The sequence below is a fragment of the Thiohalophilus sp. genome (genome assembly GCF_046483665.1).
Lineage (GTDB): Bacteria > Pseudomonadota > Gammaproteobacteria > UBA6429 > Thiohalophilaceae > Thiohalophilus.
The window spans coordinates 1-41,573 of record NZ_JAWOCR010000029.1; the positions used below are offsets into that span (position 1 = coordinate 1).

Below are 41,573 nucleotides of genomic sequence, written 5' to 3' on the forward strand. Positions count from 1 at the left end.
ACCTACTTCCAGCAACTGGCGATGGATATACAAAGTTATCTGCGCCAGCAGATGCCCCGCTGGCGTGAACAATACCAGGGCGTTGAAGAATTATCCGTAGCGGTGATGGGTTGCGTGGTAAACGGCCCCGGTGAAAGCAAGCACGCCAACATCGGCATCAGCCTGCCCGGCACCGGTGAAAAACCGGTTGCGCCGGTCTATGTCGACGGCGAGAAGACCGTGACCCTCAAGGGTGACAACATCGCCGGAGAATTCCAGCAAATCATCGACGACTACATCCAGCGCCACTATGCACGCCACGAGTGAGCCTGCCATTTTTTCGAAATGCTGGAAATAACGCGAAGAACGCAAAGGCGCAAAGAACGCAGAGAAAGATTATCCATGAAGTTACTTGCCGACTTGTGACTTACTGACAACAAGACAACATCCCTGTACTCCATACAATACCTACTTTGCGTCCTCTGCGCCTCCGCGTCCTTTGCGTTGATTCCCAGAATACAGAGAAAGGTGATATCCCTCGTCACTCGTACCTCGTTCCAGCCCGAAGGGCAAAGGGCTATTCGACTTTGAGGGCCTGCAGCAGCATGTCATGGTAGTTGCGAATACGACGCACGTAGCGCACCGGCTCCAGGCCGCGGGCGTAGCCGTATTTGAGATCCTTGTAATATTTTTTCTGCGCCAGCAACGGTAGAACTTCACGAAATTCGTGCCACAAATTCGGATTCACGCCCTGTTCGCGCGCCAGTTTGCGGGCATCGTAGATATGGCCCATGCCAACATTATAGGCGCCCAGGGCAATCCAGGTGCGATCCGGTTCAGTGATTTCGTCCGGCAGACGCCCGCGCAGGTTTGACAGATATTTGGCTCCGCCCATAATGCTCTGTTGGGGATCGAGGCGACTATTGATACCTACTTCACGCGCGGTAATCAGGGTCAGCATCATAATGCCGCGCACCCCGGTGGGGCTACGGGCATAGCGGTTCCAGTGGGATTCCTGATAGGCCTGGGCCGCCAGCAGCGTCCAGTCAATATCATAGCGTTTACCGGCTGCCTGAAACATCTCCTGGTATTTCGGTAACACCCGCCTGACCTTGCGCTGGAAGGCCCGGGTATCCACATAGTCGAAGACTTCGATGAAGCCGTAATACTTGTTGGTCAGCTGGCGCAGCAGACCGGCTTCATCATACTCTTCCAGCCAGTTATTCACTTCCCGTTGCAAGCCGCCCGCCTCAACCGGCATGGCCCAGGCCAGTTGTTGCGGTTCTCCGAGATCGAAGCGAACTGACAGCTCCGGCATGTAACGCTGATTAATAGCGACGATGTTGGAATCGCCCACAGTACAATCGAGCTTTCGCCGCCAGACCTGTTCCAGCAAATGCTCGGTATCGTTTTCCGGGTTAACTTCCCAGCTCAGCCCGGGGATCTCATCTTGCAAACGCTTGAGCTCTTCCACGTAGGTGGTTTCTGCGGGTACTTCGATGGATAGGCCGACCAGGTCTTCCGGCTCTTCAGGGTAGGCACCGCCACGGCGACAGACCACCTGCTGGGTGACCTGCTGGTAACTATTGGAAAATCGATACCGATTCTCACGCTGCTCGGTGCGGGTCAGCCCGGCTGCGGCCAGATCTACCTTGCCCTTCTCAAGCAAACTGAGTATTTCAGCCGGATTATTACTCACCACCAGCTCCAGCTCCACACCAAGATCATCGGCAAAAGCGGAAGCCAGATCGTATTCGAAGCCCGTCTTCCCGTCACGATCGACATAATAGGTCGTCGGGGCGTTACGGGTGACCACTACCAGCTTGCCCTCTTCCTGCACGCGATTGAGATAGGTTTCCTCGCCACAGGCGGCAAGCAAAATCGTCAGCAGCAGCAAGCCACCATAACGTAACTGTTTCAATCCGGCTCGTTCACTGCGCGATTGCGCAGGGTTCGAATAATCAGTCCACCCCATTGATAGAGTCCCATTCCCAGCAGGATCAACATCGCTCCCAGATAAAGCTCGAGTCCGATCTGTTCCTGGTTGAATAAACGCCCGAACAACAGGGCAAGTACAGGTGTCAACAAAGTTACCAGCGCCACGCGACTGGCATCAATCTGTTTAAGCACATAAAAGAACATGATAAAGCCCAGCACCGAACCAAATATGGCCAGATACAGAATCGAGCCAGCTGCCCGCAAGCCAATATCCGTCGGCCACTGGCCATCGAAAAGTAACCAGACCAGCAAATAACAGGGTGCCACCACCAGCAGTGCGCCACTGGTCGATTCCAGCCCGGATAACTGTGCGTTGATCTTTTTCACCAGCACCATGCTCAAGGAATGCAGACAGACCGCCAGCACTATGGCCCCAATTCCATAGCCGGCCTGCTCACTCAGGTGCAGGCCCCGGGCAAAGACCACAGTCAATCCGGATAGCGCCAGGATGATGCCCCCCATTTTGTGCCAGGTCAGGGCGCGCTCCTGTAGCCACAGGGCCGCCATAACCCCGGTGATGATGGGGGTCAGACCAAACAGCACGGATATCAACCCCGAGGGAATATACTGCGCGCCCCAGTAAACACTGGTCATGGCACCGAATACCCCGATGCCCCCCGCCAGATAACTTTTCAGGGCGGCACGGTCCCGGGGGAGTCCCCGCGACAATAATGTCAGCAGGACTCCACAGACCAGTGCCCCGAGCCACATCCGCGCGGCCACACCGAACAAAAAGCCGGGCCCTTCCCCACTCCACTTGATTGCCAGCGGCGTGGTCGACCAGATCAACACCACACCCATATAGGCTGCCGGCACCGACATACTTTTCTCCCTTGAACGGTCCAAAACGAAAAAAGCCACAGTTTTCAGGCTGTGGCTTTTGGAAAATCCGGTATTGCTTTATTTAACGACTGCTACAACAAGACCCTTTCCATCCGCCACGCACGGCCCATTGCCCAGACACGCAGGCGTACCGGGCAGACAGAGTTCCTGGCAGAATGAATAGCGTTAAACATGCTAATGAGTTTGCGTTGAGAATCGGCGGGTGTCAAGCGTCGGTCACATATACGTTCACTGGCAAATAACGCGGAGGACGCGGAGACGCAGAGTCGCAGAGAAATAAACTGATTTGTTTTTTTCCGACTCTCGTCATCGATAAAGCCATAGTCAGTTGTAATGCTGGATACAGCCACGTTGGATAAATGAAATACCCAGTGATAACCCAAAAAACCGGTAACCCAGAGTTTCCAAACTAAACTATTTTTTTCTCCACGCCTCTGCGTCTCCGCGAACTCCGCGAACTCCGCGTTGATTTCCAGAGCGCCGAACAAAGGAAGAAGTCAGCGGACGTAGATGTATTTCCAGTCGACGCCGGTGGCGTCGCGCAGGCGCTTGAGGATGCCGTCGGTGGGTACGGCCTCGTGGGGATAGATGTTGTAGAGTTCGATGAACGTCCGGGAAAAGGCCCCGCTTTTGCGCCAGTTAAGTTCGGTCGCGGCGGACTCGGCGCCGCACTGAGGACAGATATAACGGTAATTATCCGGATCGGCCTGCCAGCCGTCGATTATATCAGCCCAGTTCTCTTCCCGATGACGGCACTGGCGACAATGGACCTGCACCTGTTGCGGCCCACCGCGAAACTGCAACTGCTCGCTATAGCGGAGGCCGACATGGCAGAACTGCCCGGAGTCGGGCATCCGGGGTTCAAAATCCACCGCCGGTGAGCAACCAAGAAAACTGATGTGCTGCAAAAAAGCCTGGCCCGCCTGATAGCGTTCGTCGGGGAGCTCCTGGAGCGACTCACCAATCAGGCCGGCCTGCCGAAGGAGTTCGACCAGGGCGGGCGGATCGATCGGGCGGTAATCGGGATCAACCGGATACAGCAACAATGACGGCAGAGAAGAAGACATCGAAACACCTGGGACAAACCGAAGCGCCAGTATACCAGCCCTGTCCCGGTGATTAACCCCATGAATTGTCATGTATCCATCCGGATTTGAGGGCGATCCCTCCGCCACAAAATGCTAGAATGGGCAACTGAATACGTAGCGATAACGAATGGGATTGGCGATGAGCGGTAAAGAGTATTCCAAAGAAGAGCAGATTCTGCAGATCATGCGCAAGGTGTTGACCGATGTGGCCAAAGACACCTACACCAAACCCGGGCTCAAGCATCCCCTGTCGGAAGAGACCATTATTTCGATTCGCGACTGCCTGGGATTGATTTCCACCCGCGAGAAGGAACTGGCCGAGGAAGCCGGCCGACCAAACCAGATGCGCCCGCGTTACATTGATGAGCCGCAGGATTCAGTAGTCATTCCACTGGACATGACCGGGCTGAAGAAAAACAAATCTTCCGATCCCGAATCCAAATAACGGCTACTCCAGCTCTTCCCAACGCCGAAAGCAGACCTCCAGTTCGGCATTGATCTGATCCAGCCGCTGCAGAATAGTGGCAATGGTGTCGCGCTCTTGCTGATAAAAAGCCGGGTCGCTGATTTCCTCCTGCAGCTGCTGCTGTTCCTGCTCCAGTTGCTCGATGTTCCCCGGCAAGGCCTGAAGTTCCTGCTGCTCCCGGTAACCGAGTTTGCGCTTGCTGGCCTGCGCCGGCTGCAACACCCGCGTTTCGGGCGTTGGTGTGACGTTGGGATTAACGGCGTCATCGGGCATGGGGTCCCGGGGAGTTAGCGGATGCTGCTGACGATAGCGATACCAGTCGTGATAACCACCGACATATTCATTCACCACGCCTTCTTCCTCGAACACCAGGACACTGGTGACGACGTTATCGAGGAAAGTCCGATCGTGGCTGACAACAATCAGCGTGCCGTCATAGTTCAGCAAAAGGTCTTCAAGCAGCTCAAGGGTTTCCACATCGAGATCGTTGGTCGGCTCGTCCAGCACCAGCAGGTTGGCTGGCTGAGTGAACAATTTGGCCAGTAACAGGCGATTGCGTTCGCCGCCGGAGAGACTTCTGACCGGCGCATGGACCTGTTTGACCGGAAACAGGAATTCACGCAAATAACCGATGGCGTGACGCTTGCGCCCCTGCACCTCGACCATCTCGCTGCCTTCGTTGAGATTGTCCAGCACCGATTTTTGCGGATCAAGAATCGCCCGGTGCTGATCGAAATAGGCCGTTTCCAGTTTGGTGCCGAGGCGCACTTTGCCGTCATCCGGTTTCACCTCGCCAAGCAACACCCGAATCAGGGTGCTTTTACCGACGCCGTTGGGGCCGATAATGCCAATCCGATCGCCACGCATGATGCGGGTAGAAAAATCTTTGAGAATCGGCTTGCCATCATAGGCGAAATTGACGTGTTCCACCTCCGCCACCAGTTTGCCGGACGTCTGTGCTTCGTCCAGGTTAAGACGAACCTGACCCTGGCGATCGCGACGCTGGCGTACCTCCTCGCGCATCTGCTGCAAGGCCCGCACCCGACCCATATTGCGGGTACGCCGGGCCTTGATGCCCTTGCGGATCCAGGCTTCCTCTTCGGCCAGCTTTTTGTTCTGCCGGGCGCGCTGTTTTTCCTCTGCCTCCAGTAACTGTTCCTTTTTCTCCAGATAATGCTGGTAATCGCCGGGCCAGGAACTGAGCTGACCACGGTCCAGCTGGATAATGCGAGTAGCCAGGTTTTGTAAAAAACTGCGATCATGAGTGATAAAGACCAGGCAGCCCGAATAGCCGAGCAGGAACTGCTCCAGCCAGGTGATGCCTTCGATATCCAGGTGATTGGTTGGCTCATCCAGTAATAACAGATCGGGTTCACTGACCAGCGCGCGGGCCATCAGCACGCGGCGCTTCATACCGCCGGACAGGGTGGCCAATGGTGCCTGCTCGGGCAGATCCATTTTGCTGATGGCGGAAGCCACCCGTTGCTCCAGGCGCCAGCCATCCACCGCTTCGAGCTGATGCTGCAATTCGCTCAGCCGTTCCACGCCTCGCGGGGAATCATCGAACTGATGCAGCGCCTGATGATAGGCTTTCAGTAACTCCCCCGCTTCTTGCAAACCGCCGGCCACGATCTCGAATACCGTCTGTCCGGCTTCCTGCGGGACGTCCTGGTGCAAATGGGCGATGCGCAGGGTGTCGGGGTACCAGATTTCACCCTCGTCGGGCTGGATATCGCCATTGAGCAGATGCATAAGAGTCGATTTGCCCGAGCCGTTGCGCCCGACCAGACAAACCCGCTCGCCCCGTTCAAGCTGCAGCTCGACGTGATCCAGCAACGGCTGCTCGCCGAAACTGAGGTTCACATCTTTGAAGGTTAAAATAGGCGGCATCGACATCATCATCGGTTGGAAGGGCGGGCAGTATAACGTATTCGCTTGCGCCGATCAGGGTGCTTCCGCCCTCTGCGCGATTGAGCTAGAATTGCCCTCCCCTTTATAACCGGTTCCGCTGCTATGGATGAACACGAGGCTGCACAATTACGTGACAAGCTGCAGACCCTGGTGTGCGAACATCGGGATCTCGATGATGTCATCAATCGTCTGGTGCAGGATCCCACTATCGATCAGCTGCGGCTGAGCCGCATGAAAAAGCGCAAGCTGCAGCTCAAGGATATGATCGCCCGGGTACGCAGCCGCCTGATTCCCGATATGGAAGCCTGATTGGCATAGTGCTGGCTTGCGCCGACTGATCCGGCAGGATAAAGTTACTGGCAGGTACTCAAGCCCGGATCACAGTATGGCCAGCGAGCCGGTCAGTGACAAACGCCATCATGCCCGTTTTGCCCTGGCGCTGGATGTCAGGGTGACATTCGAGCATGACAGCTTCATTCTCAAAACCCGCGATATCAGCGACGGGGGCGTCTATCTGGCGATCGAAGAGGACGCCAGCACGCTGCCGCCGCTGGGTAGCCGGGTCAGCCTGCAGGTCCAGACTCCGCTTCTGGATGATGAGCCCCCGCCGGTGGTCGCGGGCGAAGTCGTGCGTCGCACCGATGAAGGTATCGGCATCCGTTTTCTGGAAGATGAGTGACCGGCACTGCCACCCCTTTTGAACCCGCTATTTTCCGAGCCAAACTCTGTCATGTCACAAACAGCCCCTGATGCGGAAGTATTGATTGCCACCGGCTGCGCCCACTGCCCCGCCGTGTTACAGGCATTGAGCGATCTGCTCAAAGAAGGTGTGATTCGGGAGTTGCGGGTCAGCAATATCGTGGTCGATCCCTCACGGGCCCGGGAGCTGGGGATACGCACCACGCCCTGGACCCGCATCGGCCCTTTTACTCTCGCGGGCAACTATTCTCCCGGAGAGTTGCGCCACTGGGCCGAGCAGGCCAGCAGTGAATCGGGCATTGCCGATTACATCCGCAGCCATCTCAAGGAAGGCGAATTGCAGACCATCGAGACATTTTTGCGCCAACAGCCCGAATGGCTCAAGGTGATTATCGGTCTGCTGGAGCAGGACGATCTGGAGATCCAGGTCCGCCTGGGTCTGGATGCGGTACTCGAGTCACTGGCTGGCAGTGAGGCATTGAAACAACTGGCCCCGGAATTTGCCCGTCTGTCGGAAAACAACAATGCCCAGATCCGGGGTGATGCCACTCATTATCTGGCCCTGACCGGTGATCCCGATATCCGGCCCCGGCTGGAAAAACGCCTGCAGGACGACTCTCCCGAAATTCGCGAGATTGCCCGCGAGGGGCTGGATCGCCTGGACCAGAATCAGGCCTGATCGAGGTCGCCGCGCAATAGCTGGTACATCTCGTCAAGCTGTTCGTCGGCGTCTCGCCGTGTCTTCTCCACCAGCTCCGGTGTTATACCGACCACGGACCAGATAGCGGGATCCAGCCGTTGCTCCTGCTCGGCGGCGGGACGCCGGTCCTCTTCGGTCGGTGTGGAGAGGCCGTTGGCCAGATGCACGATCGCCGCCTGTTGCAGATAATGTTCCGCGTGGCGAGGCTGATGGTGATGGGCGATACATTCGACCAGTAATAACGGCAACTGCCAGTGCTTGGCCAGCGCCCCACCCAGTTGCGCATGGTCAAAGCCGAATTCACGCCGCTCGCCCAGATAAAACGGCATGGCGCCATGTTGGGTATGCTCCAGCGCACGACGCGCATACTCGGGATAGCGAGTGAACATGATCAACCGGCCGATATCATGCAGCAATCCGGCCACGAACAGGCTATCAGGCTCGCGCAGCCGGACCTGGCTCGCCAGATGCCGGGCCAGCAATCCGCAATGAATACTGTGTCGCCAGAAGGCTTCCAGAGACCCCAGCGCCTCCGGGATGCCTTCGAAGGTCTGCACCACCGAGGTGGCCAGAATCAGATCCCGCACCCGGCGCGTCCCGATCACGGTGATTGCCCGCTGCACCGTGTCGATCTCGTGACTCAAACCGTAATAGACGCTATTGGCCATGCGCAGCAAGCGCACGGTCAGACCGGGATCCTGGGCGATGACGTCGCCAATCGCCTGCATCGGACAGCCGGGATCGTCCACCATGCGATTAACGCGCACAAAGACGCCGGGCAAAGTCACTACCTCATTGGTCTGACGGACAACCTCGTTCAGGGAAAGTGTATTTGTCATCGTAACAACAAATTACCACATAAAGTAGAGGGAAATAAACCACACTTATCCGGCACTCTCCAACCGCTGAAGCGCCGCTTCCAGTTCGACCTGCTCGATCGGAAACGGCAACGCGGCATGAATGGGAAACCGCGCTGCCACCCGTTCGAACTGGTGCAGATATTCCTTCTCATAAAACACGATTACCCGGGTATCGGGCATACGCTGAACGACCGCCATCAGGGTCTCCAGACTGCTGGTTCGATCCCGAAAATCTGACTGAAAATTGAATTCGGTGACAATCACCTGCGGCTGACGCGTTTTTAACACCCTGGCTGCCTTGCGCACCGAGTCAGTGGTCTCTACCTGATAGCCGTATTGACGGTACAGCGAGGCAAAATCCGGGTAACCGCCCAGCTCAATGATCGCCAGCAGTTCACGTGAATTCTGTGTGGAAATGGCGGGACTCCCTTGAAATACAGGCCAAAAACCGCATGTATACTAGCATACTGCCTATGAGTTATTGAGCCATTGCCGCTCAGCCAGTATGCTTGTCGACCTTTCACAATCGCCATGCAGCCAGGCTCATTAGCGGGCTGTGCGTTATTCAACCATATCGGTGCACAAGGTGGGGACTATGCCGTATTACGTATACAAAATGAACGAAGGACTCAATTCAATGGTCAGGAACCTCGAATGTCTGAACGAATTTGAATCCTTCAAGGATGCCAAGAATTTTGCCCGTGACCGACGCAGCGAGCAGAACGAAGGGGACGAGGCACTCTACAAGGTCATCTTTGCCGCCAATCAGCTGGCAGCTGAAGAGATGCTCACCGAAAAGCGGGAAGAACCGATCCTGCGTGAGTGGGAAAAGTAACCATCTGAATCTGCAGGCCTGGTGTGGAAGAAGACGAGTACAGATCCACTTATCATGAGATCAACGAACGCCGTTGTATCTTTGAAAAGTCCATTAATTCCCGCCGCAGTACCTGCGAGCATGGACGCCGCTTTAATCTCGCCGATCGCGAAGGAGTCGCCTGCAGCTCCGAGGCCGGCAATGCCCGTTGCCAGTTGTTTCTCGATCTCATGCGAAAAAACTCCAGCTTTGCCCTGCAACAGCTGCGTATTGATGGCCCCTTGCCCCATGCCAAGGAAGTGAAGGTACAAACCGGCGGGCTGCTGGGACTACAGGCCCAGCTCTACCCGGACAAAAAAGATACCGGAGAAGTGGAGAACATCGCCGGGCTTCTACGTCACGCGCAGAATCACTATGGCGAGCTGGATAATCTCCCCTTTACTGAACTGGTTAAAACCATCGTCCGCTTCGAAGGGCGCAACAAACGGCATGGCCGTCGTTAAGCGTTAACGCTGCACAGAATCTCTGCCTATCCGCTGCGCAGGAGAAACACCGGGCACACCGTAAAGCGGTTTACCCTTCGGTGAAAGCGATATCTTTTGACCTCGAGGGGAAAAATTATTACAACACTACATTGATTGTATGACGCGCATGCGTGCGGGCGTGCGGGGCATGAAACCGGAATAGAGTAAGTCCCTGGATTCAGTCGTCGCTGGCAGACCTGCTGTCGTTAAACCAGTCGTAGGCGCAATCGAGATGCGCGCGAATACGCATAATCCCATCGATACCGTCGTCGACCATAACTTTCAGGGGACTGCGGTCCTGGAACTGCTTGTTACGCTGTTTCATCCACAGGGCCCCCATAGACGGATTATGCGGATAGGTCGTACGCAAGGCATCAACAATACCGACAATGTGTTCGAGACGCTCATCCACTTCGTTGGTTTGGGGGAACGGCGTATCTTCACGATAACGACGTAGTGCCCGGGTAGGTGTTTTCGGCGGCAAATTCAACAAATCCACCTGTTGCTGGGCGGTCATACCCCAGCTATCGAGAATCGACATAACAACACGGGTCAGCTCGACCCGTTCTATGGAACTCAGCTTGCCCGTGTGAACTTCACTCATGATAACCCTGTCTGGTATACCGGATTGCGTATAACCCAGTTTAATTTGTCATTCGCCATTGTACAATAAACAGCATGCGTAGTGCTGCCTTGATGCTGCGCGATACAATAATAGTCACGCGAGAGAGTCGTACCGGCCTCAAAGCCCGGAAAAATGACGCGGGATATTGCTGAACCGGTGACAGGCAGGCGAGCACTCAGAACTTGATGAAGGGTAACGAATAATCGAAGTTCATCATCTGCTGCTCCCCAAGGGCGTTGTACAACACCTGCAGGAACGGCAGGTTCTGATCCACATCCCGGCAAAAGCGATACGTGGTATTTACCGCCAGTTCAAAAAAACATTCTCCCAGCTGCTTTTCATCGAGTTGGCCATAAGCGTATCCCTCAAGCAGCCTGGCCACTTCGGGATCGGCGATCAACAGAAAACGCAGCATCGCTGTACGCACCAGCAGCATCTGAATATAAATAAAACTGTCGGGCATGGTATAGAACCACTCCCGGAACAGGCAGTTGTAAAGATAACGGGACATATAGCGATCAAGCTGCGTGGATAAAGCCTGTTTAACCTGATGCTCAGATTCGTAAAAACGTTCAGTCCAGTTGCCCGGGTTATTTTCATTCATCAATGCGCTGAATATCTGTTTTGCCAGTTGGCTGGTTTTCTCCTGCGGAAACTGTTCCTGTTTTAACTGCAGAATTGACTGAATCACAATCAGGGCCATCGGCTCGTCTGACTGGTATTGTTCCAGGTAATCAGCCCAATGCAGAAAAGACTCCCGGGAATCCGCACGTTTCAGCTCTTTTTCCAGTAATGATGTTTCAAACGTCTCGCAACCCCGATGATAAAAACGGGAAATCCGGTTCGCCACGCTGGCCAGCGCGTACAGACGAACGGCCAGCGGCTCATTTTCACGCGCCATGATGGACAGGAAACTGTCCCTGACCTTTGAAAATTGTTGAGCGTAATAATCCGACTTGCTGCGCGGCAACTCGCGCGTAATCGGATACTCGGCACGTGGCAAGTCCGAGGGGCTGAAGCGAACCAGTGATGACAGGCTCTTCTGGGAGAAGCAACGGCGAACCACCTCCGGACAGGAAAGCGCTCCCGACATTTCCACGTTGTCGCCCCGACGCACAATCACCCGCGGGAAAAACGTACAGATATTGCCCAGCGGCTCTACCCCATGTGCACGATGGATATCACATAACCCATCCTGCGCGAGCATGGGACAATAACCATTATCGGTCATATTGATATGGGCATAGTCATAATCGCCCAGAACAGGTTTGTCATTAATCCGGATATAGGTTTCAAACAGAGCACGTTGTCCGGGTTCCTCAGACATGCGCGCCTGCAACAGCTCATAATGCTGACGGTCGAGTTTGATCTCCCAGCGCTGGCAACAGGTATCCGGGCAATCCCCGCCCAGGCATTGAAAGTCTCGAAAGTAGTCCTGGGTTTTATAATTCAATGACATTAATACATACCGCGCAGAAAATCAGTCAGCTTGCCGGGGATAGTACGCCAAATCGACGCCGGACTCGTTCGAAGGTTGTTGGGTAAAATCAGCCAGAATCATGCCACTGAATTTATCGCCGCGATAAACTTCCACCCGAAACTGTTGCGCCTGTCTGTCAATGGAAAACCGTGGCATAAAATCCTCATGTGAAACAAACACACCAGCCTCATCATGCACATCGGCATGTACAAAACCGATAATATTAACCCGGTATTCATCCCGGGGGATGACCATAAACTTATTACGCACCCTGATTTTCTCACCCGGCCTGACCAGCTTATAACGATCATCCACCAATACCGGGATGTATTTCAGGCTGTCATCAAATTCCATGAATTCAGCCTGCAGATTGGCCACCCCCCGATTACCGTAACGCACCTTGTAGTGTCGGCCGGACCCGACAACGGCAAGCAGCGGGTTGCTGGCTTCCACTTGCAAAGGCTGGCGCGCTGTCATTGGAACGTAGCGTAGCCAGTCCCGGGCATTAGTCATATCCAGAAAAAGTCGCTTATTAAACATGGCAAGATACAGTTCCTTTTCGATCGCCTGTTTAACATGAGCCGGTTCAAGTGTAAAATCGCGTCGATATTCAATACCCATTTCCTGCATGAAGGCTTCGATAACATTCAGGTGGTAAAAAGCCCGAAATGCCGTGTTCATGGATTTGCTGGCTTCGACGCCGAACGCCGCTTTGTTATTACGTACTGCGAAATAGGTCAGGGTTTTTTCCATATCCCGGTCGCCTTCTCGAGTGCGCGTGTTCTTGAGATGATAACGGTGCTCCGGATCGAGCAGCCGCTGATTAACTCGCCGGATCACTTTATCGCCCGTTTTATGCAGGTTCCCATAACGCCTGCTCGCTACTTCAGCCTGATCGATAATCAGACTCTGGCCCCAGCGGTGAGGGCCACGTAGCGAGTCCAGATGCCGGGGCCGATAATAACCACTGCCATCATGCAGATTGAGCACAATGTCGACCTGTTTGTTCAATATTATATTTTTGATTTTCTGTACTGTGCCAAATTCCGGATCTTCTTCGGCCAGTTCAAGAAATTTGCGATTCATATCGCCGTGCACGCCACGCGAGCGGCGCACGATGCTTTCGAAATTCAGATTGGGAACCACCCAGATATTGCCATAGTTAATCTGATAGTCGGTTACCAGCAGGGAAGCAGCATTAAACCCACCGGGCTCATCCCCCTGGATACCACCGATAATCAGCAATGTCGGTGCTGATGGATTGGAACCCTGTTTGTGCAGTGTAAAATCGAGCTTGGCCGTCGCCGCCTGTATTACCTCGAAAGGCAAGAGCATCATCAGGCACAGTATTAATCCGGAATACAACCCCATAACGCGATGTCGCCCGGGTTCGGCAAGAGCATTGTCCGGTTGTATCGTAATGACCTGTGGTTGGTTCAACATTGCAATTTCCAGCCCAAATGGAGATCAGCTCAGATGACTTTGATATGCCAGGGTTCGTATCGAACTCCCAGCGTATTCCCGTCGGTATAACGGATATCGACATATCCCAGCTGAACCAGCCGCTGAAAAACATCGGTATTGGCAAATTCAGCCGTGAAATTGGCATAACCCATATTGCGCTTGCCGACATCGAAATCGCCGATGCCATGAAAGGAGTAACCGGGCGGCGCCAGGGAATGCGATGCCAGAGCCAGATCTCCCTCCGTCTCAACCGCTTTTGCCAGAAACAGGTAGAGTTGCTTGACAACACCGCGTATTCCGGAGGTCAATACCAGATCGTCGCCCACATCTTTTTTCAGGCGACGATACAAATGCAGCGATTCATCTCGATACAGGTAATTTCCGGTATACGGTACCTTGACCGTGACGTTATCCCTGATGCTTTCATTCAGACGTGAAATGACTTTCTCTCCCATGAAGCCGTATTGACGCGCGTCTGTCTCGAAGATCCGCTCGAAGAAGTCAAGTTGCGCTGTGCTGAACTTGCCTATTGAAGGATAGTTCCGCGCATAGCGCAGCATCTGATCAAAGCCAATCAAGGCAAAATTACCATGTCCCACCAGCTGCTGGACTTTTTCAAGATGCGCCACGCTTTGTTTCAGCAATGACATCTGCCCGGCATCAAGCTGGACATCTGTCGCTTTGACCGGCGCCGGTTTGACTGCCCGTTCCAGTTGATCGCGTATCGCCTCATCATCCAGACCCGCCAGCGGGTTGCTGTAACTAAATACCTCATTCCGGGTTTCCGCTACCCCGGCAGGTCCCGCCTGGCTGGATGGTTGATAGGCAGTGCGACATCCTGCCAGGATCAAACCGGTTGCCGAGAGGACAGAAAGGAATTTACGTCGATACAGATTCATGGTCTTATGGTTAAACTCATAGTCTCAATGACAGGCATTGTCGCCGGCAAACACCCCGGGCAGACGTGACCGGGACCAGAGATACCCAATATAATGTTCTTTTAGCGACTACAGAACCGGTTTTTTTAATATTTCAGAGTCACAACCCATGAATGAGGCATCTGACAGGCTCCGTGAGCTGCGCCAACAGCTGGGGCAACAGGGTCATCGTTATCTGGCGCTTTCTCCGATCGACCTGCCGCGGGTCCGGCTCCGTTTCCCTGGTCAGTTCAAAGGTCAGGAAATTATCTGGGATGCCGATATACGGACCCTGCACTATGAATATGAGCAGGCCCGGGCAGAAAGCCGCGACACTACCAAAGGATTTCGTCAGTATATTGATATTTGCCCGGCACAGGGTGAACGTGTTCCGATTATCGTCGCATTAAATGTGCCACAATTTGATGAACCGGCAATACTCAAAACCCTCATCATGATCCATAATTACAAAAGGCTCCGGTTGGGTCGCCATGAATTCGGTCCACCGGTGTATTTTTCCGACTAAACAGGCGGCTGTAAGATGGATCGACTGCTGACAGTTTCTCGCGCGGCCCGCCTGGTCGGTGTCTCACGCGGCACATTGCAAAAACAGATTCAGGACGGTGACCTGCCCAGTTTTGAGGGCATGGTCCGACTGGACGATCTGAACCAGGCCTATCCCAACGTCGAAGTGGAAGACAACACCATGCTCGAGAAGATCGAGCATATCATCGACAATGCCCTGCACCGCGCCCGGGGCGACAAGCTGCGCAAATTACTCACTCCCGATCTGGGAACACTGGCCGCCCGCGTCTCCCAACTGAGCAAGGAACTGGCAGCCGCCCGTTACACCTCGGAACGACTGCAGCTATTATTGGAAGAAACCCGACAGCGTCTGGATGAACTCCAGCAACAGCCGGCACCACAGCACGAACTGCAACAATTGACCCGTTGGCTGGACAGCTCTCTGGCCGAAGCTGCCGCAACTCCGAATCCCGCCCAGCTATTGACGCAGGATACCCTGCTGCGAGTCATTCTTGCCCAGGTCCATATCATGCCCAGCGGACATGAGTTTTTTGTCGAAGGGAACAACTCCATTCTGGACGCCGCGCTCAGCGCAGGGGTTGCACTCAATTACGGCTGCAGTAACGGTAACTGTGGCAAATGCAAGGCCCGTTTGATTTCCGGTGAGGTACGTAAAATCCGTGACCATGAGTACCGACTCGGCGAAGCTGAGCAGAACCAGGGTTATCTGCTGGCCTGCTCCAACACCGCCGTTACCGACATTGTCCTGGCCGCCGAAGAGGCGCTCGATGAAGAAGATATCGAGACACAGACAGTCCCAGCCTATATTAAAAAGATCACCCACATATCCGATGATCTGGCAATCCTGCATCTGAATACAGTACGCCGCCAGCGTCTGCGTTTTCTTTCAGGCCAGAAAGCCCGTCTGAGCAATGAGGCTGGAGAAGCAAGCCGTTATCACATCGCCAGTTGTCCGTGTGATGATCGCAGCCTGCAGTTTCACGTCAGCCGCGATGATACGCCTTTCTCCGGCTATGTTTTTCATCATGCCAAACCCTATGACGCGATTGAGATTACCGGACCGCAAGGTCATTTTGTATTACGCCGTGAACTCGACAAACCACTGCTCTTCTTTGCCGTCGATAGCGGCTTCGCCCCGGTCAAAAGCCTGATCGAACATGCCCTGACATTGGAACTGGCCGATCACGTGCATCTTTACTGGATTGCTACTGGTAACCGCTCTCATTACCAGCATAATATCTGTCGCGCCTGGACGGATGCATTTGATCATTTCCACTATACTGCCTGGTCACTCAACGACGCCGGGAACCAGGACCTGTGGCAGGAACAACTGAAGAAAATCGATATGGACTATCCGGATTTATCCGAATATGCGATCTATTTCTGTGGCTCTAAAGAGCTGACTGAAACCGCGCGGCAGCATTTCATCGCACACGGTCTGCCAAAGAAGAGGATGTTTACTGAAGAATTCCCGAAATAGGGAATAGAGAACATGAAAACCCGGGGTAAGCCGGGTTATTCTGAATTCTTGAGCCAGGTCTGCAAGGCGTCAATGATCTTCTGTGCCTGATCCCGACTGGAAATATTGAACTTGGATTTTTGCTGATACTGACCGTTACGTTTCTGGTAACGACGGATGGTAAACTTGTCGGGACCAAACTCACCGGTTTTACGATCCATATCCTGGTAACGGAAAATAATGGTCGACCAGGCTCCCTTGGTCAAAATCACTTTATCCAGTTCCTTTGAGACCAGATTACCATCTTCATGATAGTTCACGGTCAATTCATCAATCTCTGCCGACATGGCGGGTTCCTCGTCTTTTCGTCTGCCGAATAATGGTCCTAGAATATCACAACATCCCCCCGGACGTTCCAGTGGTAACGACAAAAACCGATCCCGCTGGCCCTCATCCTGCACCCTGTTCTAGAATATCCCGGTTATCTGGCCTTTCCCCGGGAGCACACTCTGTTCACACTCAATCAACGTCGTTTGCGCTTGCTGGCAAGCTCGCTGGTTCTGGCCTCGGGAGTATATCTGAGCTTTGCCCTGATCGGCGGCCTGGCAACGTTGGGACATCTTATCAACCAGCTGGGAATCAGCGGCGTGGCGATCCTGCTGGTCTGCTCGTTGGCCAACTACCTGATACGCTTTGTACGCTGGAGTTTTTATCTTCATACTCTGGAACATCGACTGCCCGGCCTGCGACATCTGGGGTATTACCTGTCGGGCTTCGCCCTGACAACCACACCGGGCAAAGCGGGCGAAACCATTCGTTCCTTCTATTTGAAACGCCATGGCGTCGGCTATACCGACAGCCTGGCCTGTTTCTTTGTTGAACGTTTTCTCGATGTCGTCATCATCACCTTGCTGGCGACACTGATTTTCATCTCTCATCACGAATACCGGCTGTTTGTAGTTCTGGTACTGATTACCCTGCTGTTTCTGTTGCCCCTGCTGCAAAGCACTCTGCCATTGCGACTATGCCACTTTCTGGCTCGACAACTGGCTGGTTCACGTTTATCGATACTGCTCACGCATACCGCCACATTGTTGCAACAGGCACACCAGTTACTTTTACTGCGTCGACTCTATCCGGGACTGTTATTCGGGGCGCTGGCCTGGCTGGTTCAGGGAATGGCATTTTATTATCTGTTACAGGTCAGCGGATCCGGTCTGTCAGTCAATGTAGCACTGGGAATCTACGCCCTGAGCCTGCTGGCCGGTGCCCTCTCCTTTATTCCCGGTGGCATCGGTGCCACCGAAGGGATCATGGCTTTGTTATTACTGGCACACGGAGTCGAGCGTGAGATTGCCTTCAGCCTGCCTATCATTAACCGTATCACGACGTTGTGGTTTGCCGTTGCCGTGGGACTGCTTGCCAATGCTCTGCTTGCCTGGCGCGGCATTCCCGCGTGCGAAGCGAATAGCGGGGTTAAACCGGCAACCAGCCATACCACAGAGGCAGGGACAGCAGACTGAGCAGGGTGCTCACCGTTACGGCGGCGGCGTACACCGTGGTATCCAGGCCATAGCGATCGCAAATCACTACGCCTATCACCATGCTGGGCATGGCCGCCTCCAGCACCACCGGCGCCAGCAGGCGGGCATCAAGATTCAGCACGCCGGCGCCGGCCCACACTACCAGCGGCATAATGATTAACTGGCTGGTCACTACCACCAGCACCGATGGCAAACGTTGCCAGCGCAACACTTCCCAGCGCAAACTCATCCCCAGCACCAGCAACATCAAGGGAATCACACTCTCGCCCAGTAGCGACAGGGTATTCTGTAGCAGGGCGGGAACCGGAACCCCGCTCAGGTTCAACACCACGGCCAGCAAAGCTGCCCACAGGGGCGGAATGTGTAACAGGCGATGACCGATGGATTCCCGTGTCTCAACCTGCCCGAACTGCTGGGCCAGCAAAATTCCCAGCGTGAACAGTAGCGGTGTCGAGGCGAACAGATCGTACTGGATGGCAATACTGGCGGACCATTCACCAAACACCGAGGTCAGTACCGGCAAGCCGAGATAGTTGGCATTGGGGAAAGCCGCAGCCAGCATGACCGCGCCGATGACCGGACGCGGCATCCGGCAACCGCGACAGACCAGCCACGCGAATAACAGACCGACAAGGATACCCAGCGCGGCCAGTACACTGATTTTAATCGAGGAGAGTCCCAATGGCGCCTGCCACAAAATAGACAGAATCAGCGCAGGCAACAGCAGATTATAAACCAGTCCGGTAATAACCTGGCGCGCCTTGTCCCCATCCACCCCGCCGGGGGCCAAATAGCGCCACAACGCGCCACAGGCGATGATAACCATCATTGAGAACAGGATATTAAGCATGCGTTTGCGTCACCTTTAAATGGAGCAGCATCGCCGTCGCGACAGTCTGACACAGGCTAACAGGCTCCATGTTATACTTTTTTGAAAGTTTGTTGAGGAGAGACTGCATGCGAATTTTGCATACCATGTTGCGCGTCGGAGACCTGCAGCGTTCGATCGATTTCTACACCAGGGTACTGGGGATGAAACTGCTGCGGCAAAAAGATTACCCCGAAGGCGAGTTTACCCTGGCCTTTGTCGGTTACCAGCCCGAGTCCGAAGGTGCAGTAATCGAACTGACTTATAACTGGGATACAGACAAATACGAGGCGGGTAATGGTTATGGTCACATTGCCCTGGAAGTGGACGATGTCTACCAGGCCACCGATAACGTCCGTCAGCGCGGTGGCAAGATCCTGCGCGACGCCGGCCCCATGAACGCCGGCACCACCATCATCGCCTTCGTCGAAGATCCGGATGGCTATCCGATCGAATTGATCGGTAAGAAAAGCTGAACTGAATAACTCTCGCAAAGGCGCCAGGGCGCAGAGATCGCTTTTTATTTCCATGCGCCTCAGCGCGGGATCCACAAAATACTATTTCGTTTTGTATTCGGTATATTTCTTGTAGCTGCCACGCACCTGTTCGGCGGGATACTTGTCGGCGTTGATTTTCATTTTCTGCTGCACAGCGTCCAGCAGGTCGATATCCAGCCGTTCGGCCAGGCGTAGCAGATAGACCAGTATGTCGGCCATCTCGTAGGCCACTTCCTGATGTTTTTCCGGCGGCAGATTTTCACTCTCGGATTGCTTGAGCCACTGGAAGTGTTCCACCAGTTCGGCAGCTTCGACGATCAACGCCATGGCCAGATTTTTGGGCGAATGAAACTGCTCCCAGTCGCGTTCCTCGGCAAACGCTTTGAGCTGCAGTTTGAGTTGCTGTAAGTCGGTATCACTCATCTGCAACTCAGGTGCCGGCATGGCGCTGGGACACACTCAGCATATCGCGATGCAGTTCCATGCAATACCAGTCACCAATGGCGATGATCTGGCGATGGCCGTCGAGATACTCCAGCAACAACGCCGACAGGTATTCATGGCGATAGACTGCCAGCCGCACTCGCAGCAATTCCCCCTCGCGAGTGGTATACCAGTTGCCTACAACCGGATATTCAGTCAATGACATATTATTTATCCTTTGCTGCGCGGTTGCTCACTCATCGGTAACACAACCGTGTGAGGCATCCTTGACAGTCTTGACATACTTGAACAGGGTGCCGCGCTTCGCGATATAGGGCGGCATCACCCAGCTCTTTCGCCGGCGTTCCATCTCTTCGTCGCTGACATCCACATCCAGGCGACGGCTCTCGGCATCAATGGTGATTACATCGCCGTTTTCAATCAATCCGAGCGGGCCGCCTTCCTGCGCTTCCGGCACCACATGGCCGATGATAAAGCCATGTGAACCACCGGAAAAACGACCGTCAGTGATTAGCGCCACATCGCCACCCAGCCCGGCGCCCATGATGGCCGAGGTCGGGGTCAGCATTTCCGGCATGCCCGGCCCCCCCTTGGGACCTTCGTAACGGATGACCACCACGTCTCCTTTCTGGATCTCGTTGTTCTCCAGCCCGGCCAGCATCGACTCTTCGCGATCATAGACCCGGGCCGGACCGGAAAAGTGCAGGCCTTCCTTGCCGGTGATCTTGGCCACCGAACCGCCCGGCGCCAGGTTACCCTTGAGGATCTGGATATGCCCGGTCTGCTTGATCGGTTTGTCCAGCGGCATGAATACCTCCTGACCGTCCTTGAGACCAGGAAGATCAGCCAGGTTCTCGGCCATCGACTTGCCGGTCACGGTCAGACAGTCGCCGTGGAGCAGTTCGTGTTCAAGCAGGTATTTCATCACTGCTGGCGTGCCGCCGACATTATGTAAATCTTCCATCACATATTTGCCACTGGGTTTGAGGTCGGCCAGAAAAGGCACCTTGTCGCTGATGGTCTGAAAATCATCAATCGTCAGCGGCACATCCACCGCACGAGCCATGGCGAGCAAATGCAGCACCGCATTGGTCGAGCCGCCCAGCGCCATCACCATCACGACAGCGTTCTCGAACGCCTTGCGGGTCATAATGTCACGCGGTTTGATATCCTGTTCCAGCAAATGTCGGATCGTGTGACCAGCCTGCAGGCATTCATCCAGCTTGGCCGGATCTACTGCCGGGATCGACGAGCTATAAGGCAGACTCATGCCCAGTGCCTCGATAGCCGAGGCCATGGTGTTGGCGGTATACATCCCGCCGCAGGAGCCCGGCCCCGGACAGGCATGCTCAACGACCTTTTCGCGTTCCTGCTCCTCAATGCGACCGCTGATGAATTCACCATAGCTCTGGAACGCTGAAACAATATCCAGCGTCTTGTCATGCCAGTGACCCGGCTTGATGGTACCGCCATAGACCATCAGCGACGGTCGATTGATTCGCCCCATGGCGATCAGCACGCCGGGCATATTCTTGTCGCAACCGGGCAGGGAAATGTTCGCGTCATACCACTGGGCGCTCATCACCGTCTCAATCGAATCGGCAATGATGTCGCGCGATTGCAGCGAGTAACTCATGCCGTCGGTCCCCATCGAGATACCGTCCGATACGCCGATGGTGTTAAAACGCATACCGACCAGGCCGGCAGCCTGCACCCCTTCCTTGACCTTGGCAGCCAGATCGTTGAGGTGCATGTTGCAGGTATTGCCTTCCCACCAGACACTGGAGATACCCACTTCGGCCTTGTCCATGTCCTCACGGGTCAGACCGGTACCGTACAACATTGCCTGGGACGCGCCCTGGGATTTGGGCTGGGTAATACGTGAACTGTATTTATTCAACTTCTCTGACATGCATGGTCTCCTGAACCTGAACGCAAACCCGGCCACAACAGCACGGGAAATGCAGTATAAAACAATCTGTATGGCCGAGACGAGTCCGGCATAGTGATGGACCAGGTACACAAATCCGATAAAAAACCATCAATCCGGCGGGCCAGAAGTCGATATAAATCGGGAACAGATCGCCAACCGGGATAGCCAAACCATCAACAGTGCCATACACTTGGTTTACAAATACTTAGACTGAAAAGCTTGAAACAGGTTTAATAACAGAGACCCTCATGGCGCGCGCAACGAGAATTGGTCAAAGCCTTACCTTCCTGTTACTGGGGATGGGTCTGCTGGGCGGGACGCAGGCCCTGCCCGACGACGACTGGTTGCCGCAACGTTACCAGTTCCAGGAAGCGCTGCAAGCCCTGGAAGATGGAAACCGGGCCCGTTACCGGAATCTCGCCGACAAACTGCAGGACTATCCGCTCTATCCTTATCTCGAATATGGCGATCTGCGCCGCCGTCTGTCGGCCGCCAAACCGGAAGAAATCCGGGATTTCGTCCATCAATATGGCGACACTCCCATCGCCGGTCTGCTCCACCAGCGCTGGTTATACCGTCTGGCGCGCCACGGTCGCTGGCAACAGCTGGTAGACAATTACCAGATCACCAACGACAAAACTCTGCGTTGTCAGCACACCCGGGCACTTTATCAGGTCGGTCAGGCACAACGGGCCCATGCGGCAATGGCAAACCTCTGGCTGACCGGCCACTCGCTGCCTTCGGCCTGCGATCCGGCCATCGAGGCCTGGCGCAAGGCCGATCAGCTGAGCAATGATCTGGTCTGGCAGCGCATCCAGCTGGCGATCGGCGCCGGGCAGATACGCCTGGCGCTGTTCCTGGCCGATTATCTCCCCGAGTCGGAGCGCTTCTGGGTCAATATCTGGTCGAAGATTCGCCGCAATCCGGAGTATTTACGCGAAGTGACCAATCACTTTAACGATGCCGAGCAGCCTGTCCTGCGCTGGATTACAGTCTATGGCCTGCGCCGACTGGCCGGTCGCGACCCGGTCCGGGCCGCCCGCTACTGGGAAGAACTCAAACCGGATTATCGCTTCAGTGATCAGGAACAGGAACGCATCGAACGCCAACTGTCGCTGGCGCTGGTGCGCAGCGACGATCCACAGGCGCCGCAATGGCTGGCTCGTCTCAAACTGGGCAACGAAGACACCGAAGTTAAAACTGCCCATATTCTCTCGGCCCTGCAGGATCGAGACTGGTCAGCGGCGCTCGACTGGCTCAATCAGTTATCGCCCACCGCGGCCCATTCGCCGCGCTGGCGCTACTGGCGGGCCCGTTCGCTGGAGGAGCTGGGTCGTACCTCGGAAGCCCGTTCCCTGTATCAGCTGAGCGCCGGGGATCGTAGTTATTACGGCTTTATGGCCGCCGATCGAGGCGGGATTCCCTATCATTTTGACCACCGTCCATTGCTCTTCGGCCAGGACGATCTGCATGCCCTGCATGATATCCCGGCCCTGCAGCGGGCGGCCGAACTCTACACTCTTGGCCGGGTGGCCGACGCCCGTCGCGAATGGAATCATCTGCTGCTCCGACTGAACGAGGACCAGCTGCTGCGGGCCGCCAAACTGGCCGAGGAATGGGGTTGGCACGATCGGGTCATCATGACTCTGGCCCGGGCCCGTTACTGGGATGATCTGGAAATGCGGTTTCCGCTCGCGCATCAGCAGACCGTTCTGAACCAGGCCCGCGATCAGCAGATCGATCCGGCCTGGGCCTTTGCGGTCATTCGCCAGGAAAGCGCCTTTACCCACGACGCCCGCTCTCATGCCGGCGCCCTGGGTCTGATGCAACTGTTACCGCGCACCGCCCGCAGTGTCGCCCGCGCCCTGCGCATGCCGATGCGCGGCCAGCGAGACATTCTGGATGTGAATAACAACATCACGCTGGGGGTTCGTTATCTACGCAAGGTCAAGGATCGCTTCCACGGCCATCCGGTCCTGGCCACTGCCGCCTATAACGCCGGCGGGCGTAACGTCCGTCGCTGGCTGCCGGAAGGGCAGATACAACCGGCCGATCTCTGGATCGAATCGGTTCCCTTCGGCGAGACCCGCAAATACCTGCAGCGGGTACTCACCTATACCGTCATCTATGAACAGCGCCTGGGCCGCCAGCCGGTGCCGATGCTCGAGCGAATGCCGCCCATTTCCGATAACCCCGATGTGACACTCTCCAAAACAGTCCCGGCCAGGCGCGATTCCTGATCCGGTAACCGATCACACTTTTGCCTTCAAGCCGCTGGCAGCGACGCCGATAGGTTCTGGAGGAGAACACAAGGGGAATACCATGTTCGAGACGATTTTGCTGCTGGGCCTGGTCGCCCTGCTCACCTTCCGGCTGGGCTACTACATCGGTCACCAGATTGGTCGTACCGAGCACCTGCGCAATCACCTCGCCGAGATCCGTAACATCCCCCGAGAGTAAACTGCCGCCCCGACACGCGCCTATCGGGCCTCTCCCAAAAAGAAAATAACTCATATAATTCATTGAGTTATTACTAACTCTTGATATTATTTCTAAATACAGGTATATCTTGATTGTCTGCCGGTCTGGGCGATTCGAGCGGGCACAGGGCATTTCCCTGGATCGGCCCCGGACATCGGCCTCCCCCAGATAATATCAATAACTTATAACACATACTTGATATTCTACATTAAGCATGTAAACTATCTCTATGATAAGTAGCTGGGAGGACAGACTATGCACGAAGACACTATCCCGCTGTACGAGGTTGAAGAGCTGAGCCTGGAAGAAGCCATCCTGGCACTGGCTTCGGATCAGGAAAAACAACAAACGATCTACACCCGGGCCTCCGAACGGCTGCTTGGGCTGGTGGCCTGAACCACCTGTCACGTTTTACCCCTTGGGACAGGGATGTCCCAGCCTATTACGTAAAAGACCGATAGGCCACCGGCCTATCGGTCTTTTGCTTTTCACTCTGCCTGGAACTGAATCAGCGCAACGACATGGCGCGAATGATCTGGTCCTCGTACTGAATCCGCTCGGCCAGAGCCTCACCCAGCACAGTCAGATCCCGATCCAGACTGGCCAGATCGCCGCTACGCTCCTCGGACTCGTATTTTTCGTTGAACTTGAGAATCAGCCGGGTGGTTTCAGCAATCCGGGGGTAATACTGCCCGGCCAGATCGCGTACCGTGGTACGGCGCTCCTGATCGGATTCAATATAGGAATAGAGCTGGAAGTGGGCACTGGCGGAGTAATCAACCAGTGACTCGCAAAACTCCTGCAATACCATTTGCAAATCGGTTTCCGGCCTGAACGGCCGCATCCCGATCAACGAGCTGAACAGGGCGAGGGTTTCGGTGCGCGTCTCCAGCAGGGTATGGAACTTGTTGCACACCGTTTGACGGCGTTCTTCGAGTTGTTCAACGTTCACCGTTTAAGCCTCATCCATGCAAATGTGTCAGTTAATATGCCCGTTGCCAGTGCCCGGTTCAAGCGTGAATTGGACCACTTCGGCATCTCAGGCACCCGGTCGCGCCCACAGGGGGACCTGTTCTACCGCCGCGCGCAACGCCTGATCCCGCTGGCGATAATCGGGCAACACTTTTTCTACCTGTTGCCAGTAGCGTGACGAGTGGTTCGGCTCGCGCAGATGACACAGCTCGTGTACCAGCAGGTATTCCACCAGCGGCGGCGGCAGAAACAGCAAATTGCGATTGAGATTAATGCGACCGCTGGCCGAGCAGCTGCCCCAGCGGGTTTTCTGGGCCCGCACGGTCACTCCCGTGCAGATCAACCCGAGCCGTTCGGCGAGGTCCTGTAGCCAGGGCGAGAGAATCTGTTTGGCCTGATGCTGCAACCAGCCCTGCAAGGCCTCGCGCGCTGCCGCCTCCTGGTCCCCGGCGCGCAGCTGTATACGGCGTGGGTTTTGTACTTCGCGCCAGCGTCGCTGTCCCGACAACACCCCGTATTCAACGGCCCAGTCTTGCTCAATGGCCTCCAGGTAAACAGTTTGCGGATACAAACCGAGCGATCCGGGCAGTTGCGCCAGGCGTGTTTCCAGCTCCGCCAGCCGGGCGCAGACCCAGTCCTGATGCTGGCTCACCAGTAGCTGAATATCGCGCTCGGCCAGCGGCCGCGGCAAGACCACGACCACTTCGCCGTGCGCCTCGACGCTGATTCTGGCACGCCGGGCGCGGCGGTTGACCCGCACCCGGTAAGTAAACGGCATGGTTGCCGGTTCTGTCATCAATTCTCAATCCCCATGATTTTAACGTCATTGTACGCCATTGAATCGGTTATAATTGACCCTCATACACGGTTTTCCATTTTCTGCGGAATCAACAACATGTCAGCACGCCCCGAACTGCTCCTGCCCGCCGGCACCCTGCGCAATATGCGCTACGCTTTCGCGTTTGGCGCCGACGCGGTCTACGCCGGCCAGCCGCGCTACAGCCTGCGGGTGCGTAACAACGACTTCACGTTACAGAATCTGGCCACCGGCATCGGCGAGGCCCACGCCCAGGGCAAGAAATTCTTCGTCGCCAGCAACCTGATGCCGCACAACAGCAAGATCAAAACCTACCTCAGGGACATGGAGCCCGTCGTCGAGCTGGGCCCTGATGCGCTGATCATGGCCGACCCGGGCCTTATCATGATGGTGCGCGAGCGCTGGCCCGAGGTGCCGGTCCATCTGTCGGTGCAGGCCAACACGGTCAACTACGCGGCGGTGAAGTTCTGGCAGTCGCTGGGCCTGTCGCGCATCATCCTCTCGCGCGAGCTGTCGATCAACGAGATCGAAGAGATCCGCCAGCAGTGCCCGGACATGGAGCTGGAGGTGTTCGTGCACGGCGCGCTGTGCATCGCCTACTCCGGCCGCTGCCTGCTGTCCGGCTACTTCAACCACCGCGACCCCAATCAGGGCACCTGTACCAACTCCTGCCGCTGGAGCTACGGCATGCACAACGCCGAGGAGGATGTCAGCGGCGATATCCAGCAGATCGACTTCGATGCCATGGCCGCGATCAACGACCCGGAACTGTTCCCCGAGGAGAAAGTCGAGCGCCACCCACTGGCCGATCGGGTCTATCTGATCGAGGAAGGCAACCGCCCCGGCGAGCTGATGCCGATCCTCGAGGATGATCACGGCACTTACATCATGAATTCAAAAGACCTGCGCGCCATCCAGCACATCGAGCGCCTGACGCGGATCGGCATCGACTCGTTCAAGGTCGAGGGGCGCACCAAGTCCCATTACTACGTGGCGCGCACCGCCCAGCTCTATCGCCAGGCCCTCAACGACGCCATCGCCGGGCGGCCCTTCGATCCGAGTCTGTACGGGAAGCTGGAGGGGCTGGCCAATCGCGGCTATACCGACGGCTTCTACATGCGCCATCCGGATCAGGCCTATCAGAATTATCTGTCAGGTTATTCGACCAGCGAGCAGCAGCGCTTCGTCGGCGAGATCACCGACTTCGATACCGAGCGGGGCCTGGCCAGTGTGGAGGTAAAAAACAAGTTCGGTTGCGGCGATCAACTGGAAGTGATTGCGCCCGACGGCAACCGCACCCTGACTCTGGAATACATGGAGAGCCTCAAGGGCGAGCCGATGGACGAAGCCCCCGGTGGCGGCTATCAGGTACGCATTGCCCTGCCGGCGGGCAATTACCACAAGGCCCTGCTGGCCCGCTATAACAACGCCGCCTGAAGCAGCGTCCTCAGGGTTGGGGTAACGTCTCGAGTCGGCCTTCGAGCAAATTCCGATATAACGATTTGTCAGCCACGATCCGCGCCGCGCGACTCAAAACCGGATCCTTGCCCGCCGTGATCGGCCCTGCCTCCCGCGGGCAGTCCGGGTTACCGGTGCGATCGCTAATGAAGGCCTCCCCGTTTGACACACAGATGTCCGGCACGACCCCGTTCGGCGCAATCGCGGCGCCGGCGGGACGATACAGATGGCCGATGGCGAGCTTGAGAGCGCGCTGGTCGGGCAGCTTGAAGACGGAATAGAGCCGGCCCGCGCCGCGACTGCGGTGACCGACCAGCAAGGCCCGGCGGTGATCCTGCAAGGCGGCGGCGATACTCTCCGCGCCGGCGGTCGTCTCGCCATTGATCAGTACCATCAGGGGCAGATCCTGTTCCAGAATTTGCGAGCGCGGCTGCGCCATATACCGGGTCTGTTCCGATTCCACCCGCCCGCGCAGACTCAACAGGGTCCCCTCGGCCACGAACAGATCCGCCAGTTGCACGGCGACATCGAGCACCCCGCCGTGATTATCGCGTAAATCGAGAATCAGCGCCCGTGGCGCCCGCTGTTTGCGAATCAGGCCCAGAAACGTTTCATTGAATTGCGCCACCGTGGTTTCGGACAGGGCGCGCAAACGGATATGGGCGATCGCCCCTGGCAGCCAGCGCCCCTCCACCAGGGGCCGATCCACAAATTCACGGCGCAGGTCGATCTCGCGTGTATCGCCCTCGGCAAAGCGAATGCGTAACGCCAGGCTGGAACCGGGGCGTCCGAGCAGCCCGGTCATCACCTGATCCCGGGATTGCCCGGCCACCGCTTCCCCGTCGATGGCTATCAGCGCGTCACCGGGCCCGAGCCCCGCCCGGTCGGCCGGCGATCCGGCCAGCACTTCGCGAATGACCACCTGTTGATCGCGATGTCCGGTCAACAGGCCGATCCCGGCACGTTCGTCGGCGGGACGCTGCAACAGTTCGAACTGGCGACGATCGAAATAGAGACTGCCATCCCCCAGGCTGTGCACTATCTCGTCGAGCGCCGCCTCAACCGCCGGCAGGATCGGCTGCGCGGGATAGCGCCGGTGGAGGCTTTTGATAATCTCGGCAAGGTTTGTCTCGCGCAGTGACAGCTGCGGCTCTCGCCACGGGCTCTCGGTCAGTTGTGTCGCGAGCCGTTCGATAAAACGGGCATCCAGTTCCCCGGCCGGGATCGGGGTAACGTGCTGGCGCATGATGCGCGCCAGTGTCGCCTCCGCCAAATGGCTGGCGATCCCCAGTTGCGGATCCAGCTGCGCTGCCGGCTCACGCGGCGCCGCCTCCGGGGACGGCGATTTCGGCGCCTGTGCACAGGCGCCAAGCCAGGCAGCCATCAACAGAGCCGGGATCAGCGCCAGCCATTGTCCATGTTCCCGTTTTGTCACGCCGTGCACTCTCCCTGAAAAACCGCTAGCCTAGCACAATCCCCAGGTTCGCAGCCCCGCCACTGGGGGGCTGCCCGATGGTCAAGCGGAGTGTCCAACCCCATGAGTCCCGGCAACAACGAGCCGCTCTATCTGTGCCTGGATCAGGGCGGGCATGCCAGTCGTGCCCTGGTCTTCGACGCCCGTGGCCGGCAACGCTGTCACGCACGTCAGCCGCTGGTAGCGGAACAATCCGCCAGCGGACACATCGAATACCCGGCGGACGCACTGCTCGATTCCCTGCGCGCCTGCATCGATGACATCCTGCAACAGCTCGGTACCCAGGGTCAGCAACTGACCGCCGCAGCGCTGGCCACACAGCGCTCCAATATTGTCTGCTGGGATCATGACAGTGGTGCGGCGCTCAGCCCGATCATCAGCTGGCAGGATCGGCGCAACGCCGACTGGCTGCAGCAGTTTGAACCGCAGGCTGGCCGGATTCACACCCTGACCGGCCTGCCCCTCTCCCCCCATTATGGCGCCAGCAAACTGCGCTGGTGCCTGGACAACCTGTCGGCGGTACAGCAGGCGCAGCGCGAGGGCCGTCTGCGTCTCGGCCCCATGGCCGCCTGGCTGGCCGGCCGCTTGACCCGCGAGGGTGAGGCCCGCGCCGATCCGGTCAACGCCTCACGCACCCAGTTATGGTCCCTGCAGGAGCATGACTGGCACCCCGAGCTGCTGGAACTGTTCGGTATCCCCCGGCAACTGCTGCCTCCCTGTGTCCCGAACCTGGGCCACTATGGCCAGCTGCTGGCGGGTGAGCTCGAATTGCCCCTGGCACTGGTCAATGGCGATCAATCCGCCGCGCTGTATGCCTATGGCCCACTGCGCGAGGACACCGCCTATCTGAACCTGGGCACCGGCGCCTTTGTCTCGCGCCCGGTCGGCCAGCGGCCACTGTTCGATGACCGCCTGCTCAGCAGTGTGGTGCTGCAAGGTACCCGGCAATCCAGTTATGTTCTGGAGGGCACGGTCAATGGCGCCGGCGCGGCGCTCGACTGGCTGGCACGGCAGCACGGACTGGATGAGCTGGCACCAGCGCAACTGAACCAGTGGCTAAAGGACGAGTATGACGCCGTACCCCTGTTTCTCAACGGCGTGGCGGGACTGGCGGCCCCCTACTGGCGCCCTGATTTTGAATCGCGTTTCATCGGCGCGGACGAACTGCCACATCAGGCCGTGGCCGTGCTGGAGAGTATCGTCTTTTTGCTGCAGAGCAACCTGCAACACATGGCCCGGCATCGGCCGACACCGTCGCGATTGCAGATCACCGGCGGCCTTTCACACCTGGATGAGGTCTGCCAGCGGCTGGCCGATCTCACCGGCCGCCCGGTTCACCGCCCCGCCGACTGCGAGGCCACCGCCCGTGGCAGCGCCTTTCTGGTGGCCGGACAACCGGATCACTGGCCGGAACCCGGTCCAGGGCACGAATTTTCACCAACCCACAACTCCCCTTTGCAGGAGCGTTACCGTTCCTGGCGGGATGCCATGAACAAGGCCCTGGACAGGGGGCAGGGGCTAGAACCCAGGACCTGATCAGGTAGGCCCGGGTTGCCGGACACCGCGTTGCTATGTCCGCCCTGCCCCTGAGTACTGAGTGCTGTCAGTCCCGATAAACCCGCCTCGTCACTCGTCACTCGTCACTCGTACCTGTTCCAGAGGGAGCTGCGCTGTGTCCAGGCATTGCGCCGGTTCGGGTAACCACCGACGCAGGATCTGCATGACGTCCTGTGCCGTGGCGCGATAGCCGGTGAGTTTGCCGCCGTAGAGACTCACCACCCTGGGCAGGGATGTCTCAATGAGGGTGTCGCGCGGGCGATCGAACAGGCTCGAGTCGCTGCGCGGCAGTACCCGCAGGCCGGCGAAGCTGTCGACCACCGTGGCGTCGCTGGCAGGAAAGTAATGACGGTAAATACGCTGCAAATAGTCGATTTCCGAGGCCAGCGGCGTCACGGCGGCGGGATCCCCGGTATAGGCCGTTTCGGTCGTCCCGATCAGGGTCCGGCCGTGCCAGGGCATAACAAACACGGCCCGCCCGTCCTGCGGCGATTCGACATAAAATACCCCCGAGGGAGCCGGATCGGCGACCACGATATGGGTCCCCTGAACCAGGTCGAATGCTTCTCGTCGTGGTGGCGGGCTTACCCCGTCCAGTATCTGATCCACCCACGGACCGGCCGCATTAATCAGCACCCGGGTGGTAATTTCCTGCATCTGTCCATCCTGTTGATAGCGAACAGTCACCTGATCGCTCTGCGCCTGTGCCGAAACAAAGCGCGCGGGACAATGCAGTTGCGCGCCCAATGACTGCGCCGAAGCCATCACCGCCCGGGTCAGGGCGGCATCGTCGGTCCGGGCATCCCAGTAGCGAAAGACGCTGTGCAGTGACTGCTGTTGCAAGCCATCGAGCTGAGGCCATCGGGCGCGGGACAAGCGTCGAAACCGTGCCTGACGATCCAGCCCGCCCAGCAGGGCATAGAGCGACAGGCCGGCCCGCAGCGTCCAGGGGCCCCGGGTACTGTAACGATAGACGGGAATATAAAACGGCACCAGCTGCACCAGTTCGGGGGCGATGTCGAGCAGGATGCGTCGCTCCTGCAGGGATTTGCGTACCAGGGTGAACTGCCCCGATTCGAGATAACGCAGTCCGCCGTGTATCAGTTTGCTGGAACGGCTGGAGGTGGCTGCCGCCAGATCGCTCTGCTCCAGCACCTGCGTGCGGTAACCGCAGGCCGCGGCCGCCTGGGCGACCCCCACGCCCTGGATCCCGCCACCGATAATCAGCACATCGCAATCCACTCTCTGGCCGTCTCCCAACCCCAGCGCCTGACGCATTTCGCCAATGGCAAAGGTCTCGACCAGATCCACCCCGCGCGCCAGCAATTGCCGGGCCTGCTGCGGATCCACACTTTCAAACACCGCCAGTCGAGCGTCCGTCCATTGTAACGGACCCTGTTCAGGTAATGACTTGAGATTGCAGAACAGATAATCGCTGCGCAATTCAATCAGTACCGGCGCCTCACGTTCTGACCAGTTATCGATCACGGCACCGATGGGCAGCGTGGTGCTATCACGCACCTGCTTTAAGGCGTCCAGCTGGTAAGAGATTACACAACATTGCCCTGCCACAGGCTGCAACATCGGCAATACCGCCCCCAGAACAGGCTCAATACCCATCTGTTCGAATGCCACGCGTTTGAGCTCAATAAAAAAGCGTACTTCGGGCATTGTCGGGATGAGTGTCAGCAAATCGCTCAGGGCCGCCAACGGTGCCCGTGACAGCCGGGTTAAATCACTCCCGGCATAAACATCAAATGTCTGCAATTGCGCCCAGGTGTAATCGTGAATCGCGCCGGGGCGATGACACAACCGCTGCAGATCGCGATCATGGAACAGGACCGGTACGCCATCGCGACTCAATTGCACATCTACTTCCACATAGCGGGCCCCGCTCGCCACCGCGGCCCGAATACCGGCCAGACTGTTCTCGGGATAGTAACGGGGATATCCCCGGTGTGCGACCAGCTCGCCATGTAACATCACAGTTCCTGTTCGATTGTGGTTCGACCTGCCTGGCATGCCATCAAGTCAGCCGATCCAGTGCGATCAAGCGGTTGCTGGCATCAAGTCGCAAGACGAATCGCCCGTAAACGCCATCGTGGCCAATATAGGGCAACAGGGCCCGGGCAGGAAAGCGCACCTGTCGCCCATCATCACTTCGTACCTGCACATAACGCACCTGCCCGGCATAGTACTTTTCGCATTGGCCGGTGCTGAGATCGAGAGAGAAAGTTATCCGTTGCATGTTTAGCACTTACTATATCCCACGACAGCAAGCATAGCCTGAAATCCCTGTATCTGTCCCGCCGACCGAGACGCGCGCGGTTCAAAAGTGTAAAATGGCCGCCTGTTTCCCGAGAAACAGGTTCGTACTCCGCCAGCCCCATGCCTCTGCAGTGGCGGAATCCTGTTAACACAATCTGAAGCCTGTGATGGAGTGCCATGAAGTTTGAATTCCCTACTCTCAATACTGTAATCCAAATTGCTATCGTCAGCGTCATCCTGTCCGTTGTCGCCTATTTCCTCTTTCCGGTATTTGCGCTGGAACAGGTCACCGGACAACACCTGTTCACCTACGGCATTCTGGCCGGGGCTCTGCTTGGCGCCTTGCTCAGCCATGTCCGGATTTATCTGGCCACCAGTACCGAGGTGGAATCCATTTTTGTGGGCAATCTGGCCTTTAAAGCCTCACCCAATGCGTTGCGCAAGCTGTTTGAAGATTATGGCGAGGTTAATGCCGTGCGACTGATGACCGATCGCGCCACAAAACGGCCACGCGGTTTCGGCTTTGTCGAAATGAAACGCAAGGATGCCCGCAACGCCATCAAGGCACTTAACGGCACCGAGTTCTACGGACGCGAACTGAAAGTCAACGTGGCCAACGAACGCAAAAGCGACAACGAATAAGCTGTCGCCGATCAACAAAAAAAGGGGAACCCATGGGTTCCCCTTTTTTTTGTCAGGAGCGTTAACACGAAGAGTGAAGAATAATGTTGAATTCTGAATGATGAATTTTGAATTAATCATGCACCATAATTCAAAATTCAGAACTCAACATTCAAAATTATCTCTTTACATCCCTAGCCACGAACCTGTAACAGTTCGACTTCGAAGATCAGCGCCGCATCGGGCGGGATAACGTCACCGGCGCCATTACTGCCATAGGCCAGCTCGGGAGGAATGATCAGGGTCCGCAGACCACCGGTTTTCATGCCAATCAGGCCCTCTTCCCAGCCCTTGACCACCACGCCGGCACCCAGCGGGATGGTGAACGGTTCGCGCTCGTAGGAACTGTCGAATTCCTGTCCCTTGTTGTCCTCGGCATCCTCATCATATAACCAGCCACGATAGTGAACGACAACAAGCTTGCCTTTGACGGCCTCCTCACCTTCGCCGGTTTTTTGATCAATCACTTGCAGTTCCTGTGGTAAAGCCATACGGTACTCCTGAAATTTATTGCCATTAACGGCGGTGCTGTCGTCGTTTGAGTTGATAGGCGGTTATGGTGTCAACTAAACCGCTATAGGGCAAGCTGTCTATCCCCCCGTATTGTTCGGCGACCTGATTTAGCAGGTGATCAATATCCACATGTTCTGCGGGTTCGATACCCGACTGATGCTGCAAGCCACTCAAACCGCCAAACTGGATTTTCTGGATCACGCTATGCGGCATACTGGTCAGATCATCGTCTACCCCAAAGACCGGAAGAGTCACCTGTTTGAGCCGTTCAAATACCGACTCGCAGCGGGAACAGGCCGTCGCATCACAACAGGCAACCTCGGCTCCGCCTCGGCGTACGACCTGTTGGCCAAAGTGACATACATATTGCTCGGCGATCAGCGGACTGCTGAAAGCACATCGATTATCGGACATCGTCTCCACCTCCTTGACTCTCTCGCGGACTGGCGCAGAGCACTGGCTATATACACGGCAATCTGTACTGTTCCTGGCCAGTGAAACGGTTTTTTGTAATGAGCCGCCCGCGGTGGCGGGCCAGCAACACACACTTTACCATTATGACATGACCATCCTGTTTTGCCTGTTCCTGTTGCTGGTGGCCAATGGGGCGCCCATCCTGGCCCGCCTGTTGCCGGGGGTACGTCACTGGAACCGGCCGCTGGACGGCGGCTACCGGTTATCCGATGGCGAACCCCTGTTCGGGGCGCATAAAACCTGGCGTGGTGTTGTTGCGGCGATAATACTCACCGGCGCAGCCGCCGGTTTAGCGGGCTATCCCCTGTGGCTGGGGGCGTTATTCGGCGGCCTGAGCATGCTCGGTGACCTGCTTGCCAGTTTTATCAAACGTCGCCTGCGATGGCGCAGCGGTGCGCCCGCCCCGATCCTGGATCAATTACCGGAGGCTTTGCTTCCGCTGCTGTTCCTCGCCGGACCGCTCGAGCTTGGCGGGTTATCGATCCCGTTAATCGCAGTTCTTTTTACCGTGCTGGACGGGATACTGTCTCGCCTGCTTTATCACTGGCGTGTGCGTCGTCATCCCTGGTAAGGCGGGTGACGCCGCCACCGCCCTGGCCTATAATCCCTGCTCTTTGACTGGCATAACGACCCCGCAATAATGAATGACACTCAGACTGCCATTTTCGACGTTGATCTGGAGCAATTCGATCATAAAGTGCTGGCGGCTTCGCATGAGCGGCCGGTACTGGTCGATCTGTGGGCCGAATGGTGCCCGCCCTGTATCAGCATCGCACCACTATTAAAACAGGTCATCGACGACTATGCGGGGCGGATTCTTCTGGCCAAAGTCGAAGTCGACGAAGGAGAAAATATGAAACTGGCCGGCCGTTATCAGGTCCGCGGCTTCCCCACCATCATCCTGTTTCGTAACGGCGAAGAACAGGCCCGCTTCAGCGGCGCCCGGACCGTCGGCTATATCTGCGACTTCATCGAACAACATGCCGGGTTTTGAAGCCCAGGGCTGAGTGCTGAGTGCTGAGTGCTGAGTCGCAGTTCAGCACAATTCAAAACTCATCATTCAAAATTCAAAATTATTTTCAGCCTCTGCGTTGCGATATTTTCTCTGCCAGGTTAACGGGATACCAAAGATCAGCGTTTCTTTTTTGAGGTTTTTTTCTTTGCCTGTTTTTTCTTTTTGCCGGTGTAGAACACGCCCGGAATCCAGGTTTTATAGAGCTGGGCAGTTTCCTTGGTGTCCTCGCGGGCTTCGTCCACGAACTTGAACAGGTTGATGCCGATCCGTATCACGTCGCCGTGACGCAACTTGTGCAGTGTCACGGGGTGATCGTTAACGTAGGTGCGGTTGGTGGACTCCAGATCCTGGATCATAAACTCGATCCGCCCGCTTTCATCCGGCGTCGCCATGACTTCGATGACGGCATGCTGCTTGCTAACCAGCTCATCTTCCAGGCTGATGTCATTCTCGCTGTTGCGACCAATGGTGATCCGCTGTTTGTCGATCGGCAGTTTAATGCCGGCACTGTCATCGGTTTTCTGCACTAAAAGCGCCATGTTCGGCTCCGTTAACTCAACAGGGCAATAAAATAGGGCAGCCAGGCCAGCAATACCAATACACCCGCGGTCAGCACGGTATTGCGTAACCGACCATAGCGTGCGTACTCCTCGCCGGTACTTTGACTGCGCAGCATGGTGGTCATCAGGGCATCCAGCATCAACAACATAAACATCAAGGGCGCCAGCACCGGGATCAGCAGGGTCGGCACCACTTCCCAGCCATGATATACCGGTGAGGTGCCGGGTTCCGGCTGCAGTATAACCGTCAACAACGCACACAGAATCAACACCACACGCAGCGGTTTGAGTTCTATCAGTAACTGCTTCATCAAGAGGCCCTTATCCTGTTTGGAGATGGTTGATAGTTATCCGAAAGTCCTGTGTATGCCGTTTGCTTTCGATTATACAAGTTTACCACCGTTTTAGTGAAAACCATGTTGGCCCGCAGCGGGATCGAAGTCCACACGCACCTGGTTTTCGTGTAGCCGGTCGAAGACCAGATCGATACTGAAACTGTCGCCCTTGAGATCGGCGCGTATCTGTTTTAACTCCGGCAATCGTTCCGCCAGATAGGAACAGGTGGCGGCAATACGCGGCTCATTATCAGTTTGAATCGACTCCAGTAGTGCGTTGGCCACGTACTTGGCACGCTGGGTCTGATCCGGTTGCTTGACGTACTCTCCGGACAGTTCAATTCCCTGATCCATCTCCTGGTCCATTTTGTCCAGATACTGATTCTGCAGCTCACTGAGGGCCTTGTTGCGATCATATTCAATCGTTTCCTGGCCATTGACCAGAACAGCAACTTTTTCACTCATATTCCACTCCTGCTAATGACAGACGGCTATCTTAGCAGAGAGGCGGAATCGACCACGAATCGGGCAGCCCCTTCTACCCTCTCCAAAGTCAACAACCCTGAAAATCAGCTTCTTATTTTTTTGCGAATAAGAATCATTATTATATTATATTTTTCTAATGCACGGCTCTCACCCGACACGGCTAGCAACCCGTTCGCCGAAAGTTCTCCCTTACTGTGTACCCAACTCCAGACGTTCGACTATTCCCCTGGTCACACCGCCACCAAACAGAGCAGAGGAAACTGAAAATAGCATAAATCTGCAGATCCCCCGCATCACCGGAAGACACAAGAGTGTGAGCAGGGAGATCACTACTACGATCACAATCAACGATTTGAACCATCAGACTGCAGTTGTCGTGCAACAGACCAGGTTTCAGACTACGAAAAGAGCCAGACTTTTCCCTGAACTTCAGGGATGGTCAATCAGATCACAACCTGAGCGAAAGGTTTAGCCGTTCGGCTTACTCCGCGGGTCGGATGTACTGATGAAGTCCTCGATGATCTCCACCGGCACCGCTCCCACCTGCTGGGCCGTGAGTTGGCCGGAGGGGTTATACAACAGGAAGGTCGGCGTACCGACCCAGCGAGCGCCGCTTTGCTGCCTGAACCAGTCCGCAACCGCTTCCGCGTTACCGATGAGATTGGGGAAATCAACCTTGTGCCGCCGGATAAAGTCCCTGGCGTCTGTTTTACCGGCCCAGCCATCGATGGAGATTCCAACCATGCGGGCATCCTGATCGGAATGCACAAAATGAAAATCGACATAATTATGGATTTCACGATTACAGATATGACAGTCCGAAGCCCAGATCATGACCACCGTCCACTGACCTCCGCCAGTGAACTCCTCGATAGAGCGGGGCTCGCCTTCAAAATCCTTCAACGCGGCCTCACCCAGGGCCAGTCCGGGGAACAGACAAACCAGTAACAAACCTAATCGCAACAAACCTGAATTCTGTAATGGCATAACTCTATAAACCTGCTAATGATTGAATATCAACCCCTGTCATTGTGAAGAATACGACAGCCGCCAGAACACCGGTTCCGGAATTCTGAACGCAGCTGGCAATCGCGGGGAGATTATTTTTCTGACTCCGAATCAGACAAAATTTGCCTGCCAATTATTCCACAACCCTCGAAACAGCGCCGGCCCGCGTGACCAATACGCAATAGACGACCACTGACCATTTTCATTACACTTGATTGGCTAACAACACAGGTTAAAACCCCATGATTTCAACTGACTTTGACACCTCGAGCGACGCTGAAACTGCGTTTTATGCCGCTTTCAGCGGCGGTAATCTGGAGGCAATGCGCCAGGTCTGGCTGGTTGGCGATGACACCAGCTGCATTCATCCGATGGGGGATCGACTGCTCGGCACCCACGCCATTCTCAAAAGCTGGGAAACCATTCTCAGAAATACCGGAGATATCATCGTTGAATTATCCGATCGGGTGATTCATGCCACCGATCAGTTCGCCGTGCATACACTGGTAGAGAACATTCATTCCCTCGAAGAACCGGAAAACATTTTCCGTTTCGTTGTGACAAACATTTACCAGCAAACCGCCGACGGCTGGAAGATGATCCTGCATCACGCCTCGCCCATGCCCCGGGATATCTCGCAGGAAAAAGACCCTGGCCCGGTCGTGCACTGATCGCTATTCAATCACACTGCAGCCCCTGACAACGGATACGCCAGACTGAATTTCTCTCACCGAGACGCAACTAATCTTTTCTGCTCTGCGTCTCTGCGAGAGATTGATCTGGTCAGATAAACCAAGAAACCGATTGATACTACTCTTATGATTTTTTTCGCTGTGTCCTGGCAAGGCAGGTTAATCAGGTATTGAGCACCGCGATTACATGTACCACACCATGTTGTACCTGCCATTTGATTTCCAGATCATACAAATGCATCCCGAAGATCCGCTCGCTGTCGGGTGAGCTATCCTGATAGGCCGGGCGTGGGTCCTGTTGCAACACCTGTTCAATCAGGTCGGCCAGTTCGGGATATTTTCCACTGAATGTCTGAAGTTGCTGTCGGGCAGTAGCGGAGAAATTAACCGGCAAGCATTTATCCGGCGCCTGCGGGGCAAATCCGGCACGGGCCTCGGGAATACTATCGGCATAGGGAATATAGGGCTTGATATCCAGCACCGGCGTACCATCGATCATATCCAGGTTACTCACCTGTAGTATCACCCGACCTTCACCGGTTTGTACGCCATCGAGGGCTAACAGGGACAGGCCGATCGGGTTGGGCCGTTGCGGTGAGCGACTGGCGAAAACCCCGACTCGTCGGTTCCCACCAAGGCGCGGCGGACGCACAGTCGGCTTCCACGCCTCACGCCGGGCCAAGTGAAAAATAAACACAACCCAGATGTGAGAGAATCCCTCCAGTTCGCGCACCGCCTCTTCCCGATTATAAGGGGCCAGAAGTTCAATTTTACCACTGGCTGCCGGCGCCAGACCCGGCTGGCGCGGCACACCGAATTTATCCGGGAAACAGGAATGAACCACGCCAACCGGCGAAAATGAATATTCCATTACTGAATCTTCTGTAACGCATAATCAAAAAAGCGTCGGGCATTGGTCAGCCGGATCTTCTTTTCAACTTCGGGAGGCAACTGATTCATCCAGCCTCGATGATAGTCATATAATTCGCCGTACTGGCTCCAGCCATCGTCGGCCTCATGCCAGGTATAGACCTCATGACCGCCGGAAACCGGATCGGTCCCGACCATGATGCGATCCTGAAAGCGCAGTATCCACTGGCGCCAGTTCTCCGGGATTGGCTGGCCCCGGACAACGAAATCCCCATAGTGCCACGGATCCCGCGCTGACATATCGGCCCAGACATTGGGGCAGGCTTCCATCACCGGCGTGATCGCCTCCGGTTGCAAAATCCCCCCGACATGTGCCCACTGGAAAGTGATATCCGCGTGTTGCTCGCAAATCGACAGCATGTACTCATAACGGGATGAATCGGTATGAATATTGACCGGTACATCATATTCCCTGGCCAGTTCCATCAAACCGAGAAAGACAGGATTGTCGCGACGAGGTCCGGCCCCCGCAACCAGATGAATCTCCCCCAGGCCGTAAAACTCGCCACTGGCCAGTGCCGCCCGGGCCTTGTCTACAACCTTCTCGTCGTAAAACCAGTTCAGTCGATTGCCTGCATCGTAATAAGGGGTGTAAAACGGCACAATCCAGTCCTGGCCCAGCCTCGACAGTTTTAGCGCAAAATCGGACGGCACACTGGAGACCACTGCCAGCACCACATTGTGTTTTTTGAGATCGTCCAGCGCCTGTTCAGGCGTATAGATTTCGTCCTGATCCCAGTTGTAATGCAGATGGATATCGGCAAAGGGGGGGCGCTCCGGTTGCGATAGCGACTGGCAACCGACCACACTGAATGCTCCGACAGTCAAAAACAGGATGAGACGCTGCCACATAATATTCTCCTTCAGGTAAGAGGATTGGTCCGCAAGCGATGCGGTAAGGCAAGATAATCTGCACTGCCCATTTCGGAAATCCGGCTGACCGCCCGTTCAAAACCGAATGCAAGACGCTTGCCCGCGTACAATTGAGCGGGAGGTACTTCGGCCGCGGCGACCAGTTTGACATTATGATCATACAGGGCATCGATCAAGTGCACAAAACGCTTGGCAACATTATCGTGCGCTTCGGTCATAGGAAATATATTACTTATATAGACTGTGTGAAATTGCTGGGCGATCCGGATATAGTCATTGGCTGAGCGTGGCGTATTGCACAGCGAATTGAAATCGAACCAGATCACGTCGTCAGCCAGAGCCCGGTAAGCGATCGGCCGTTTGTTAACGATTAACTGACGATCATGCTTGAGTGTATCCGGCGCCATCTTTTCGATCGCACTGGAAATCAATTCTTCACCCTCTTCGGGTTCAGCGATATAGAAATTCTGACTGGCTTCCAGTAAACGGAATCGGTAATCGGTGCCCTGTTCCAGATCTACTTCACAGGTATGCCACTTGAGCAGCGTGATGGCAAACATAAAACGTTCACGCTGCAAACCATTTTTGTACAGGTCATCAACAGGTATATTTGACGTAGCTACCAGTGTCACGCCCTTATCGAACAATGCCTTGAGCAAACCACCCAGCAACATGGCATCGGCAATGTCATGCACATGAAATTCATCCAGGCACAGCACCTTGAGCTGATCGGCGATTTCATCGGCGATAACGACCAGCGGATCGGGAGACCGGGGCAGGTCGCGAAGACGTGCGTGAATATCGATCATAAAACGATGATAGTGTACGCGGTGCTTGTGTCGAAATGGCAGGCAATCGTAAAAGCTGTCGACCAGGTAGGTCTTGCCTCGTCCGGTGCCGCCACGGACATACAGACCCCGCACCGGTTCTGGCTGGCGACCGAGCAAACGCGCCAGCAGTCCTGGACGCCGATGATTCTCTGCCAGCAGTTCTTCGTACAGGCGCTGGGTCTGCTCCACTGCCGCTGCCTGCAGCGGATCATGGACAAACCCTTCACGCTCGAGATCCGACTGATAGCGCTCTCGGGGTGTACTCATAGGGTAAACGGCATTCCTGAACTGGTGTGTCTATTTAATGTATCGTAATATTCAGGCGAAACTTGACTCAACATTCGAATATATCAAAATCACGCTAACTCATGATTATTTATCTGCATGGTTTCAACAGCAGCGGGGCCTCGGCCAAAGGGCAATATCTGCGTGAGAAACTGGATGATATACCGGTACTGACACCAACTTATCATTATGATCCTGCGCGAGC

At 55.9% G+C, this 41,573-nt stretch carries 50 protein-coding genes; 21 read left to right on the forward strand and 29 right to left on the reverse strand.

Translation table 11 applies throughout. The annotated features are described in order from the left end of the window. Nucleotides 1-306, forward strand: a 306-nt coding sequence (locus R6U90_RS06910) for a flavodoxin-dependent (E)-4-hydroxy-3-methylbut-2-enyl-diphosphate synthase (RefSeq protein ID WP_410351934.1), incomplete at its 5' end; no start/stop codon positions are given. A gap of 250 nt (nucleotides 307-556) precedes the next feature. Here R6U90_RS06910 and mltF read toward each other — a convergent pair. The 3 genes from mltF to R6U90_RS06925 form a co-directional block, all read right to left on the reverse strand. Next, a complete protein-coding gene (mltF, locus tag R6U90_RS06915; RefSeq protein WP_410351935.1) occupies nucleotides 557-1,900 on the reverse strand; it encodes a membrane-bound lytic murein transglycosylase MltF in 1,344 nt (447 codons plus the stop codon). Continuing rightward, entirely contained in the window at nucleotides 1,897-2,799 is a 903-nt protein-coding gene (locus R6U90_RS06920) for a DMT family transporter (RefSeq protein WP_410351936.1), read from the reverse strand. The genes mltF and R6U90_RS06920 overlap by 4 nt, the downstream gene beginning before the upstream one ends. A 518-nt stretch (nucleotides 2,800-3,317) precedes the next feature. Further along, nucleotides 3,318-3,887 carry a hypothetical protein gene (locus tag R6U90_RS06925; protein ID WP_410351937.1) on the reverse strand — a complete coding sequence of 190 codons (570 nt, stop codon included), beginning with the start codon at nucleotides 3,885-3,887 and terminating at the stop codon, nucleotides 3,318-3,320. Nucleotides 3,888-4,047: 160 nt separating this feature from the next. On the opposite strand from R6U90_RS06925, the gene R6U90_RS06930 reads away from it, so the two are divergent. Further along, complete coding sequence (locus R6U90_RS06930) at nucleotides 4,048-4,353, forward strand: segregation and condensation protein A (protein WP_410351938.1); 306 nt, start codon at nucleotides 4,048-4,050, stop codon at nucleotides 4,351-4,353. Between the two features lie 3 nt (nucleotides 4,354-4,356). On the opposite strand, the gene R6U90_RS06935 is transcribed toward R6U90_RS06930, so the two are convergent. Continuing rightward, a complete protein-coding gene (locus tag R6U90_RS06935) occupies nucleotides 4,357-6,264 on the reverse strand; it encodes an ATP-binding cassette domain-containing protein (RefSeq protein ID WP_410351939.1) in 1,908 nt (635 codons plus the stop codon). A gap of 123 nt (nucleotides 6,265-6,387) precedes the next feature. Between R6U90_RS06935 and R6U90_RS06940 the strand changes: the two genes are divergently transcribed. The 3 genes from R6U90_RS06940 to R6U90_RS06950 all read left to right on the forward strand — a co-directional run bounded on the left by R6U90_RS06940 (nucleotide 6,388) and on the right by R6U90_RS06950 (nucleotide 7,663). Beyond that, complete coding sequence (locus tag R6U90_RS06940; RefSeq protein ID WP_410351940.1) at nucleotides 6,388-6,594, forward strand: YdcH family protein; 207 nt, start codon at nucleotides 6,388-6,390, stop codon at nucleotides 6,592-6,594. A 76-nt stretch (nucleotides 6,595-6,670) separates the two neighbouring features. After that, nucleotides 6,671-6,964, forward strand: a complete 294-nt coding sequence (locus R6U90_RS06945; protein ID WP_410351941.1) for a PilZ domain-containing protein — start codon at nucleotides 6,671-6,673, stop codon at nucleotides 6,962-6,964. Between the two features lie 51 nt (nucleotides 6,965-7,015). Next, nucleotides 7,016-7,663 (forward strand): HEAT repeat domain-containing protein, encoded by a 648-nt coding sequence (locus R6U90_RS06950; RefSeq protein WP_410351942.1) that lies wholly within the window; start codon nucleotides 7,016-7,018, stop codon nucleotides 7,661-7,663. On the opposite strand, the gene R6U90_RS06955 is transcribed toward R6U90_RS06950, so the two are convergent. After that, nucleotides 7,654-8,523, reverse strand: coding sequence for an HDOD domain-containing protein (locus tag R6U90_RS06955; RefSeq protein ID WP_410351943.1), 870 nt, complete (start codon nucleotides 8,521-8,523; stop codon nucleotides 7,654-7,656). The two genes, R6U90_RS06950 and R6U90_RS06955, sit on opposite strands and share 10 nt — an antisense overlap. Before the next feature lie 45 nt (nucleotides 8,524-8,568). After that, on the reverse strand, nucleotides 8,569-8,832 hold the full coding sequence (locus R6U90_RS06960; protein ID WP_410351944.1) for a hypothetical protein: 264 nt from the start codon (nucleotides 8,830-8,832) through the stop codon (nucleotides 8,569-8,571). Between the two features lie 307 nt (nucleotides 8,833-9,139). On the opposite strand from R6U90_RS06960, the gene R6U90_RS06965 reads away from it, so the two are divergent. Beyond that, a complete protein-coding gene (locus R6U90_RS06965) occupies nucleotides 9,140-9,379 on the forward strand; it encodes a hypothetical protein (protein ID WP_410351945.1) in 240 nt (79 codons plus the stop codon). Between the two features lie 23 nt (nucleotides 9,380-9,402). Further along, the gene (locus R6U90_RS06970; RefSeq protein ID WP_410351946.1) at nucleotides 9,403-9,861 is read left to right on the forward strand and encodes a hypothetical protein; all 459 of its coding nucleotides are present in this window, start codon (nucleotides 9,403-9,405) and stop codon (nucleotides 9,859-9,861) included. Nucleotides 9,862-10,060: 199 nt separating this feature from the next. On the opposite strand, the gene R6U90_RS06975 is transcribed toward R6U90_RS06970, so the two are convergent. From R6U90_RS06975 to R6U90_RS06990, 4 genes are all read right to left on the reverse strand, one after another. After that, nucleotides 10,061-10,486: a DUF2384 domain-containing protein gene (locus R6U90_RS06975; protein WP_410351947.1), complete on the reverse strand. Its 426-nt coding sequence runs from the start codon at nucleotides 10,484-10,486 to the stop codon at nucleotides 10,061-10,063. A gap of 196 nt (nucleotides 10,487-10,682) precedes the next feature. Beyond that, on the reverse strand, nucleotides 10,683-11,966 hold the full coding sequence (gene fliB / locus R6U90_RS06980; RefSeq protein ID WP_410351948.1) for a flagellin lysine-N-methylase: 1,284 nt from the start codon (nucleotides 11,964-11,966) through the stop codon (nucleotides 10,683-10,685). A 21-nt stretch (nucleotides 11,967-11,987) separates the two neighbouring features. Then, nucleotides 11,988-13,430: a M99 family carboxypeptidase catalytic domain-containing protein gene (locus R6U90_RS06985; protein ID WP_410351949.1), complete on the reverse strand. Its 1,443-nt coding sequence runs from the start codon at nucleotides 13,428-13,430 to the stop codon at nucleotides 11,988-11,990. A gap of 29 nt (nucleotides 13,431-13,459) precedes the next feature. Next, the gene (locus R6U90_RS06990) at nucleotides 13,460-14,350 is read right to left on the reverse strand and encodes a M15 family metallopeptidase (RefSeq protein ID WP_410351950.1); all 891 of its coding nucleotides are present in this window, start codon (nucleotides 14,348-14,350) and stop codon (nucleotides 13,460-13,462) included. 148 nt (nucleotides 14,351-14,498) lie between these two features. Here R6U90_RS06990 and R6U90_RS06995 point away from each other — a divergent pair, with 148 nt between their 5' ends. Further along, nucleotides 14,499-14,894, forward strand: coding sequence for a hypothetical protein (locus R6U90_RS06995; protein ID WP_410351951.1), 396 nt, complete (start codon nucleotides 14,499-14,501; stop codon nucleotides 14,892-14,894). Between the two features lie 15 nt (nucleotides 14,895-14,909). Beyond that, nucleotides 14,910-16,394 carry a 2Fe-2S iron-sulfur cluster-binding protein gene (locus R6U90_RS07000; protein WP_410351952.1) on the forward strand — a complete coding sequence of 495 codons (1,485 nt, stop codon included), beginning with the start codon at nucleotides 14,910-14,912 and terminating at the stop codon, nucleotides 16,392-16,394. Between the two features lie 35 nt (nucleotides 16,395-16,429). On the opposite strand, the gene R6U90_RS07005 is transcribed toward R6U90_RS07000, so the two are convergent. Beyond that, nucleotides 16,430-16,720: a hypothetical protein gene (locus R6U90_RS07005; protein WP_410351953.1), complete on the reverse strand. Its 291-nt coding sequence runs from the start codon at nucleotides 16,718-16,720 to the stop codon at nucleotides 16,430-16,432. 186 nt (nucleotides 16,721-16,906) lie between these two features. Here R6U90_RS07005 and R6U90_RS07010 point away from each other — a divergent pair, with 186 nt between their 5' ends. Continuing rightward, complete coding sequence (locus tag R6U90_RS07010; RefSeq protein ID WP_410351954.1) at nucleotides 16,907-17,896, forward strand: YbhN family protein; 990 nt, start codon at nucleotides 16,907-16,909, stop codon at nucleotides 17,894-17,896. On the opposite strand, the gene R6U90_RS07015 is transcribed toward R6U90_RS07010, so the two are convergent. Continuing rightward, nucleotides 17,850-18,767, reverse strand: a complete 918-nt coding sequence (locus R6U90_RS07015) for an AEC family transporter (protein ID WP_410351955.1) — start codon at nucleotides 18,765-18,767, stop codon at nucleotides 17,850-17,852. The two genes, R6U90_RS07010 and R6U90_RS07015, sit on opposite strands and share 47 nt — an antisense overlap. 107 nt (nucleotides 18,768-18,874) lie before the next feature. On the opposite strand from R6U90_RS07015, the gene gloA reads away from it, so the two are divergent. Further along, nucleotides 18,875-19,261 carry a lactoylglutathione lyase gene (gene gloA, locus R6U90_RS07020; RefSeq protein ID WP_410351956.1) on the forward strand — a complete coding sequence of 129 codons (387 nt, stop codon included), beginning with the start codon at nucleotides 18,875-18,877 and terminating at the stop codon, nucleotides 19,259-19,261. Nucleotides 19,262-19,342: 81 nt separating this feature from the next. On the opposite strand, the gene R6U90_RS07025 is transcribed toward gloA, so the two are convergent. Genes R6U90_RS07025 through ilvD form a run of 3 tightly spaced genes read right to left on the reverse strand, consistent with a single transcriptional unit; the run spans nucleotide 19,343 to nucleotide 21,638 of the window. Beyond that, nucleotides 19,343-19,705 (reverse strand): nucleotide pyrophosphohydrolase, encoded by a 363-nt coding sequence (locus tag R6U90_RS07025; RefSeq protein ID WP_410351957.1) that lies wholly within the window; start codon nucleotides 19,703-19,705, stop codon nucleotides 19,343-19,345. A gap of 7 nt (nucleotides 19,706-19,712) precedes the next feature. Continuing rightward, complete coding sequence (locus R6U90_RS07030; protein ID WP_410351958.1) at nucleotides 19,713-19,931, reverse strand: hypothetical protein; 219 nt, start codon at nucleotides 19,929-19,931, stop codon at nucleotides 19,713-19,715. Between the two features lie 27 nt (nucleotides 19,932-19,958). Continuing rightward, the gene (gene ilvD / locus R6U90_RS07035) at nucleotides 19,959-21,638 is read right to left on the reverse strand and encodes a dihydroxy-acid dehydratase (protein ID WP_410351959.1); all 1,680 of its coding nucleotides are present in this window, start codon (nucleotides 21,636-21,638) and stop codon (nucleotides 19,959-19,961) included. A gap of 269 nt (nucleotides 21,639-21,907) precedes the next feature. On the opposite strand from ilvD, the gene R6U90_RS07040 reads away from it, so the two are divergent. The 3 genes from R6U90_RS07040 to R6U90_RS07050 all read left to right on the forward strand — a co-directional run bounded on the left by R6U90_RS07040 (nucleotide 21,908) and on the right by R6U90_RS07050 (nucleotide 24,536). Then, on the forward strand, nucleotides 21,908-23,899 hold the full coding sequence (locus R6U90_RS07040) for a transglycosylase SLT domain-containing protein (protein ID WP_410351960.1): 1,992 nt from the start codon (nucleotides 21,908-21,910) through the stop codon (nucleotides 23,897-23,899). Between the two features lie 82 nt (nucleotides 23,900-23,981). Continuing rightward, the gene (locus tag R6U90_RS07045) at nucleotides 23,982-24,119 is read left to right on the forward strand and encodes a hypothetical protein (protein WP_410351961.1); all 138 of its coding nucleotides are present in this window, start codon (nucleotides 23,982-23,984) and stop codon (nucleotides 24,117-24,119) included. 276 nt (nucleotides 24,120-24,395) lie between these two features. Beyond that, entirely contained in the window at nucleotides 24,396-24,536 is a 141-nt protein-coding gene (locus tag R6U90_RS07050) for a hypothetical protein (RefSeq protein WP_410351962.1), read from the forward strand. A 112-nt stretch (nucleotides 24,537-24,648) separates the two neighbouring features. Here the strand turns inward: R6U90_RS07050 and R6U90_RS07055 are convergent, their stop codons facing one another. Further along, entirely contained in the window at nucleotides 24,649-25,092 is a 444-nt protein-coding gene (locus R6U90_RS07055) for an Rsd/AlgQ family anti-sigma factor (protein ID WP_410351963.1), read from the reverse strand. 87 nt (nucleotides 25,093-25,179) lie between these two features. Continuing rightward, nucleotides 25,180-25,908, reverse strand: a complete 729-nt coding sequence (locus tag R6U90_RS07060; RefSeq protein WP_410351964.1) for a M48 family metallopeptidase — start codon at nucleotides 25,906-25,908, stop codon at nucleotides 25,180-25,182. Between the two features lie 99 nt (nucleotides 25,909-26,007). Between R6U90_RS07060 and yegQ the strand changes: the two genes are divergently transcribed. Next, entirely contained in the window at nucleotides 26,008-27,366 is a 1,359-nt protein-coding gene (gene yegQ, locus R6U90_RS07065) for a tRNA 5-hydroxyuridine modification protein YegQ (RefSeq protein WP_410351982.1), read from the forward strand. 10 nt (nucleotides 27,367-27,376) lie between these two features. On the opposite strand, the gene R6U90_RS07070 is transcribed toward yegQ, so the two are convergent. Continuing rightward, nucleotides 27,377-28,822: a S41 family peptidase gene (locus R6U90_RS07070; protein WP_410351965.1), complete on the reverse strand. Its 1,446-nt coding sequence runs from the start codon at nucleotides 28,820-28,822 to the stop codon at nucleotides 27,377-27,379. Between the two features lie 102 nt (nucleotides 28,823-28,924). On the opposite strand from R6U90_RS07070, the gene R6U90_RS07075 reads away from it, so the two are divergent. Beyond that, nucleotides 28,925-30,397 carry an FGGY family carbohydrate kinase gene (locus tag R6U90_RS07075; RefSeq protein ID WP_410351966.1) on the forward strand — a complete coding sequence of 491 codons (1,473 nt, stop codon included), beginning with the start codon at nucleotides 28,925-28,927 and terminating at the stop codon, nucleotides 30,395-30,397. Between the two features lie 90 nt (nucleotides 30,398-30,487). On the opposite strand, the gene R6U90_RS07080 is transcribed toward R6U90_RS07075, so the two are convergent. Both R6U90_RS07080 and R6U90_RS07085 read right to left on the reverse strand, forming a co-directional pair. After that, nucleotides 30,488-32,401, reverse strand: a complete 1,914-nt coding sequence (locus tag R6U90_RS07080; protein ID WP_410351967.1) for an FAD-dependent oxidoreductase — start codon at nucleotides 32,399-32,401, stop codon at nucleotides 30,488-30,490. A 43-nt stretch (nucleotides 32,402-32,444) separates the two neighbouring features. Further along, a complete protein-coding gene (locus tag R6U90_RS07085) occupies nucleotides 32,445-32,666 on the reverse strand; it encodes a DUF2835 family protein (protein ID WP_410351968.1) in 222 nt (73 codons plus the stop codon). A gap of 197 nt (nucleotides 32,667-32,863) precedes the next feature. Between R6U90_RS07085 and R6U90_RS07090 the strand changes: the two genes are divergently transcribed. After that, nucleotides 32,864-33,328, forward strand: coding sequence for an RNA recognition motif domain-containing protein (locus tag R6U90_RS07090; RefSeq protein ID WP_410351969.1), 465 nt, complete (start codon nucleotides 32,864-32,866; stop codon nucleotides 33,326-33,328). 173 nt (nucleotides 33,329-33,501) lie between these two features. Here the strand turns inward: R6U90_RS07090 and R6U90_RS07095 are convergent, their stop codons facing one another. Continuing rightward, entirely contained in the window at nucleotides 33,502-33,858 is a 357-nt protein-coding gene (locus tag R6U90_RS07095) for an FKBP-type peptidyl-prolyl cis-trans isomerase (RefSeq protein ID WP_410351970.1), read from the reverse strand. 25 nt (nucleotides 33,859-33,883) lie between these two features. After that, on the reverse strand, nucleotides 33,884-34,294 hold the full coding sequence (locus R6U90_RS07100) for a hypothetical protein (protein ID WP_410351971.1): 411 nt from the start codon (nucleotides 34,292-34,294) through the stop codon (nucleotides 33,884-33,886). A gap of 112 nt (nucleotides 34,295-34,406) precedes the next feature. Here R6U90_RS07100 and R6U90_RS07105 point away from each other — a divergent pair, with 112 nt between their 5' ends. Both R6U90_RS07105 and R6U90_RS07110 read left to right on the forward strand, forming a co-directional pair. Continuing rightward, the gene (locus tag R6U90_RS07105; protein WP_410351972.1) at nucleotides 34,407-34,925 is read left to right on the forward strand and encodes a CDP-archaeol synthase; all 519 of its coding nucleotides are present in this window, start codon (nucleotides 34,407-34,409) and stop codon (nucleotides 34,923-34,925) included. Between the two features lie 69 nt (nucleotides 34,926-34,994). Beyond that, nucleotides 34,995-35,348: a thioredoxin family protein gene (locus tag R6U90_RS07110; protein ID WP_410351973.1), complete on the forward strand. Its 354-nt coding sequence runs from the start codon at nucleotides 34,995-34,997 to the stop codon at nucleotides 35,346-35,348. 137 nt (nucleotides 35,349-35,485) lie between these two features. Here R6U90_RS07110 and R6U90_RS07115 read toward each other — a convergent pair whose 3' ends face one another. The 4 genes from R6U90_RS07115 to R6U90_RS07130 all read right to left on the reverse strand — a co-directional run bounded on the left by R6U90_RS07115 (nucleotide 35,486) and on the right by R6U90_RS07130 (nucleotide 37,716). After that, nucleotides 35,486-35,908 (reverse strand): FHA domain-containing protein, encoded by a 423-nt coding sequence (locus R6U90_RS07115; RefSeq protein ID WP_410351974.1) that lies wholly within the window; start codon nucleotides 35,906-35,908, stop codon nucleotides 35,486-35,488. An 11-nt stretch (nucleotides 35,909-35,919) separates the two neighbouring features. Continuing rightward, nucleotides 35,920-36,240, reverse strand: a complete 321-nt coding sequence (locus R6U90_RS07120; RefSeq protein ID WP_410351975.1) for a hypothetical protein — start codon at nucleotides 36,238-36,240, stop codon at nucleotides 35,920-35,922. A gap of 93 nt (nucleotides 36,241-36,333) precedes the next feature. Beyond that, on the reverse strand, nucleotides 36,334-36,729 hold the full coding sequence (locus tag R6U90_RS07125) for a hypothetical protein (protein WP_410351976.1): 396 nt from the start codon (nucleotides 36,727-36,729) through the stop codon (nucleotides 36,334-36,336). Between the two features lie 489 nt (nucleotides 36,730-37,218). Beyond that, nucleotides 37,219-37,716, reverse strand: coding sequence for a TlpA family protein disulfide reductase (locus R6U90_RS07130; RefSeq protein WP_410351977.1), 498 nt, complete (start codon nucleotides 37,714-37,716; stop codon nucleotides 37,219-37,221). Between the two features lie 284 nt (nucleotides 37,717-38,000). Between R6U90_RS07130 and R6U90_RS07135 the strand changes: the two genes are divergently transcribed. Further along, nucleotides 38,001-38,429, forward strand: a complete 429-nt coding sequence (locus tag R6U90_RS07135; RefSeq protein WP_410351978.1) for a YybH family protein — start codon at nucleotides 38,001-38,003, stop codon at nucleotides 38,427-38,429. Between the two features lie 184 nt (nucleotides 38,430-38,613). On the opposite strand, the gene tsaA is transcribed toward R6U90_RS07135, so the two are convergent. Genes tsaA through zapE form a run of 3 tightly spaced genes read right to left on the reverse strand, consistent with a single transcriptional unit; the run spans nucleotide 38,614 to nucleotide 41,350 of the window. Beyond that, nucleotides 38,614-39,321 (reverse strand): tRNA (N6-threonylcarbamoyladenosine(37)-N6)-methyltransferase TrmO, encoded by a 708-nt coding sequence (tsaA, locus tag R6U90_RS07140; protein ID WP_410351979.1) that lies wholly within the window; start codon nucleotides 39,319-39,321, stop codon nucleotides 38,614-38,616. Next, a complete protein-coding gene (locus tag R6U90_RS07145) occupies nucleotides 39,321-40,232 on the reverse strand; it encodes an amidohydrolase family protein (RefSeq protein WP_410351980.1) in 912 nt (303 codons plus the stop codon). The genes tsaA and R6U90_RS07145 overlap by 1 nt, the downstream gene beginning before the upstream one ends. A gap of 11 nt (nucleotides 40,233-40,243) precedes the next feature. Then, nucleotides 40,244-41,350, reverse strand: coding sequence for a cell division protein ZapE (zapE, locus tag R6U90_RS07150; protein ID WP_410351981.1), 1,107 nt, complete (start codon nucleotides 41,348-41,350; stop codon nucleotides 40,244-40,246). A gap of 101 nt (nucleotides 41,351-41,451) precedes the next feature. Here zapE and R6U90_RS07155 point away from each other — a divergent pair. After that, nucleotides 41,452-41,573 (forward strand): YqiA/YcfP family alpha/beta fold hydrolase (locus R6U90_RS07155; RefSeq protein ID WP_410351983.1); only part of this gene is annotated, 122 nt, incomplete at its 3' end.

What these genes read in the sequence shown, in the direction of transcription:
- R6U90_RS06920 (WP_410351936.1), bottom strand. Translation starts at nt 2,799, where the DNA reads ATGTCGGTGCCGGCAGCCTATATGGGTGTGGTGTTGATCTGGTCGACC.
- R6U90_RS06925 (WP_410351937.1), bottom strand. Translation starts at nt 3,887, where the DNA reads ATGTCTTCTTCTCTGCCGTCATTGTTGCTGTATCCGGTTGATCCCGAT.
- R6U90_RS06930 (WP_410351938.1), top strand. Translation starts at nt 4,048, where the DNA reads ATGAGCGGTAAAGAGTATTCCAAAGAAGAGCAGATTCTGCAGATCATG.
- R6U90_RS06935 (WP_410351939.1), bottom strand. Translation starts at nt 6,264, where the DNA reads ATGCCGCCTATTTTAACCTTCAAAGATGTGAACCTCAGTTTCGGCGAG.
- R6U90_RS06940 (WP_410351940.1), top strand. Translation starts at nt 6,388, where the DNA reads ATGGATGAACACGAGGCTGCACAATTACGTGACAAGCTGCAGACCCTG.
- R6U90_RS06945 (WP_410351941.1), top strand. Translation starts at nt 6,671, where the DNA reads ATGGCCAGCGAGCCGGTCAGTGACAAACGCCATCATGCCCGTTTTGCC.
- R6U90_RS06950 (WP_410351942.1), top strand. Translation starts at nt 7,016, where the DNA reads ATGTCACAAACAGCCCCTGATGCGGAAGTATTGATTGCCACCGGCTGC.
- R6U90_RS06955 (WP_410351943.1), bottom strand. Translation starts at nt 8,523, where the DNA reads ATGACAAATACACTTTCCCTGAACGAGGTTGTCCGTCAGACCAATGAG.
- R6U90_RS06965 (WP_410351945.1), top strand. Translation starts at nt 9,140, where the DNA reads ATGCCGTATTACGTATACAAAATGAACGAAGGACTCAATTCAATGGTC.
- R6U90_RS06975 (WP_410351947.1), bottom strand. Translation starts at nt 10,486, where the DNA reads ATGAGTGAAGTTCACACGGGCAAGCTGAGTTCCATAGAACGGGTCGAG.
- fliB (WP_410351948.1), bottom strand. Translation starts at nt 11,966, where the DNA reads ATGTCATTGAATTATAAAACCCAGGACTACTTTCGAGACTTTCAATGC.
- R6U90_RS06985 (WP_410351949.1), bottom strand. Translation starts at nt 13,430, where the DNA reads ATGTTGAACCAACCACAGGTCATTACGATACAACCGGACAATGCTCTT.
- R6U90_RS06990 (WP_410351950.1), bottom strand. Translation starts at nt 14,350, where the DNA reads ATGAATCTGTATCGACGTAAATTCCTTTCTGTCCTCTCGGCAACCGGT.
- R6U90_RS06995 (WP_410351951.1), top strand. Translation starts at nt 14,499, where the DNA reads ATGAATGAGGCATCTGACAGGCTCCGTGAGCTGCGCCAACAGCTGGGG.
- R6U90_RS07000 (WP_410351952.1), top strand. Translation starts at nt 14,910, where the DNA reads ATGGATCGACTGCTGACAGTTTCTCGCGCGGCCCGCCTGGTCGGTGTC.
- R6U90_RS07005 (WP_410351953.1), bottom strand. Translation starts at nt 16,720, where the DNA reads ATGTCGGCAGAGATTGATGAATTGACCGTGAACTATCATGAAGATGGT.
- R6U90_RS07015 (WP_410351955.1), bottom strand. Translation starts at nt 18,767, where the DNA reads ATGCTTAATATCCTGTTCTCAATGATGGTTATCATCGCCTGTGGCGCG.
- gloA (WP_410351956.1), top strand. Translation starts at nt 18,875, where the DNA reads ATGCGAATTTTGCATACCATGTTGCGCGTCGGAGACCTGCAGCGTTCG.
- R6U90_RS07025 (WP_410351957.1), bottom strand. Translation starts at nt 19,705, where the DNA reads ATGAGTGATACCGACTTACAGCAACTCAAACTGCAGCTCAAAGCGTTT.
- R6U90_RS07030 (WP_410351958.1), bottom strand. Translation starts at nt 19,931, where the DNA reads ATGTCATTGACTGAATATCCGGTTGTAGGCAACTGGTATACCACTCGC.
- ilvD (WP_410351959.1), bottom strand. Translation starts at nt 21,638, where the DNA reads ATGTCAGAGAAGTTGAATAAATACAGTTCACGTATTACCCAGCCCAAA.
- R6U90_RS07040 (WP_410351960.1), top strand. Translation starts at nt 21,908, where the DNA reads ATGGCGCGCGCAACGAGAATTGGTCAAAGCCTTACCTTCCTGTTACTG.
- R6U90_RS07045 (WP_410351961.1), top strand. Translation starts at nt 23,982, where the DNA reads ATGTTCGAGACGATTTTGCTGCTGGGCCTGGTCGCCCTGCTCACCTTC.
- R6U90_RS07050 (WP_410351962.1), top strand. Translation starts at nt 24,396, where the DNA reads ATGCACGAAGACACTATCCCGCTGTACGAGGTTGAAGAGCTGAGCCTG.
- R6U90_RS07060 (WP_410351964.1), bottom strand. Translation starts at nt 25,908, where the DNA reads ATGACAGAACCGGCAACCATGCCGTTTACTTACCGGGTGCGGGTCAAC.
- yegQ (WP_410351982.1), top strand. Translation starts at nt 26,008, where the DNA reads ATGTCAGCACGCCCCGAACTGCTCCTGCCCGCCGGCACCCTGCGCAAT.
- R6U90_RS07075 (WP_410351966.1), top strand. Translation starts at nt 28,925, where the DNA reads ATGAGTCCCGGCAACAACGAGCCGCTCTATCTGTGCCTGGATCAGGGC.
- R6U90_RS07080 (WP_410351967.1), bottom strand. Translation starts at nt 32,401, where the DNA reads ATGTTACATGGCGAGCTGGTCGCACACCGGGGATATCCCCGTTACTAT.
- R6U90_RS07085 (WP_410351968.1), bottom strand. Translation starts at nt 32,666, where the DNA reads ATGCAACGGATAACTTTCTCTCTCGATCTCAGCACCGGCCAATGCGAA.
- R6U90_RS07090 (WP_410351969.1), top strand. Translation starts at nt 32,864, where the DNA reads ATGAAGTTTGAATTCCCTACTCTCAATACTGTAATCCAAATTGCTATC.
- R6U90_RS07095 (WP_410351970.1), bottom strand. Translation starts at nt 33,858, where the DNA reads ATGGCTTTACCACAGGAACTGCAAGTGATTGATCAAAAAACCGGCGAA.
- R6U90_RS07100 (WP_410351971.1), bottom strand. Translation starts at nt 34,294, where the DNA reads ATGTCCGATAATCGATGTGCTTTCAGCAGTCCGCTGATCGCCGAGCAA.
- R6U90_RS07110 (WP_410351973.1), top strand. Translation starts at nt 34,995, where the DNA reads ATGAATGACACTCAGACTGCCATTTTCGACGTTGATCTGGAGCAATTC.
- R6U90_RS07115 (WP_410351974.1), bottom strand. Translation starts at nt 35,908, where the DNA reads ATGGCGCTTTTAGTGCAGAAAACCGATGACAGTGCCGGCATTAAACTG.
- R6U90_RS07120 (WP_410351975.1), bottom strand. Translation starts at nt 36,240, where the DNA reads ATGAAGCAGTTACTGATAGAACTCAAACCGCTGCGTGTGGTGTTGATT.
- R6U90_RS07125 (WP_410351976.1), bottom strand. Translation starts at nt 36,729, where the DNA reads ATGAGTGAAAAAGTTGCTGTTCTGGTCAATGGCCAGGAAACGATTGAA.
- R6U90_RS07135 (WP_410351978.1), top strand. Translation starts at nt 38,001, where the DNA reads ATGATTTCAACTGACTTTGACACCTCGAGCGACGCTGAAACTGCGTTT.
- tsaA (WP_410351979.1), bottom strand. Translation starts at nt 39,321, where the DNA reads ATGGAATATTCATTTTCGCCGGTTGGCGTGGTTCATTCCTGTTTCCCG.
- R6U90_RS07145 (WP_410351980.1), bottom strand. Translation starts at nt 40,232, where the DNA reads ATGTGGCAGCGTCTCATCCTGTTTTTGACTGTCGGAGCATTCAGTGTG.
- zapE (WP_410351981.1), bottom strand. Translation starts at nt 41,350, where the DNA reads ATGAGTACACCCCGAGAGCGCTATCAGTCGGATCTCGAGCGTGAAGGG.